Annotated in this window: 57 protein-coding genes (1 of these 57 running past the window's edge); 35 read left to right on the top strand and 22 right to left on the bottom strand. The window is 60.1% G+C overall.

The window, feature by feature from the left end:
• From MHK04_RS03575 to MHK04_RS03550, 6 genes are all read left to right on the top strand, one after another.
• On the top strand, window positions 1-813 hold the 3' portion of the coding sequence (locus tag MHK04_RS03575; protein WP_023020965.1) for a M20 metallopeptidase family protein. 564 nt of this gene lie to the left of the window's left edge; the window shows 813 of its 1,377 coding nt (coding positions 565-1,377); its start codon lies beyond the left edge, outside the window; the stop codon is at window positions 811-813.
• A gap of 42 nt (window positions 814-855) precedes the next feature.
• Window positions 856-2,076 (top strand): sensor histidine kinase, encoded by a 1,221-nt coding sequence (locus tag MHK04_RS03570; RefSeq protein WP_200288750.1) that lies wholly within the window; start codon window positions 856-858, stop codon window positions 2,074-2,076.
• Window positions 2,073-2,684 (top strand): hypothetical protein, encoded by a 612-nt coding sequence (locus tag MHK04_RS03565; RefSeq protein ID WP_239207898.1) that lies wholly within the window; start codon window positions 2,073-2,075, stop codon window positions 2,682-2,684. The genes MHK04_RS03570 and MHK04_RS03565 overlap by 4 nt, the downstream gene beginning before the upstream one ends.
• Window positions 2,681-3,346, top strand: a complete 666-nt coding sequence (locus MHK04_RS03560; protein ID WP_239207897.1) for a response regulator — start codon at window positions 2,681-2,683, stop codon at window positions 3,344-3,346. The genes MHK04_RS03565 and MHK04_RS03560 overlap by 4 nt, the downstream gene beginning before the upstream one ends.
• 66 nt (window positions 3,347-3,412) lie before the next feature.
• The gene (locus MHK04_RS03555) at window positions 3,413-4,624 is read left to right on the top strand and encodes a sensor histidine kinase (RefSeq protein ID WP_239207896.1); all 1,212 of its coding nucleotides are present in this window, start codon (window positions 3,413-3,415) and stop codon (window positions 4,622-4,624) included.
• Entirely contained in the window at window positions 4,621-5,274 is a 654-nt protein-coding gene (locus tag MHK04_RS03550; RefSeq protein ID WP_239207895.1) for a response regulator, read from the top strand. Before MHK04_RS03555 ends, MHK04_RS03550 begins: the two co-directional genes overlap by 4 nt.
• Before the next feature lie 22 nt (window positions 5,275-5,296).
• Here the strand turns inward: MHK04_RS03550 and MHK04_RS03545 are convergent, their stop codons facing one another.
• Entirely contained in the window at window positions 5,297-5,677 is a 381-nt protein-coding gene (locus MHK04_RS03545; RefSeq protein WP_239207894.1) for a hypothetical protein, read from the bottom strand.
• A gap of 173 nt (window positions 5,678-5,850) precedes the next feature.
• On the opposite strand from MHK04_RS03545, the gene MHK04_RS03540 reads away from it, so the two are divergent.
• The 3 genes from MHK04_RS03540 (at window position 5,851) to thpR (ending at window position 7,999) form a co-directional block, all read left to right on the top strand.
• Window positions 5,851-7,245, top strand: coding sequence for a YeeE/YedE thiosulfate transporter family protein (locus MHK04_RS03540; RefSeq protein ID WP_239207893.1), 1,395 nt, complete (start codon window positions 5,851-5,853; stop codon window positions 7,243-7,245).
• A gap of 85 nt (window positions 7,246-7,330) precedes the next feature.
• Window positions 7,331-7,453: a hypothetical protein gene (locus tag MHK04_RS12180; protein WP_005324145.1), complete on the top strand. Its 123-nt coding sequence runs from the start codon at window positions 7,331-7,333 to the stop codon at window positions 7,451-7,453.
• A gap of 3 nt (window positions 7,454-7,456) precedes the next feature.
• A complete protein-coding gene (gene thpR, locus MHK04_RS03535; RefSeq protein WP_239207892.1) occupies window positions 7,457-7,999 on the top strand; it encodes an RNA 2',3'-cyclic phosphodiesterase in 543 nt (180 codons plus the stop codon).
• Here thpR and MHK04_RS03530 read toward each other — a convergent pair.
• From MHK04_RS03530 to MHK04_RS03505, 6 genes are all read right to left on the bottom strand, one after another.
• Window positions 7,996-9,687, bottom strand: coding sequence for an FUSC family protein (locus MHK04_RS03530; protein WP_239207891.1), 1,692 nt, complete (start codon window positions 9,685-9,687; stop codon window positions 7,996-7,998). The two genes, thpR and MHK04_RS03530, sit on opposite strands and share 4 nt — an antisense overlap.
• A 67-nt stretch (window positions 9,688-9,754) precedes the next feature.
• The gene (locus MHK04_RS03525; RefSeq protein WP_239207890.1) at window positions 9,755-11,209 is read right to left on the bottom strand and encodes an ATP-binding cassette domain-containing protein; all 1,455 of its coding nucleotides are present in this window, start codon (window positions 11,207-11,209) and stop codon (window positions 9,755-9,757) included.
• The gene (locus MHK04_RS03520) at window positions 11,206-12,027 is read right to left on the bottom strand and encodes an ABC transporter permease (RefSeq protein WP_239207889.1); all 822 of its coding nucleotides are present in this window, start codon (window positions 12,025-12,027) and stop codon (window positions 11,206-11,208) included. Before MHK04_RS03520 ends, MHK04_RS03525 begins: the two co-directional genes overlap by 4 nt.
• Complete coding sequence (locus MHK04_RS03515; RefSeq protein ID WP_239207888.1) at window positions 12,027-12,995, bottom strand: ABC transporter permease; 969 nt, start codon at window positions 12,993-12,995, stop codon at window positions 12,027-12,029. Before MHK04_RS03515 ends, MHK04_RS03520 begins: the two co-directional genes overlap by 1 nt.
• On the bottom strand, window positions 12,992-14,539 hold the full coding sequence (locus tag MHK04_RS03510) for an ABC transporter substrate-binding protein (protein WP_239207887.1): 1,548 nt from the start codon (window positions 14,537-14,539) through the stop codon (window positions 12,992-12,994). Before MHK04_RS03510 ends, MHK04_RS03515 begins: the two co-directional genes overlap by 4 nt.
• 39 nt (window positions 14,540-14,578) lie before the next feature.
• Complete coding sequence (locus tag MHK04_RS03505; protein WP_086588313.1) at window positions 14,579-15,343, bottom strand: GntR family transcriptional regulator; 765 nt, start codon at window positions 15,341-15,343, stop codon at window positions 14,579-14,581.
• Between the two features lie 198 nt (window positions 15,344-15,541).
• Here MHK04_RS03505 and MHK04_RS03500 point away from each other — a divergent pair, with 198 nt between their 5' ends.
• Window positions 15,542-16,078: a hypothetical protein gene (locus tag MHK04_RS03500; RefSeq protein WP_239207886.1), complete on the top strand. Its 537-nt coding sequence runs from the start codon at window positions 15,542-15,544 to the stop codon at window positions 16,076-16,078.
• Here the strand turns inward: MHK04_RS03500 and MHK04_RS03495 are convergent.
• The 4 genes from MHK04_RS03495 to MHK04_RS03480 all read right to left on the bottom strand — a co-directional run bounded on the left by MHK04_RS03495 (window position 16,075) and on the right by MHK04_RS03480 (window position 21,998).
• Window positions 16,075-17,094: an LLM class flavin-dependent oxidoreductase gene (locus MHK04_RS03495; RefSeq protein ID WP_200288764.1), complete on the bottom strand. Its 1,020-nt coding sequence runs from the start codon at window positions 17,092-17,094 to the stop codon at window positions 16,075-16,077. The two genes, MHK04_RS03500 and MHK04_RS03495, sit on opposite strands and share 4 nt — an antisense overlap.
• A gap of 186 nt (window positions 17,095-17,280) precedes the next feature.
• Window positions 17,281-18,681, bottom strand: a complete 1,401-nt coding sequence (gene brnQ / locus MHK04_RS03490) for a branched-chain amino acid transport system II carrier protein (RefSeq protein ID WP_239207885.1) — start codon at window positions 18,679-18,681, stop codon at window positions 17,281-17,283.
• Between the two features lie 205 nt (window positions 18,682-18,886).
• The gene (locus tag MHK04_RS03485) at window positions 18,887-20,017 is read right to left on the bottom strand and encodes a MalY/PatB family protein (protein ID WP_239207884.1); all 1,131 of its coding nucleotides are present in this window, start codon (window positions 20,015-20,017) and stop codon (window positions 18,887-18,889) included.
• A 91-nt stretch (window positions 20,018-20,108) separates the two neighbouring features.
• On the bottom strand, window positions 20,109-21,998 hold the full coding sequence (locus MHK04_RS03480; RefSeq protein ID WP_239207883.1) for an ABC transporter ATP-binding protein: 1,890 nt from the start codon (window positions 21,996-21,998) through the stop codon (window positions 20,109-20,111).
• A gap of 180 nt (window positions 21,999-22,178) precedes the next feature.
• On the opposite strand from MHK04_RS03480, the gene MHK04_RS03475 reads away from it, so the two are divergent.
• Window positions 22,179-22,727 (top strand): hypothetical protein, encoded by a 549-nt coding sequence (locus MHK04_RS03475; protein WP_239205090.1) that lies wholly within the window; start codon window positions 22,179-22,181, stop codon window positions 22,725-22,727.
• On the top strand, window positions 22,724-23,260 hold the full coding sequence (gene idi / locus MHK04_RS03470) for an isopentenyl-diphosphate Delta-isomerase (protein ID WP_239205092.1): 537 nt from the start codon (window positions 22,724-22,726) through the stop codon (window positions 23,258-23,260). Before MHK04_RS03475 ends, idi begins: the two co-directional genes overlap by 4 nt.
• Here the strand turns inward: idi and MHK04_RS03465 are convergent, their stop codons facing one another.
• Window positions 23,261-24,559, bottom strand: a complete 1,299-nt coding sequence (locus MHK04_RS03465) for a carboxylesterase family protein (protein ID WP_239207882.1) — start codon at window positions 24,557-24,559, stop codon at window positions 23,261-23,263.
• A 38-nt stretch (window positions 24,560-24,597) separates the two neighbouring features.
• Here MHK04_RS03465 and MHK04_RS03460 point away from each other — a divergent pair, with 38 nt between their 5' ends.
• Together MHK04_RS03460 and MHK04_RS03455 are read left to right on the top strand one after the other, a co-directional pair.
• Entirely contained in the window at window positions 24,598-24,813 is a 216-nt protein-coding gene (locus tag MHK04_RS03460) for a hypothetical protein (protein ID WP_200288770.1), read from the top strand.
• Entirely contained in the window at window positions 24,806-25,045 is a 240-nt protein-coding gene (locus MHK04_RS03455) for a hypothetical protein (protein WP_086588323.1), read from the top strand. Before MHK04_RS03460 ends, MHK04_RS03455 begins: the two co-directional genes overlap by 8 nt.
• Window positions 25,046-25,095: 50 nt before the next feature.
• Here the strand turns inward: MHK04_RS03455 and malQ are convergent, their stop codons facing one another.
• Complete coding sequence (gene malQ, locus MHK04_RS03450) at window positions 25,096-27,219, bottom strand: 4-alpha-glucanotransferase (RefSeq protein ID WP_239207881.1); 2,124 nt, start codon at window positions 27,217-27,219, stop codon at window positions 25,096-25,098.
• A 94-nt stretch (window positions 27,220-27,313) separates the two neighbouring features.
• On the opposite strand from malQ, the gene MHK04_RS03445 reads away from it, so the two are divergent.
• From MHK04_RS03445 to MHK04_RS03435, 3 genes are all read left to right on the top strand, one after another.
• The gene (locus MHK04_RS03445) at window positions 27,314-29,146 is read left to right on the top strand and encodes an AMP-dependent synthetase/ligase (RefSeq protein WP_239207880.1); all 1,833 of its coding nucleotides are present in this window, start codon (window positions 27,314-27,316) and stop codon (window positions 29,144-29,146) included.
• A 251-nt stretch (window positions 29,147-29,397) separates the two neighbouring features.
• Entirely contained in the window at window positions 29,398-30,078 is a 681-nt protein-coding gene (locus tag MHK04_RS03440; protein ID WP_086588326.1) for a hypothetical protein, read from the top strand.
• Between the two features lie 366 nt (window positions 30,079-30,444).
• Window positions 30,445-31,911, top strand: a complete 1,467-nt coding sequence (locus MHK04_RS03435; protein WP_239207879.1) for a hypothetical protein — start codon at window positions 30,445-30,447, stop codon at window positions 31,909-31,911.
• Between the two features lie 241 nt (window positions 31,912-32,152).
• Here the strand turns inward: MHK04_RS03435 and MHK04_RS03430 are convergent, their stop codons facing one another.
• From MHK04_RS03430 to MHK04_RS03420, 3 genes are all read right to left on the bottom strand, one after another.
• Complete coding sequence (locus MHK04_RS03430; RefSeq protein ID WP_200288774.1) at window positions 32,153-33,025, bottom strand: hypothetical protein; 873 nt, start codon at window positions 33,023-33,025, stop codon at window positions 32,153-32,155.
• Window positions 33,026-33,244: 219 nt separating this feature from the next.
• Entirely contained in the window at window positions 33,245-34,303 is a 1,059-nt protein-coding gene (locus MHK04_RS03425) for a CNNM domain-containing protein (protein ID WP_239207878.1), read from the bottom strand.
• A complete protein-coding gene (locus MHK04_RS03420; protein WP_239207877.1) occupies window positions 34,303-35,697 on the bottom strand; it encodes a hemolysin family protein in 1,395 nt (464 codons plus the stop codon). The genes MHK04_RS03425 and MHK04_RS03420 overlap by 1 nt, the downstream gene beginning before the upstream one ends.
• Before the next feature lie 147 nt (window positions 35,698-35,844).
• Here MHK04_RS03420 and hemW point away from each other — a divergent pair, with 147 nt between their 5' ends.
• From hemW to MHK04_RS03380, 8 genes are all read left to right on the top strand, one after another.
• Entirely contained in the window at window positions 35,845-36,984 is a 1,140-nt protein-coding gene (gene hemW / locus MHK04_RS03415; protein ID WP_200288777.1) for a radical SAM family heme chaperone HemW, read from the top strand.
• 59 nt (window positions 36,985-37,043) lie between these two features.
• Window positions 37,044-38,093: a heat-inducible transcriptional repressor HrcA gene (hrcA, locus tag MHK04_RS03410; RefSeq protein WP_200288778.1), complete on the top strand. Its 1,050-nt coding sequence runs from the start codon at window positions 37,044-37,046 to the stop codon at window positions 38,091-38,093.
• A gap of 69 nt (window positions 38,094-38,162) precedes the next feature.
• Complete coding sequence (gene dnaJ, locus MHK04_RS03405; RefSeq protein WP_200288779.1) at window positions 38,163-39,314, top strand: molecular chaperone DnaJ; 1,152 nt, start codon at window positions 38,163-38,165, stop codon at window positions 39,312-39,314.
• Window positions 39,314-40,075, top strand: coding sequence for a 16S rRNA (uracil(1498)-N(3))-methyltransferase (locus tag MHK04_RS03400; RefSeq protein WP_200288780.1), 762 nt, complete (start codon window positions 39,314-39,316; stop codon window positions 40,073-40,075). Before dnaJ ends, MHK04_RS03400 begins: the two co-directional genes overlap by 1 nt.
• Window positions 40,076-40,098: 23 nt before the next feature.
• Window positions 40,099-41,079 carry a PhoH family protein gene (locus MHK04_RS03395; RefSeq protein WP_200288781.1) on the top strand — a complete coding sequence of 327 codons (981 nt, stop codon included), beginning with the start codon at window positions 40,099-40,101 and terminating at the stop codon, window positions 41,077-41,079.
• Window positions 41,076-41,693 carry an rRNA maturation RNase YbeY gene (ybeY, locus tag MHK04_RS03390; RefSeq protein ID WP_200288782.1) on the top strand — a complete coding sequence of 206 codons (618 nt, stop codon included), beginning with the start codon at window positions 41,076-41,078 and terminating at the stop codon, window positions 41,691-41,693. The genes MHK04_RS03395 and ybeY overlap by 4 nt, the downstream gene beginning before the upstream one ends.
• Before the next feature lie 51 nt (window positions 41,694-41,744).
• Window positions 41,745-42,593, top strand: coding sequence for a pyridoxal kinase PdxY (gene pdxY, locus MHK04_RS03385; RefSeq protein ID WP_200288783.1), 849 nt, complete (start codon window positions 41,745-41,747; stop codon window positions 42,591-42,593).
• Window positions 42,594-42,869: 276 nt separating this feature from the next.
• Window positions 42,870-43,886 (top strand): formamidase, encoded by a 1,017-nt coding sequence (locus tag MHK04_RS03380; protein WP_200288784.1) that lies wholly within the window; start codon window positions 42,870-42,872, stop codon window positions 43,884-43,886.
• Window positions 43,887-43,970: 84 nt separating this feature from the next.
• Here the strand turns inward: MHK04_RS03380 and MHK04_RS03375 are convergent, their stop codons facing one another.
• Window positions 43,971-44,351 carry a hypothetical protein gene (locus MHK04_RS03375; RefSeq protein WP_239207876.1) on the bottom strand — a complete coding sequence of 127 codons (381 nt, stop codon included), beginning with the start codon at window positions 44,349-44,351 and terminating at the stop codon, window positions 43,971-43,973.
• Between MHK04_RS03375 and MHK04_RS03370 the strand changes: the two genes are divergently transcribed.
• From MHK04_RS03370 to MHK04_RS03355, 4 genes are all read left to right on the top strand, one after another.
• Window positions 44,350-44,496 (top strand): hypothetical protein, encoded by a 147-nt coding sequence (locus MHK04_RS03370; RefSeq protein ID WP_234288166.1) that lies wholly within the window; start codon window positions 44,350-44,352, stop codon window positions 44,494-44,496. The genes MHK04_RS03375 and MHK04_RS03370 overlap by 2 nt on opposite strands.
• A 182-nt stretch (window positions 44,497-44,678) precedes the next feature.
• Window positions 44,679-45,716 (top strand): GTPase Era, encoded by a 1,038-nt coding sequence (gene era / locus MHK04_RS03365; RefSeq protein ID WP_239207875.1) that lies wholly within the window; start codon window positions 44,679-44,681, stop codon window positions 45,714-45,716.
• A 6-nt stretch (window positions 45,717-45,722) separates the two neighbouring features.
• Window positions 45,723-46,439, top strand: coding sequence for a DNA repair protein RecO (recO, locus tag MHK04_RS03360; protein WP_049361567.1), 717 nt, complete (start codon window positions 45,723-45,725; stop codon window positions 46,437-46,439).
• 10 nt (window positions 46,440-46,449) lie between these two features.
• Window positions 46,450-47,205, top strand: a complete 756-nt coding sequence (locus tag MHK04_RS03355) for an isoprenyl transferase (RefSeq protein WP_200288787.1) — start codon at window positions 46,450-46,452, stop codon at window positions 47,203-47,205.
• Between the two features lie 24 nt (window positions 47,206-47,229).
• Here MHK04_RS03355 and relB read toward each other — a convergent pair whose 3' ends face one another.
• Together relB and MHK04_RS03345 are read right to left on the bottom strand one after the other, a co-directional pair.
• Window positions 47,230-47,424, bottom strand: coding sequence for a type II toxin-antitoxin system RelB family anti-toxin (gene relB / locus MHK04_RS03350; protein ID WP_239205122.1), 195 nt, complete (start codon window positions 47,422-47,424; stop codon window positions 47,230-47,232).
• 3 nt (window positions 47,425-47,427) lie between these two features.
• Window positions 47,428-47,895, bottom strand: coding sequence for a hypothetical protein (locus MHK04_RS03345; RefSeq protein WP_234288167.1), 468 nt, complete (start codon window positions 47,893-47,895; stop codon window positions 47,428-47,430).
• Between the two features lie 120 nt (window positions 47,896-48,015).
• Here MHK04_RS03345 and MHK04_RS03340 point away from each other — a divergent pair, with 120 nt between their 5' ends.
• Window positions 48,016-48,678: a CPBP family intramembrane glutamic endopeptidase gene (locus tag MHK04_RS03340; protein WP_200288790.1), complete on the top strand. Its 663-nt coding sequence runs from the start codon at window positions 48,016-48,018 to the stop codon at window positions 48,676-48,678.
• A gap of 110 nt (window positions 48,679-48,788) precedes the next feature.
• Here the strand turns inward: MHK04_RS03340 and MHK04_RS03335 are convergent, their stop codons facing one another.
• Both MHK04_RS03335 and MHK04_RS03330 read right to left on the bottom strand, forming a co-directional pair.
• Window positions 48,789-49,208, bottom strand: a complete 420-nt coding sequence (locus MHK04_RS03335; RefSeq protein WP_049361563.1) for a Fur family transcriptional regulator — start codon at window positions 49,206-49,208, stop codon at window positions 48,789-48,791.
• A 70-nt stretch (window positions 49,209-49,278) separates the two neighbouring features.
• The gene (locus MHK04_RS03330; protein ID WP_200288791.1) at window positions 49,279-49,569 is read right to left on the bottom strand and encodes an ArsR/SmtB family transcription factor; all 291 of its coding nucleotides are present in this window, start codon (window positions 49,567-49,569) and stop codon (window positions 49,279-49,281) included.
• A 183-nt stretch (window positions 49,570-49,752) separates the two neighbouring features.
• Here MHK04_RS03330 and MHK04_RS03325 point away from each other — a divergent pair, with 183 nt between their 5' ends.
• From MHK04_RS03325 to MHK04_RS03315, 3 genes are read left to right on the top strand one after another with little or no spacing between them, the layout of a single operon-like run.
• Entirely contained in the window at window positions 49,753-51,132 is a 1,380-nt protein-coding gene (locus tag MHK04_RS03325; protein WP_200288792.1) for a glycine--tRNA ligase, read from the top strand.
• 2 nt (window positions 51,133-51,134) lie between these two features.
• Entirely contained in the window at window positions 51,135-51,644 is a 510-nt protein-coding gene (locus MHK04_RS03320; protein WP_239207874.1) for a hypothetical protein, read from the top strand.
• Complete coding sequence (locus MHK04_RS03315) at window positions 51,644-52,090, top strand: hypothetical protein (RefSeq protein ID WP_200288794.1); 447 nt, start codon at window positions 51,644-51,646, stop codon at window positions 52,088-52,090. The genes MHK04_RS03320 and MHK04_RS03315 overlap by 1 nt, the downstream gene beginning before the upstream one ends.
• A 60-nt stretch (window positions 52,091-52,150) precedes the next feature.
• On the opposite strand, the gene MHK04_RS03310 is transcribed toward MHK04_RS03315, so the two are convergent.
• On the bottom strand, window positions 52,151-54,175 hold the full coding sequence (locus MHK04_RS03310; RefSeq protein ID WP_239207873.1) for a TPM domain-containing protein: 2,025 nt from the start codon (window positions 54,173-54,175) through the stop codon (window positions 52,151-52,153).
• Window positions 54,176-54,229: 54 nt separating this feature from the next.
• Here MHK04_RS03310 and MHK04_RS03305 point away from each other — a divergent pair, with 54 nt between their 5' ends.
• The gene (locus tag MHK04_RS03305; RefSeq protein ID WP_239207872.1) at window positions 54,230-54,817 is read left to right on the top strand and encodes a YdcF family protein; all 588 of its coding nucleotides are present in this window, start codon (window positions 54,230-54,232) and stop codon (window positions 54,815-54,817) included.
• 133 nt (window positions 54,818-54,950) lie between these two features.
• Window positions 54,951-55,592 carry an ABC transporter ATP-binding protein gene (locus MHK04_RS12240; protein WP_023021005.1) on the top strand — a complete coding sequence of 214 codons (642 nt, stop codon included), beginning with the start codon at window positions 54,951-54,953 and terminating at the stop codon, window positions 55,590-55,592.
• The last annotated feature ends 483 nt before the right edge of the window (window positions 55,593-56,075 follow it).

The following is a 56,075-nucleotide window of genomic DNA, read 5'->3' as shown; positions in this document are numbered from 1 at the left end:
ATTGAAGAGGGCGTGCTCGACGCCGCTGGCCGACGCCCCATTGCCGCCTACGGCCTCCACGTTGGCCCGCAGGACCGCGGTACCTTCCACTATGTGCCAGGCCCGATGATGGCTAGCTCTTCCAACCTGACCATTACGGTGCTGGGCAAGGGCGGGCATGGCTCCCGCCCGCACGATGCTATTGACCCGGTAGCGGCGCTGGCGGAGATTCAAATGTCTTTGCAGACCGCACTGACCCGCCGCTTCGATGCGCTCGAGCCCATCGTTATTACCGTGACTAACCTGTGGGCGGGTGATGGCGCGTATAACGCCATCCCGGAGCGCGCAGCTTTGGGCGCTACGGTGCGCGTGCTGCGGGATGAGAAGATCGACGCCGTGCGGCAGATGATTACGGAGGTCTCCAGCTCCGTCGCTGCTTCGCACCGGTGCACCGCACAGGTGGATTTCGAGGTCTTGTACCCCACCACCAAGACGAATCCGCGGGAAAATCAGTTCGCTGCTACCTTGTGGAGCCAGATGTTTGGCACCGAAAACGTCCAGCCTTTCGATGCCCCGATGATGGCCTCCGAAGACTTCGGCTACGTCCTCGCGCAAGTGCCGGGCACGTTTATGTGGATGGGCACGGCCAATCCAGACAAGCCCGAAAATGAGCGCGAGTGGAACCACTCGCCGATGATGCGCTTTGATGACTCGGTGCTGGGAATGCAGTCCGCGGCACTGGCGGCCGTCGCATTTGAGCGCTTGGCCACCGAAAACGAGCACCCGTCCGCGCAGACGAAGGCCATGCGCGATGCGGCCGGGGTGCAAAAATAATTCATCCCTAGGGATTATGGCCGCTGGCTTAAGCTTTAGGCCATGATCAGAACGAAGTGGAGCACGGCCGGTATCGTTGCCGCTTGTGCGGTGGCGAATTGGCTTATCGGCGTAGTACTGATGAGCATGGATATCGAGGAGTATTCACCGTCGTTTGAGGAGTACGGGCCCTATATCTGTACCGGTTTTGCGGTGGGCGTGGTGACGATTATCGCCCTGCCCTTTGCGTTAGAGCACCAGCCGCGCGAGCTTTCCGACGTCGACTATAGCGGCTCCACCCGTAGCTTCATCGCTGGCTGTATCGTGCTGCTGGGGTCGAGCTCCTATTTTGGTGCGGCTAGTGGAGTCGTGGCTTTCATTTCCATGGTCTCGCGCCGCTCGACTTCGCGCTCGGTGGCCGCAGTGGCGTGCTTCGTGGCGGCGTTTGCGATTGATGCGTTCTTCAACCCCTATATGGCCTGGGACGATATCGGATGGGTTGGTGCCATCTTCGTTGTGGTCGTGATAGTCGCGGGGTTATTGGTAGGCCAAAAGCGCGCCAATCTGCGCGAAAAGCGGTGGCGGGTGGAGCAGCAAGCCCGGATGAATCGCGAAGAGATGCGTGCCAAGGTAGAACGCGCGCGGCGAGAGGAGCGCGAGAATATCGCGCGGGACATGCACGATACGCTCTCGCATCGGCTGAGCCTTGTGGCCATTCATGCGGGTGCGCTGAGCTATCCGCGTGAAGGCGTGCCGGCCGAGTTCACAGACGCAGCGCGCACCATCCGCGCGGAGGCCCAGAACGCGGTAGAAGATTTGCGCACCGTCCTAAGCGCTCTACGTGAAGATCTTTCCCAGGATCCGCGCACCACCTTAGAAGAGCTAGTCGCGGCCGCGCAGGAGGCCGGCACGCAGGTGACCGTGACCTACGCGGACGGTGCCAGCCCGGATGTTTTTACTGGGCTATCCACGATGGCGCAGCACGCCGTGCACCGCGCAGTACAGGAGGGCCTGACCAATGCGCGCAAGCATGCCGCAGGCCAGCCGGTGAGCATCACGGTGTGCGAGGTGGCCGGTGAGGTGGGCGTCGAGATGCGCAACCCGCTCCCAGTGGCTAAGGCCGAGGAGCGCGCAGGTAGCGGCGTCGGCGGCTACGGGCTGGTGGGACTGCGCGAGCGTGTGGAGCTATCCGGCGGGCGCATGAATGTCCACGTCGGCGAAGAAGGCGAGGAATTTGGATGGAGTATCCGTTTACCGCTAGCGCGCCAGGAGGCCACGCAATGAGCGAAATGAGTTGGCAGTTGCGCCATCCCGATTACGGGCTCATGCGCATTGACCTAGAAGAAACCACGACCCGCGAGGGATGGACAGGAAAGTACTTAGACTCTAAGCGCAGTCTTTTTACCTCTATGGTCGACGGAACTTCGCGCAAGCTCAGCTATACCGATACCGATGCTTCGGCCTATAGCGTGGAATTCCTGCGCGGAAATAGCGATGATAATGCGCCCGAAGACGCAGATCGCATCGAGCTGGTGGAGCGCCGTGGCTATATCGTGCCACAGTTTCGCGGGCAAGGAGCGAGAGTGATGTTTGCGGCGGTGGGGGAGCCGGGCGTCGATAAGCGGCTGCATCGGGTGAACCTGTGGGCGTTGCTCTTGCAGACGGCGCTGACATTCATTGCGGCCACACTAGTCATCGAATTTTTCCCGAAATTCTTCGAAAAGATGACCGATATTGTCGTGCCCTCGTTCCTCAACGGCGTAGTGGCAGGCCACGCCACTATAGTGCCGGTAGCGCTCGCGGCATTGGTGGCGATTACAGTGGCGTATACGCCCGTTGCGTCGAAGTTCTGGCGCGCGCGGTGGAATCAACCTGTGGGAAAGGAAGCATGATGGCCGATGCTCTGCGTGTAGTGCTCGTTGATGATGAGGATCTAGTTCGCAGCGGCCTGCGCCTGCTGCTGTCTCATGCGCCCGATATTGAGGTCGTGGCCGAGGCGAGCAATGGCCGGGACGCGGTGGCTACCGTCCTCGATACGCAGCCCGATGTGGTGTTAATGGATATTCGTATGCCGGTCATGGATGGCATCGCGGCCGTGGAGAAGATTCTATCGGTCCACGCCGTGCCGATAATCATGCTTACGGCCTTTGATACCGATTCCTTTATTTTGCGGGCCCTGCGCGCTGGGGCAGCCGGGTTCTTGCTTAAGTCGACGCCACCGGAATCGCTCATGGCGGCCGTGCGTGCGGCCGCGGCGGGGCAGCCGCTGTTGAGCCCGCAGGTCGTCGACAAGCTGGTAGGCATGCAAAGCCCCGCGCTTTCCGACGCCCATTCACACCACGCCCGCACCGCTCGCACCCGGCTTTCCACTTTGAGCTCGCGCGAGCGGGAAATAGCCGGGCTGGTGGCCCAGGGCTTGAATAATCAAGAAATCGCCGAGCAACTGGTGGTGTCCATGGCGACGGTGAAGTCGCATATGCAGCATATTTTGAAAAAGATCGGCGGTACCAGCCGCGTGCACATCGCAATTATGGTCCTAGAGGCGCGTGGCTAATGCCGGAGAATCCTCCCTGCGGGGGATACCGCGCTGGCGGTGGGTCGGCTTAGACTGGTGCGCGTTATGAAGTTGTTCCGAAAATCCGACGAGATGCTCCAGCGCCCGCTGTGGCAGAAAATTCTCATCGCAGTAATCGCTGTCGTCGGCGACCTGTTGGTCTCGTTGATCAGAGTTGGGGAAAGTGATCCCTCAGAGAATCGGATCCTTGTTGGAGCCGCGGTGTTGGTCGGTACCTGGGCGCTTTTGCCTTTGGCTTTGCGCCATGCCGTTGGGGAGCGTGACCCGCGCAGCACGCAGCCCGGCCCGCGCAGTGCGTTGGTAGCCGCAACCATTATTTCGGCGACGGTGACGATTGCTGAGTACCGTCCTTCGGTAATGATAGCGGCGTTTTCTGCGGCCTCGCGCCGCAGCCGGTTGTGGATCGCGCTGGTATGCACGGCCATGGTGGCCTCGAAACTAGTCGACACTGATTTTTCCGGTGCTAAAGGTGCAAATATTCCGTTTCAGATGGGTTATTACGGCAGCGCGCTTATCCCGGCGCTGGTCGTACTGGTTGTTGGGCTGGTTCGCTCGAACCAAAAAGAGCGCACGATTGCGCTGCAGGCGCAGGCGGAGCTCACACACGAGGAAATGACCACGCGGGAGAACTTTGCGCGGCAGGAAGAGCGCGACCGCATCGCGCGGGATATGCACGATACGCTCTCGCACCGGCTGAGCATGATTGCGGTCTATGCCGGCGGGTTGGCCTACCGCAAGGACCTAGATCCGGAAGAGACGCGGCAATCCGCGCGCACGATTCGCGATGAAGCCGAGGCTGCCGTGGGGGATTTGCGTGAGGCGTTGCACTCGCTGCGCAGCGAGGGGCGCATCGATCCGCGCGAGGGCGTGGAATCGCTGGTGGAGCGTTCCCGCCAGGCGGGCATGGACGTGGAAGTGCGCTACCAGGCGGGCGCGGGGCCGCAATCGCTGGAGGAGCTGAGCACCATGGCCGGCCACGCGCTCAACCGCGTGGTCCAGGAGGGCCTGACCAACGCACGCAAGCACGCACCGGGGCAGCCGGTTACCATCACCATCGCCACGCTTGCCGACGCCCTGTCTATCACCATGTCTAACCCCACCGCCCAGACTGGGGAAAAGGCAGGCGTGCACAGTGGTGGGTACGGGATCGTCGGCATGCGCGAGCGCGCTAGCGTGGTGGGCGGATCATTACAGGTACAGGACGGGGAAGAAAGCTTCTCGTGGACGCTGCGCCTGCCAAGGAAGGAAGAAAAGTGAGTGAAATTCGGGTGGTGCTTGTCGACGATGAGCCGCTGCTGCGCCACGGCCTGCGCATGATCTTGGAAGGCGCGCCGGGTATTAGCGTCATTGGCGAGGCCGGCAATGGCAAGGAAGGCATCGAACTTATCCTGGCCGAGGAACCTGATGTGGTGCTGATGGATATCCGCATGCCGGTTATGGACGGCATCGAGGCGACGGCGCAGCTGCACTCGCTCGCCGGCGCGCGCGATATCCCGGTGGTGATGCTCACTGCCTTTGATACCGACGAGTTTATCCTGCATGCCTTGCGTGCTGGGGCGGTGGGATTCTTGTTGAAGACGACGGCGCCGGAGGCGCTGGTGGCGTCGGTAAGAGCAGCGGCCCAAGGCCAGCAACAGTTAAGCCCGAAGGTGCTAGAAAACCTGGTGGGGCTGGCGGCTACGCCGCCGCAGCCGGAGCAGGAGATGATTCAATCCAGTGGGCTAGATGAGCTTAGCGAGCGCGAACATGAAATTGCCCAGCTGGTAGCCCAAGGGCTGAGCAATGCCGAGATTGCCGAGCAGCTTTTCATCTCGCTGACCACGGTCAAAACGCACATGAAGCACATCCTGGCCAAGATCGATGGTACCAATCGGGTGCACATCGCCATTGCAGTGCTTGGCGGCTAGCTCCTGCTGGGGGCGGGACCGACTAGGGCCGACGGAAAATGGCGGAGACTAGCCCGATAAGCGCAATGGCGCCGACGATGATGGAGGCTGCCGGCCAGTATTGCGGGAAGTACTTGAGCGTGTAGCCAAAGACTTGGCCGTCATCGAAGTGCTGCCACAGTGCTACGGGCATCCACCACAGCTTGGTTAGAGCGAGCAGCGCGCCCACGAGGCCGGCGGCAACGCGGCTGCCTCCGCGCAAGAAGAAGCTGGCCGCAACCAGCACAATGCCGACGATGGTAAGAGCAAAAAGCAAGGGAGTTTCGGTGCCCAGCGGAGAGCCGCGCAGCAGGAACTCGTGGTCAATTTCGTGTTGTTCGATGAGGGTATATCCATCGAGTACTACGTCATCTGGGATTCCCATAGGTTAATTCTCCTTAGTTGTGCCCGGAGCGGCTGGGGCGCCTGAGGTGGCATAGGGAAGGCCGACGGAAACGCGGAAATCTGCCACCCTAGAACCGGGTTGTACGTCAATTATAGACAAATCTGTCTTAGAGGGCGTAGTCTGAGGCCCTTGACTCGATACAAGGAGACAGTGTGATTATTACCGGACTTCTCACCGGCATCGTCTTCGGTGCTGTGCTGCAGCGCGGGCGCTTCTGCGTGACCGGCATGCTGCGCGATATTTTCCTCAATAAGACCTGGCGCGGTTTTACCGCTCTGCTCATTTTGATCTCGGTCCATGCCTTTGGCCTTACCCTGTTGGCCGGCGCTGACGTGCTCTCTCCGGAGATTGCTGATTTCAAACCGGTAGCCGTTATTGTGGGTGGTTTCATCTTTGGCCTTGGCATCATCTTGTCTGGCGGCTGCGCCTCCGGAACGTGGTACCGATCCGCTGAGGGCCTAGTCGGCTCGTGGATTGCGCTGCTGTTTTATGGGCTGTCAGCCGCCGCGATGAAATCGGGCCCGTTGGCCGGGGCGAATGATTGGTTCAAGCAGTGGAGCCTGCCGGTAACCACCATCCACGACGCGCTGCATATCTCGCCGTGGATTCTCGTGGCTGTGCTGTGGGGCGTGACCTTTATGCTGTGTCGCCACTACCGCGCCAAGGATGCCGGGCGCCCGAAGGTGGACTTGGGCCAGCCGTGGTACGCCAAGCCGTTGAATATGAATATCGCGGCGGTTGCTGTTGGCATCATCGGCACGGTGGGTTTCGTGCTCTCTGCCGACGCCGGCCGCAATGGTGGGCTCGGCATTACCACGCCGACTGCGGATATCGTGCGCTGGGCCGCCACCGGTGATTCCGTGCGCATGAATTGGGGCACCCTGTTGGTCATCGGCCTTCTGGTGGGTGCTTTCATTGCCGCGAAGTCCGCCGGCGAGTTCCGCGTGCGCGTTCCGGATGCACAGACTGCAACCCGCGCTATTTGGGGTGGCATCATGATGGGTGTGGGTGCTTCGCTGGCTGGCGGTTGCACCGTGGGCAACGGCATGGTGGAAACCTCCTTGTTTAGCTTCCAGGGCTGGGTATCGTTGTTCTTTATGGCACTCGGCGTGGGTGCGGGCGCACGTCTATGGCTCAAGCCGAAGAAGGCGCAGGGCCACCAGTCACGGCAGCCGCAGACCTACTCCACCGAGGAGTCCGTGGATAACTCGGCGGTCTCCGCCGAGGAGAAGGTGCTGCCGAGCTTTGCCTCTGCCACCGGGGCAGTGGCGCTCAAGACCAAACCACAGGCCAAGGAAAAGGCCCGTGCTCTAGGCGGTGGGCGCTACGCGCTGGATACCCTCGGTGCAGTCTGCCCGTTCCCCTTGATTGAGGCCAAGCAGGTCATGGCGGAGCTAGAGCCTGGTGAGGCGCTGGTCATTGATTTTGACTGCACCCAGGCCACCGACTCGATTCCGCAGTGGGCGGCCGATGAAGGCCATGAGATTCGTGATTTCCATCGCGCGGGCGATGCCGGCTGGCAGGTCACGGTAGTCAAAGGCGGCTAATTACATCATTGTCAGCTACTATGTGGAGGCAGAAGAATCGCGCGTGATTCTTCTGCCTCCTTTGTGGTTTGAAAGAAGTTATCTCATGCCCGAGTTTGATGATAATTCCACCGCCGTTGCGGATATTTTGCATGCCTTCGCCGTCTTTGAACGCGAGGAAGAACACGTGCTAGACGCGGAGCTGCGCCTTAACGTGTATGCCAGCTAGACCATGATTCGCGTCTTTTCCGCGCTGCTGCTTTCTGCCGCCGCGCGCGAGCATATGGTACATACGCTTAGGCCCATCCATGCGGCAACCACCAACGAGTTGCGCTGGACGGATCCGGATAATTGGCATGTGACCATGGCCTTTTATGGCGACCAGCCCAATGATGCCGCGGCTGTGCGCGAGCACCTCGCCCACGCGGTGGCTGGGCGCTCGGCGTTGGATGTGCATGTGAGCGGAGCGGGAAGTTTTGAGCAGCGCACCCTGTGGTTGGGCGTCGGTGGCCAGGCGCGGGGTGTGCGGGAGTTGATGGCGGATTGCCAGCTTGCCGATGTCCCCTTTAATCACCACCGCCCCCACCTCACCGTCGCGCGTGCCGGCCGGCGTACCCGTGATCCGTGGGTACTGGGGGATGTCGTGCGTGCGTTATCGGTGTACCGAGGACCGGACTTTTGCGTGGACCGGGTATGCCTTATGCAATCGCACCTAGGCGAGGGCCGCGGCGGCGGGCCGCGCTACGAAGTAATTGAGGAATACCCCCTGGTCTAGGCGGTGCGGGCGGCACGGATTTCCCGCACGAGGGCATCGAGCTCTTCGCGGGTGGCGGTGCGATCCGGGTGAGTGGTGCAAAAATCCAAAAGGAAGTAGCCGGCGTGCTGCAGCGTGATGTGGCGGGCCCAGAATTGGCGCACGGCTTCTGGGTTATCGGCGGCGAGGGATTGGATGGCGCGGCGCTCGGAAAGCAGCTCGTACTGTAGGTCACGGCGTGCGGACAATACGGAATCTGGGGTATTGACAAAGAGCAGTCCGAGCAGGGTAGCCATGGACTCCATCGCACGGACCTGCAGGCGGGCCTGATTGCGTACTGGGGCGCTGCGCTGCCATAGCCACAGCACCGCGGTGGCTATGAGGATGGACAAGAGGATCTCGCCGCAGCGAGCTTGAATAGTGGGCAACAGAGGACGGGTGGCCGAGTTGCCCATGAGAAGAGCGAGCGGGGTGGAGAAGATAACGCAGATGGCGTAGTTCTTCGCCACGAAGATTTCGGCACAGAATTGGCAGGCAGCCAACGCCAGCAGCAACGTCCAGCCATTAATACCGAAGTAGTGAAGGATGGAAAATAGCAGCACGCCCACTACAGAGCCGAGCATGCGGTGGATGCCGCGGACGGTGCCCGGCACATGGTCGGGTCCCCATTGCAGCATGAGGAAGGCAGAGACCACGCCCCAGTCCGGCCGGTCGAAGCCGAGGCTAAGGCCCACGAGCACGGTAATGATCGCCGAAAGAACCACCTTTTGGGTAGTGACCATGGCATGCGAATCCTGCACCGCGGCGCGGTAAAGCCGGTACCGGCCCGTGGGCCGGGTATGGGGGATAGCGGTGCGATTCGGGTCGACGTCGGTGACATGATCGGTAAGCTGGTCCGAATCGGAGCCGAGGTCAAGGGCGCGGTTATGTGCCACGATGGTGTGCTGGGCTGCAAGGGTGCGCTCTACTAGGTGGGCTCCTTGGGAGTCGATGATGCGGCCACCGCGGATAATGTGGGCGTCGGAAAGCGCCTGCCATGCAGCAAAAAGTGCGGTTTGTGCTTGGTGGTGGCGGGCGAGTGAATCATCCTGTCCGGCCTGGAAGGCAGACGCGGCCTTTTCCAGGCTGGCTACGGCGCGGCGCTCAGGGCCGTGCGGGTCAAAAAGGGCCGGGGCCATGCCGAGGATCAAGCTGGCCACCATGCCCGTCAGCGCCCAAAAGAGCAGCTGGCCCACGGTGACATCGGTGCGGGCGAGCATGACCGAGCCGCCGCCGACCATGACGAGGAAGAAGGTGCCCGGTGGCGGCAGGCGCAGCGCATTTTGGGCAAAGCCACAACCGGCGGCCAATGCCGTGGAGTAGAGGCCTGCGAGTAGGAGCCACCAATGGCCGTGGCCGGGCGCAAAGATAAGATGGCCTACCAACACGCCGACGGCGGCGACGGTAATGAGCGCGGTGCCGGCGGTGAGCATGACGCGCGGGCGGGTGCGATAGGGCTGTCCCTCGCCAAAGATGACGGTAAACGCGCCGGTGGAAATGAGCAGGATAGCGTAGTCGTGGCCGGTAAGCAGCGCAATGGCGCCGGGCAGGAGAATCGCCAATCCCGCGCGCAGTGCACCAGGCCAGCGCACCGAGGCGCTATTAAATGCGGTGAGTAGCTGGGTGGTGCTAGGGCGCTGCGGGATGGGATAGTCAAGCTGGGCGGCCACGGAGCAGCAGGATCCTTTCTAAGTGGAGTTATCTGACCCGACTACCTTACGCCCACCAACACCCGCTTTATATCTCGGCGGCCGCGATAAGCCGACGCGTGTAGTCCGTGCTGGGGGAGGACCATACGGCCTCGGTAGGGCCGTGCTCGATGAGCCGGCCGTGGTCGAGAACGGCGACGCTATCGCAGAGGTGGCGCACCACCGCAAGGTCGTGGGTGACAAAGAGTAAGGTGAGCTCTCGCTTGTCGATGATCTCTGCCAGTAGCTCCAAAACCTGCGCGCGCACGGACATATCGAGGGCCGAGACTGCTTCATCGGCCAGCAGGATATCTGGCTCGCCACACAGCGCGCGGGCAATGGAAATGCGCTGGCGCTGGCCACCTGAAAACTCGTGCGGGAAGCGGTCGAGGCTATCGGTCGGAAGCCCGACCTCCTCGAGCGCGGCCGCGGCGCGGGACCGCTTTTCGGCCTTGTTTGGGTTGCCCGGCATAGCCTCTGCGATGGATTTCCAGATCTTTAGCCGGGGATTGAGAGAGCCCTGCGGGTCTTGGAAGACCATCTGCACCCGGCCACGGACGGTGACCTCGCCGCTTGTGGGCTGGTCGAGTCCGGCAATGAGCTTGAGCAGGCTGGTCTTTCCCGATCCGGAGCCACCCACAATGCCGAGGCGCTCGCCGTGGTGCACGCGCAAGTCGATGCCGTCGAGTGCGGCGTGAGTGCCGTGCACCTTGCTAGCCCCTTCGAGCGTGACCAGGGAATCTTCCGCTGCGGCCGGGGCAAGGCTCATCTCTGGTGGCTGTGAGGAGGCGATAAGCTCGCGGGTGTAGGGATGCTCGGGCTGGGCAAGAATCCGCTCGGTAGGGCCAGACTCCACCACTGCGCCGTGGTGCATTACCACAACGCGGGGACACATGCGGCGGATGACTCCCAAGTCATGGGTGATGAAGATCAGCGCGATGCCGCGAGCCTTGGTCACGCGCTCGATGACGCGCAATACGCCATCTTGCGTGGTGGCATCCAGCGCGGTGGTCGGTTCATCGCAGATGAGCAGATCGGGGTGGCCGGCCATGGCCATGGCAATGAGCACGCGCTGGCGCTGGCCTCCGGAGAGCTGGTGTGGGAATCGGGTGGCGATATCGGCGGCCAGGTCCACCTCTTCGAGAGCGGTTGCGGCATCGCGCACCCCGGCGTGGGCCAGCTGTTTGCCCACGCGCATAAGCGGGTCCAGCGCGCTCATCGGTTCTTGGAAGACCATGGCCATGGTCTTCCCGCGCAATGGGCGGATGCGGGCATCGCGTGTGCCGACTACCTCGTGGCCATCTACTGTGACGGAGCCGCTCGCGCGCACCCCATCGGGCAAAAGCCCCATGATGGACAGCGCAGTGAGCGATTTTCCGGAGCCGGATTCACCAATAATGCCGAGCTTTTCGCCGGCCGCGAGCTCGAAGTTAAGCGGCCCCAGAAGAGCAGTGCTGGACCCAGCAGCGGTGACCGCCAGGTTATCTACTTTGAGCAGGCTCATCGCGCGGATCCTTTCAGGCGGGGATCGAGGAGGTCACGGAGGGCGTCGCCTAGCAGGTTAAAGCCCAGCACTGTCGCCGCAATGGCCAGGCCGGGCCAGAAGGCCTGCAGGGGAGCGGTGCCCAGAAGCGACTGGGAATCTTGCAGCATCCGGCCCCACGAGGCAGCCGGTGGGGCGGTGCCTAAGCCCAGATAGGACAGGCCGGCCTCGGCCAGGATGGCAAGCGCGAAATATACCGAGGCCTGCACGATGAGCAGACCGGCAAGATTAGGCAAAATATGGCGCCCCGCCACCTTCCAGCCTGGCACTGCGGAGATGCGCGCGGAGGAAATATAGTCCTGCGTGATGACCTGCAGCGTGCCCGAGCGCGCTACGCGGGCAAAGGAGGGAATGCCGGCGATGCCGATGGCAATCATGGCCGTCAGCGTTGAGGGGCCCCATACCGCGCCGGCAATGATCGCCAACAGTAGCGCGGGGAAGGCAAGCAACAAATCTGCACCCCGCATCACTAACGCATCGGCCCACGTGCCGCGGCGCATGCCAGCGAGGATGCCGAGCGGCACGCCGACCACGGCAGCAATTCCCACCGCCACTAGGCCGACGAAGACCGTAATCTGGGCACCTGCCATGATGCGGGAAGCGGTATCGCGGCCGAAGCGGTCCGTACCGAGGAGATGCTCGGCGCTGGGGCCGGCAAGGCTCACATCCGGGTGCGCGAGAGTAGGGTCATACGGCGTCCACACCAGCGAAATCACTGCCACCAGCACCGTGGCGGCGACGAGGATGGCTCCCAGCCAACCAGAAAAACGCAGCTTCATTATTTATCACCTGCCGTGATGCGCGGATCGATGAATCGGTAGGCCACATCCGTGAGGGCATTGACCACCAAGGCGAAGGCGACGAGGAGCATGACCAAGGTCTGCACCGTGGTCAGATCGCGCACCGCCACCGCATCTAGCAGCATCGAACCTATGCCGGGGATGACAAAGACGGACTCAATTACTACGGCGCCCACGACCATCGTGGTTAGCTGTACGCCGGCCACGGTAAGCACGGGCAGCGTCGCATTGCGCAGGCCGTGGCGCTTTAGCGCCTGCCACGGGGACTGGCCCAGTGCACGGGCGGTACGGATATAGTCCTGATGCAGTACATCGAGCACAGCCGAGCGCACATAGCGTGTCAGCATCGCACCTTGCACCACGGCCAGCGCAATGACCGGCAAGATGAGGTGGCGAATAAACTCGCCTGCGCCCTGGTTTGGCGGCACCCAACCATTGGCCGGCAGCCAGCCTAGGTGAACGGCAAAGATGGCCACCAAGATGATGCCGAGCAGGAAGCTGGGCACCGCAATGCCCAGCTGCGTACCGGCAGAAACCACATCCGCGCCGCGGGTACGGTTGCGCAGTGCCAACCACATTCCCACCGGGATTGCCCCGGCCAGCGCGAGCAGCATCGCTAAACCAATCAGGATGAGCGTGACCTGGGCGCGGTCTAGTACCAGCGGCGTAATATCTTGTTGCGAGGACAATGACTGCCCAAAGCTGCCGGTAAATAGGCCTTTTATCCACTCCCAATATTGCGTGAGCAGCGGGCGATCCAGGCCCAGCTCAGAGCTGAGCTTGCCGACGGCCTCTTCGGTCGCATTCACTCCCAGCGCCACCCGCGCCGGGTTGCCTGGCACCGCGCGCATGAGCGCGAAGATGATGATGGAGGCGGCAAAGAGCGTTAATGCAAAGCGCAGCAGCGGGCGCACGATGGCGCGCCCAGTAAGGCGAAGGGAAGTCATCGTGCCTCCTTTTCGGTGGTCACTGCGGAGCTGAGATCGCGCAAGATCAGCGCGTCCGTGACCTGATCAGGGTGCAGCCCGCGCACGCCTGTGCGGGTGAGCACGATATTTGGCATATTCATCAAGGTCAGCGCGCCGGCATCAGCCATGATCTGATCCACGGCTTGTGCCATGAGCTGGGGATAGTCCTGCTCGGGCGCGGAGTCGGCTTGGGCCAAAAGCTCGCGGGTGCGCGGCGAATCGTAGTTGAGGTAATAGTCCGGATCGCCGAATAGGGTTGGCACATCGCGCGGTTCTACGTGGGAGATGAGCGACATTTGATAGTCTTTGGCGCCCATGACCTGGCCCAACCATACGGCTGGGAACTCGGCGGATTCCAGCTTCACCTTAAAGCCAACTTCGGTGAGTTGCGAGTACAGCAGCTCGGCGACGGTCTGGGCATAGGGCAGCGTCGGTGTAGTCAGCGTGATTTCGGCCCCTTCTGCGCCGGCCTCTTCGAGCAACTGGCGGGCCTTATCCGGATTGTAGTCGTAGTAGCGCTTGCCTTGGAACCATGGATCTGTAGGTGGGATTGGTGCACCACCGGTGTCTTTGGCTAGGCCATTCCACAAAATGTCATTGGCCGCCTTGCGGTCGACGGCATAGGCGACTGCCTGGCGCACGCGCGGATCATCAAAGGGAGCCCGGGCATTATTCATGGATAGCAACACCTCACCATTGGTGGTGCCGACCTCGGTAGCGATGCCGTCCTTGACGTCGTCGAGAAGCTCCGGGTTTTGCACACCCCAGACCACATCCACGCCGCCGGCCTGCAGGGCATTGACCGAGGAGATGGTGTCTGGGAAATAGCGAACGGTGACATCGTGCGCGGCGGGCTTTCCCCAATAATTTTTGCGGACCTTGAGCTCCACAAATTCCGAAGGCGCAAAGCGGGACACCTCAAAGGGCCCGGTACCCACCGGTTGGGCGGCGAGGTTATCCATGCCATTAGGCGTCATCATCGCGCCGTTGGCCGTGCCCATGGACCAGAGCCAGCCATTCGACGGCTGTTTCAGGCGCACCTTTAGTGTGTGTTCATCGGTGGCCGTGGCTTTTTCTACCGGATCCATGGCTGCTGAGATGCCATTGGTCCATTTCTCGCGAACGTAATCAATGGAAAAGGCCGCGGTCTCGGCGGTAAAAGCATCGCCATTGGAAAAGGTGACACCTTTGCGCAGATGGAAGGTATAGCTGCGGGCATCGTCGCTGATCTCCCACGAGGTGGCGAGCCCTGGGGTGATAGAACCATCCTCATCGATGCGCACGAGAGTTTCGTAGACATTGTCCATGAGTACGGCGGGGATGGCAGCACCACCGGTAGTGGTGAAATCTAGGGAAGTGGCCGCCGAGGTGGAGGCTACGGTAAGGGAAGCAGAAGCGGAGTCGCTATCTGCTTGGGAGGTATCAACCACCGCGGTATGGCCTGCCGAGCACGCTGATACGGTTCCGACAGCGGCCGCCATGGCGAGGCTACCCAGCGCCCTGCCGGCGCGAAATCTTCTCATAGGAAGCAGGGTAGCCGGTGGGGATAGCTGCCGTGAAACTTATGCAAAATTTCCTGGAGTGGGGATAACTTCTAGGGGTGAAACGCCCCCGCGTACGTTGTTCATAGCCAGCTTCATGCGGTCCGCGCGATAGAGGTATACCGCCAATTCCACCGGTTCGCCGGAGTGGTTGGATATTTCCATCTGGAGCCGCCACAGTGGGGTGCCAGTGGCTACTTCAAGTGCCTCGGCATCCTCGGCCGTGGCTTCCTCCAACGTGAGTTCGCGGCGCACATTATCAAAGTCCACGCCGCATTCGTGCAGGTGCGCATGAATAGAGCCGGCATCCGCGTCGAAGTCCAAGATGTGCTTTCCCACCACCATGGGGAAATACATGCGCTCAATGGCAATGGGGTGGTCCTCGGTATAGCGCACGCGGTGGACAAAGACCACATTTTGTTCTGGGTCCACACGCAGAAAACGAGTGATTTCCCGCGGCGCACGGCGGCGAGCCAGCCACAGGGTGTGCTGTTGGGGATCCGCGTCATATTCGCTGAGCCAGCTGGAGATGGAATAGATGGATTCAAAAAGCTCTGCCTGGGTAGAGGCTAAAACGGTGGAGCGTCGCCCGCGGCCGGAGGAAACCAGCCCTTCGGCGCGCAAAGCCGCAACCGCTTGGCGCACGGGTCCGCGGGAAGAAGAAAACTTCTCGCATAAATCTGCTTCGCTAGGTAGAAAATGGCCTGGTTGCAGCACGCCAGAGCGGATCTGTTCTCGCAGGTAGTCCGCGATCTTTTTATGTTGCTGTTTATCGCGTGGGCTCATTCAACCTTTGTCCTTAGTCTCTCCGGGGCTTTTCGCAGCGGAGCGAAACACGTCAATGTTATTCCATTTTGCTAGGGTGCGCTAACGCAACAGCGTCACTAAGAAACTACGCGCTATTTGAGTGAAAAGGCACTAAATAAAATCACGCGCCGCTCTATCAGCGCTAGGTGGGTGGGAAGCACGCTAGGCTAAGTCTTCGTGAACGAGAGCACCGAAACTATTGAAGTACGCGAAGCCGGCGGTACCGCGCGCCTGGGCAAGGCAGTGACGATGGCTGTCATTATCGCCGTCGCGCTGCTGCTAATCGGTGGAGTGCTTATTTACTCGGCGCTGCAGGAGCCGGCCGACACACGCTTGCATACCGTTTACCTCATTGCCGCGCTCATGCCCTTAGGCGGGGCGCTGTGCGCGATGCTGGCGGTGGTAGCCTCCGCGCGGCGCCGAGCTCGTGCGCTGCTGCGCATTGGCGAGGATATTTCCTTGCCACTCCAGCGGACTAGGTATCCGGCCGCTGAGCTAGACCGCATGCAGTTCTATTCGCTCGAGCCGGGCCAAAATTTCCTGGCCCTGATTCCGCGTGGGGTACGCGTTTCTACCTTGGACGAAGCGCAGCAGTATTCGGTGCGATTGCCGGAGCAGGCGAACCTGGGACCGCGGGAGCTTGAGGGAAAACTCCGGGAACGGTTCCCCGAGGTCCCCATTGACCACCTAGGCCACGTAAGGGCCGAAGGCTAGCTCGGGGTGCCGGCTACGCGTGCCGGATCGAGCTGCCAGCCCTGTGCGAGCAGTTGCATATTCTTGATGACTTCCTCGTGCGAGCTGGACTGCAAGGAAACCATCAGCTCATCGGCCTTAGCGTGCTTCTGGAAGGTCTCGAGGTAGTTTGCCACCTCATCGGCGGTGCCCACGGCGGAGTACTTCAGCATGTCTAGGATCTGCTGGCCCTGGTAAGAGCCGATAATCTGCTCCACCTGCTCATCGGTGAGGTGCTTGCCGCGGCCGGCGAAGGCCTTGACGCGGTTGAAACACACGCGCTCGTATTCCTCCTGCGCCTGTTGGGTGGTCTCGGCGGCGGTGACGTTGACTCCGGCGATGAGGTAGGGCTTGCTGAAGCGCTCGGAAGGCTGGAAGTTCTCGCGGTAGTAGGTGGTAGCCTGCTCGAGGTGCTGCGGGGCAAAGTGAGAAGCAAAGGCATAAGGCAGGCCGAGCTTGGCGGCTAGCGAGGCGCCGAACATGGACGAGCCCAAAATATAGATCGGCACGTTGGTATTGGCACCTGGAACGGCGCTGACCCCCGGGATATAAGACTTGCCCTCGAGATAGGAGTTGAGCTCTTTGACGTCTTCGGGGAAGCGTTCGGCAGAGTGGGCGTCGCGGCGCAGGGCGCGGCCCAGGGTATTCATATCCGTGCCGGGTGCGCGGCCTACGCCTAAGTCGATGCGCTTGGGATACATCTCCTCCAAAGTGCCGAATTGCTCGGCGATGACATAAGGGGAGTGGTTAGGCAGCATCACTCCGCCGGAACCCAAGCGAATGCGCTCGGTCTTCGCACCAATGTGGGCGATGAGCACGGCCGGAGAAGAAGACATGATGGACTTCATATTGTGGTGCTCGGTGTACCACATGCGAGAATAGCCCAGCTTTTCTGCTTCCTGTGCCAACTGCACGGAGCGGGCGATGGATTGTGCTGGGGTCTCGCCCTCATAAATGGTGCAGAAGTCCAAGACGGAAAGATGCGCGCGTTCGGTCACGGGGAGAGCCTTCCTTTTGCTTTCGGTAAATCCTGTCTAAGTTCTCTTCTTCCAACGGTACGCGCCGCCTGACTATTCCGGGCGGGGCTATACCGCATCGCCGCAGGGGCCTGTTGACATAAAAATCCCCTCCGCCTCGGCACCGTGGTGAGGTGTGGAGTGGGAGGGGGAGGTAGGAAGGAGAGACTAAGCCTCAGCGAGGGCGTCGGCCTCCGCCGGCTCTGTTGCCGGTGGGTTGGCGGCCTCGTGCTTCTCGCCTGCCTTGGTGGCGATATCGACAACGAGGCCGATGACTGCCGCGATGGCGGTAGGGACGATCCAGCCGAGGTCTACGGACTGGCCAGGAGCCAAGCTCAAGAGGGGATCGAGTGCGTCGGTTCCCCAGCCCTGATCTGCGATAACGGACAAGGCCGACCACAGCACCGATACCCACAGTGCCAAACGGTAGGTCCAATAAAAGACCACGGACTTTTTCACCACTGGTTGGATCAGGGTGAGGAAGATAAGGGAAATAGCTGGTGGATACAGGAAAGTAATGAAGGGCACTGCAATGGACAGCACCGTCCCCAGCCCCTGGAAGGCGAAGAGAATGGACAGTGCGGTAAAGAGGCAGGCCCAGACGTGGTACTTCACCTTAGGCACAAGCATTTCGAAGAAGGCGGAGGTGGAGGTGATAAGGCCCACCGCGGTGGTCATGCAGGCCAGGATGACGATGGCGGAGAAGACGACCTGGCCGATGGTGCCCATGGTGAGATTTGCGGCGTCGGCAAGCAGGGGCGCTCCTGACTCATAGGACTGGCCATTGGGAATGGTTTGGCCTACCCACGCCAAGCCCAGATAGATAGCGGCCAGCAAAGCGCCAGCAACCAGAGCGGCAGTAATGGTGCCGTTAACCAGGGACTTCTTGGTCTTAAAACCCTTGGAACGCAAAGCGCCGACAATGACGATGGAAAAGGCCAGACCCGCAATGGCATCCATCGTGTTATAGCCCTCAAAAAGGCCGGTGACCATGGGGGAAGAAGTATAGTCCGCAGTAGGTGCTTGGGGATCGCGGGGATTGTTGAAAGCTGCCAAGGCGATGAGGACAACCAACAACGCCACCAAAGCCGGGGTGAGGAACTTACCCAAGGTATCGATAATGGAATTTGGCTTCCAAGACAGTGCTAGGGCGATAAGGAAAAAGACCACATTGAAGATGCCATTGGCCATGGTTCCCTCCCAGCCCAGCAGCGGGGTGATGGCGGTTTCCATGGAAACGGCGCCGGTGCGCGGCAGGGCGTAGAAGGCGCCGATGGCAAGGTAGGCCATTACAGAAAAGACGAGGCCGAAAAGCGCGCCACCGTTGGAGCTCAGGTCGCGCACGGAGCGGCCCGAAATGGAGACGGCAACAATGGCTAGGACCGGAAGGAGCACGCCGGCGGCGAGGAAGCCGAGGACGGCGGGCCAAAAATTGGTGCCGGCCGAAACTCCCACCATGGGTGGGAAGATGAGGTTGCCGGCGCCGAAGAACATCGAAAACAGCATCAACGACGCAATTACGATGGTGGCGACGGGCTTTGCAGTGCTTGACGCGACTGGGGTAGCCATGGTGGCTCCTTAATTTTCCATGTACAGCTAGAATGTGAGGAAGCTTTCCTTATTCCGCCGAGGGGTGATGGCGGGGTGGGGTGCGTCTCCGCGGTCCGAGGTGGCGGGTCACGCCTGTTCGTGTAATGAGACATTACCGCCCACATGGTGAGAAATCAAAGTGTGGGGGTGACGCAGAATACATGGTTGACCCAGCCGGGCCGACCTAATCGAGTGCGGCGAAGGCACGCTCCATGCGGTCGAGTGCCTCCTCCAAAATCTCGCGCGAGGTAGAGAAATTCAACCGCGCATGGCCCGGACCGCCGGTGCCAAAGGTATCGCCCTCATTGAGCGCGACCTTCGCATTCTCCCGCAACCACTTGGCCGGCTGCGGATTGCCGCCGATAGCGGTATCAGCAAAATCCAACCACAGCAGGTAGGTGGCCTCCGGCTTGCTGGTCTTTAAACCACGGATGCGCTGCGGCAGCTCCTCCACCAACCAATCGCGGGTCTGCCGCAGGTACGCTATTTCTTCATCGAGGAAGTCGCCGCACTCGCGGTAGGCAGTCTCCGCAGCAAGCACGCCCAAAGTGCCCGTGCCATCCTTGGCCACCCCAGTAAGGTCATTCCACGTGTGTACATCGGACGTATTGGAGAAAATAATCTGCGCGCACTTTAGCCCGGCAGTATTAAAAGCCTTGGAGGTAGCGGTTACCGTGATGGTGCGCTCGGCAGCCGCCGCGCTCAGCGACGCCACCGGGATATGCCGCCCCTCATAGACCAGTGGGGCATGGATTTCATCGGCCAGGATGCGCGCATCATATTTTTCCGCCAGTTCTACCAAGCCGGTGAGGTAGTCCTCGTCCAAGACACGGCCGAGCGGGTTATAAGGGTTGGCTAGCAAAATAGAGCCAGCGCCCTGCTGGAAGGCGCGCTCAATATCATCGAGCTCCAAGCTGGTCTCGATCTTTTCGCGGCCAGCGGTGCGCGGCAGCTCCAGCAGCGGAGGGTAGGAAGGCACTGGCACGATGACCGGGGAACCTTCGCGGGTAAAGTACTGCACTCCTAGCAAAAGACCCCGCACTACATCCCCAATCCAGAAAATATGCTCCGGGATAGGGCGCCAGCCATAGCGTGTGTCATAGAAATTAGCCACAGCCTCGCGCAGTCCTGAGGCCTTGGGTGCTGGGGTATAGCCGAAGGTTTCCCTATCCACCATCTCTTCCAACGCCTTCTTGATAGCGGGCGCGGTGGGGAAGTCGGACTCCGCAATCCACAGTGGCAACACATCTTCTTCGAAGACGGTCCACTTGCGGGTTCCGCGGGCTTGCAATTCTTCTAGGCTAGGAAACTCCATGGCTACAACCTTAACGCGAAGCCCGCGGCCACCCCAGCGCATTTATGCGCTTTTATTCAACTGGCTTATCTTCCCGCGACGGTGCAGGCTCCTAGACATCTGCCTCCTCTTCCTCCTCGGATTCGGAGGCGTGGCCGGAGACAAAGCCATATTTTTTCAACCTGCGGCGGTCTGCGGCCGAGGTGGATTGAGTGAGTTTGAGCAGTTCGGCATAAATGCCACCGGATTGAGCCAGCTCGGCCGGCGAGCCCATCTCATCGATGCGGCCGCGGTCCAAGGTGATGATGGTATCGACGTCCGCAATGGTGGACAACCGGTGGGCAATAATAAGCGTGGTCCGGTCCTTCATCAGCTCATCCAAACCGGCCTGCACGGCGCGCTCGGACTTGGTATCAAGCGCCGAGGTGGCCTCGTCCAATACCAAAATGGGGGCGTCTTTAAGCATGGCGCGGGCAACGGAGACGCGCTGCTTTTGTCCACCGGAAAGCTTAAGGCCGCGCTCACCAATAACGGTGTCATAGCCATCCGGGAAGGCCCGGATAAACTCATGGGCATTGGCGCGCTTGGCGACGTCCACGATTTCTTCCTCCGTGGCACCCGGCTTGCCGTAGGCGATATTTTCGCGAATGGTGCCGGAGAAAAGATAAGACTCCTGGAAGACTACGCCCACCGAGGCGCGCAGGCGCGAGGCAGTGAGATCGTCTACCCGGTGGCCTAGCACATCGAGGTGCCCCGCTGAGGGGTGGTAAAGGCCCAAAAGCAGGTTCACCAAGGTCGATTTGCCGCCGCCGGACTCGCCCACGAGTGCTACCTTATGGCCCTCAGCGGCCGCGAAGGAAATATCCTCCACCACGGGCTTGCCCTCCTCATAGGCGAAGGAAACGTGCTGAAAGGAAAACACCGGCGCGCCGGGTGTGGGCTCGAGCGGGCGAACCGGCGTGAGATCCAGCTGCGGGGTATGCGAACCGGTGGTGGCGGCCACCAGTTCGCGCGGGGCGGTGGGCTCGAGCTCTTCTTCCATTACCTTGAAGTAGTCCTTCGAACCGGCTATTGCGCGCTGGGCGGTATCGACAATCCAGCTCATCATAAAGACCGGCTGCTTCGCACTGGAGACCATCTGCAGCAACATGACCATATCGCCCAAGGAAAAATGCCCCTCCAGCGTGCGCCAGAAGATAACGCCGTAGATACCTAGGAAGATAAACGCCATGGCCAGACCGCGGAAGGTATCCATCATGTGCCACCAGCGCGATTGCGGCTTAGTGGTATCCACCACGGTGCGGTAGCGCGTAGCAAAGTGGAAAAGCTCGCGGGTCTCGCTCACAAAGGACTTGGCCACCTTGACCTGGCCTATGACCTCCGCAAAGCGGCCATTAGCCTGGTCAATATTCTCATTTTTAATGGCCTCAAATTTCTGCCAGCGCTTCGAGGTCAGCGCGGTAAGCCACATATATACCGGGAAGAGGAGAGCCAGCAGGATGGCCAGCGGCCAGTAGAACCACGCGGTAATGGCTAATACCGCGAGGGTTTGAATGATCATCGTGAAGAAGTTATTGGCAAAGGACTGCACGAACTGCGTGATATTGGCAATCGAGCGATCCAGCCGGGCGATGATCGTGCCGGTGACCTGGTTATCGTAATAGCCCTGCGGGAGCGCGAGCAGCTTGGCAAAGTAGCGGGTAGACAAAATCTCGCGCAGGCGCGAGACCATGACATCGCCGATGTAGCCACCAATATTGCGGAAGAGGGCATTGGCGGCGTCGGCAAGAAAAAGCGCCACAGCCAATAACAACACGGTGCGCAGCGCATCGCCGGCCGGGGCGTCCGTCTGCAGCGCCTCTACGATCGTATCGGTAGCGTGGCGCGTCAAAAAGGGCGATATCAGTGCTAGGACTGCGGTGACCGTGGCAGCTAGTAGCACGCCCAAGTAATAGGGCCACAGGGCAGAAGCACTGCGAGTAATGCGCAAGATGGAATTCATAAACCACACTCAATTCAAAAAGGCGGGTAGTGCGCGATTTTAAGGGAGGAGAGATTTAAGCGACTGCCTAGTATGCCACATGCGGGGTTCACGGGAGTAAATGCCTAAGTTCCGGAAAGATTAGGCTAAGGTACTTGTGCAGAAATACAACAATCTTCGCGTGCAAAGGATCCATCCACGGTGAAAAAATCTCACATACTCGGCGCAGGCGTGGTCAGCGCTCTCGCCGTGACCCTGACCGGATGTAGTGTTCTCCAGCCGGAAGAAACAGGGCTCGGGGACAATATCACCGTCTCCAGCTCCGAAGAAGCCCCGTACGAGGCCAAGGACACCGATGACAAAGAGGTCACTTCTAACCTTGCCGAGCCGGTAAAGGATAAGGGCTTGGGCGTGAGCTGGGAACTGCAGGGAGTGTATTCCGATAACAATTCCGGCGGCTCCGTAGTGACCATCCTGCTGAAGAATGAAAACGACGTTCCCTTGCCGGTCGACGCCTTTGAAGATCCCACCCTCGAACGCGCCGACGGCAATGGTGGCTGGGCCAAGATTAATTCCTTGCCCTATGACGAGCAGTCTGCCCCGGATGTGGAGCCACCAGGACTCGACCACCCGTTGGGAGCGGGTGCCTCGGTGAATCTGCAATACCGCTACGACGTCACTCCTGGCAACCTGTGGAATGCGCGCCTCCACGTAGGCAACGTGACCTGGGTAGGAGACCTTAATCTATGACGGAACTTGTAGTCTTGGCCTCTGCCGCGGGCGAACCCATCGGCACCGCTCCCAAGGCCGAAGTTCATACCTCCGATACCCCGCTGCACTTTGCCTTCTCCGCCTGGCTAACCTGCGGCGGCAAAGTGCTAGTCACGCGCCGCGCGCTGAGCAAACTCACCTGGCCTGGCGTGTGGACCAATGCCTTTTGCGGCCACCCCGCTCCCGGCGAGGAGAATACGGCTGCAGTACTGCGCCGCGCCTCCTTTGAGCTAGGCATCGCGCCTTCAGATCTATCCGCCCCGCGGCTTATCCTGCCGGATTTTTCTTATCGCGCGGTGGATTCTTCAGGCACGGTAGAAAACGAAATCTGCCCGGTATTTACCGTCGAGCTTGCCCCCGATGCGCAGTGGGAGCCCAATCCCGAGGAAGTAGATTCCTACCAGTGGGTCGAGCCGGCCCGGCTTTTTGCTGCCGCCGATGCCATGCCTGGCGTCTTTAGCCCGTGGATGATTGATGAGCTAGCGGACGAAAAGCTGCGTGCTGCGCTGTAATTACAGCTCCTCGTCGTTATAAAAGGCCGCGGCCACATAGTCCAAGGTGGCATAGGCTAGGCGACGCTCGCCCGTATCGAGGTCAAATTCCAGCACCTGGTGGTCATCGCCATATCTGGGGAATCCGGGCTCACCCGTGGTGGCAAAATGGCGTAGCCACTCGTTGAGCTCTTCGGCGGGGGCGTTGTTTTCCCCTTCGCTACCATTGCCGCCAAAAAGTGGGCCGAGCTCGGCGCAGTGCACTGCGGGGGCATTAGTGCGGGTAAATTCCATCATCCACGTAGGTCCTGGAGCATACTCGGCTACCTGGGCGGTCCAACGTCGCACTGCGGCATCACCGATAAGCCGGCCCATCGGCCGCTGCGGATCCACATAATGCGCCAGTTGCCGCCACTGCTTGAAGCGCCCCTGCGAAATCCCAAACTTGGGCGAAAGATAGCTGGTAATAAAGCCCGCCAGGGCCATCTTGTCAATGCGCTGGGCTGTGGGCATGTCATAGAACTCATCGCGGGTAGATGTCACCACGATAGGGATATCCGCCAGTTCTTCGGCCCGCAGTGGCGCGGGGCCCAACGCGACATCGAAGCGATATTTCTTGCGGAATTTGGCATACCCTTTGGCCAGCGATTCTGGGTCCATTTTTTCTAAAGCCTGGCGCGTGACCGGCACACCTAGAGCCTTGCGCAGGTCGGTGACGCGGTGCTCGAAGCGGTCGCGTGGGAATGCCGGCGAGAGCGCCAGCACGCGGCGGAAACCGCCCCGGAAGTGATCGCGGCGTGCGAGCCACAAGCTTATCGCCGCCCCAGCGGATTGGCCTACCAAGGTGATATTGGTTTTATCGCCACCAAAGGCCTCGATATTGTGCTGCAGCCACTCCAAAGCTAGGAGGCAGTCATCGATGGCGCGGTAGCGGTCCGCCTCATCGCCGTCAAAGCGCACGAAACCAGCCAACCCCACCCGATAACCGACGTTGACTTGGATTACACCGTGACGGGCATTCTTTGTCCCCGAAAGCCGCGGATCCTCGTGCGATCCGTGCTCGTAGCGCCCGCCGTGAACATAGACCACCACAGGGCAGTCGTTGGCATCGGCAGGAGTGGTAATGGACAAAGCAATATCTTCTGGGTGCGGCTCGCGGGCATCCTGATCGACGCTGCGATCATATGGCTCGGCAGGAGAGTAGGGGCTGGGGATGTTGCAATAGCGCACCGAATGGAAATAGTGCAGGCCATCTCGGCGCACGCCGGTGATCCGGCCGGAAGCGGTGGCGACGGTAACAGGAATCTGGGCGCTCGACATGTCAGCCAGACTACCGCGAGCAAGTAGGATAAGTAGCCATGGAGTGGTTGACGAGCTTGGGCAGCACGCTATCGCAATTGTTGGTGCAGGCGCCCGTGTGGATTCAAATGGTCATCGTGGTGGCCATCGCCGTGCCGCTCATGGTGGTCGTAGCGTGGTGCCTGATGTGGGTGGTCGACTACATAGCCAACCGAGGCAAACGCATGATTTCCCAGCAACGCAGCCACAGCACTAAAATAGACCACCATGGCTGAGGAAAATAACGAGCGCGCACGGCAAGAGCGCGCCGAGCTGCGCGCTAACCCCCGCGAGGGCCTTTGGGACCCCGAAGCCAAGCGCGCCGGCCAGTCTTCTACCTCGGCGGCCACGCCTGGTGCACAGCCCGTTAAACGCAAGCGCGCTCTGCCCAAATCCCGTGTCACGCTCACGTTGTGGACGATGATCGCGCTGGTGATAGTCGTCGCACTGATCGGCCTGTGGACCTAAACCTGCTCCACCCCGCACCAGCGCCTAGGCCCGGCGTTAGGCCTTCCGCTTTATGCTTTCCGGCTGGTGGCCTCTAAGCGCTGGAAGAATTCCAGACTAGGAAGATCCTCAATGAGCAGGGGAGCGCCGTTGGTATCACATAGCGGCACGCACCAATTGGGATAAAGATCGTGCGTGGTACCCGGCTGATTTTGTGCGCGCACATCACCCACCATGTCCACCAAGCTGGTGCACGCAAGAGCCGAAGGTGTACCTACGATATAGCGATGCAGCGCTTCGCTTATATCCTCCTCCGCGCCGCGAGAAGCGCGCTCTGCCGGATCTACGAGGTAATCGCGCTGTGGCAAGAGGCCACGGTCCGCCACGGTTGCGAGTACGCGGGCCTGCCACTCGATGTCATCGCGCTGCTCTTCTTCCACCGAGCGGGTAAGCACGCCTAGGTGCGCGCGTAGCGAAATATGATCGCCGCGCAGGTAGGCCAAGGTGGGCGGCAGATCATGCGTATTGACTGAGGACAGCGCCAGCTGGCGGTATTTCTCCTGCGGCAGCGGGGAGTAGTCATCATCGTCGCGTTCAAACCACACGATGGACGTACCCAGCACCGCCTTCTGAGCGAGCACATCTTGTACCCACGGCTCTACGGTGCCGAGGTCTTCACCAATGACCACGGCACCAGCGCGTTGCGCCTCCAGAGCCAAGATGCCCACCATGGCCTCAAAATCATAAGAGACATACGTGCCCGTCAGCGGGCTGGCCATGCGCGGGATCCAGTACAGGCGGAAAAGCCCTAAGATGTGGTCCACACGCACACCGCCGGCATGGCGCAGCACGGTGGAGAGCATCTCCCTCCACGGGGCGTAGCCGGCGGTGGCCAAGCGCTGCGGGTGCCACGGCGGCTGCGACCAATCCTGGCCTTGCTGGTTATAGTCATCCGGCGGGGCACCCACCGAGCACTGCGGTGCCAAGTATTCGGTGAGATTTACCGCATCGGCGCCACCTGGGTGCACGCCCACCGCCAGGTCAGTGACCAGGCCCAGGCGCATGCCGGCATCGAGCGCACGCTGCTGCGCGGCGGCTAGCTGCTCATCGCAGAGGAACTGCAACCAGGAATAAAAACGCGTGAGCTTGTCCATATCCAAGCCCTCGGCATGGCGCTGGCCCGATTGCGCCGCGGCATCGCGCTGCGCGCACCAGGCAGCGAAATCGCGCAGCCCGCGGCCCTCTTCGCGGGCATAGCTTACGAAAGCCTCTTCGCGCTCCGGAGTGGGCTGGTAATTAAAAAGCTCGCGCAGCACCTGCAGCTTGGCTTCAAAAATGGTGTCGCGCTCAATTTCATCTGCGCTGCGGTTGCGCTGGCGAAACTCTTCGGCCAGTTCGCGCACATCATCTTGTAAGTCCTCCGGCAACAGCTTGAGCTCCGGGATGGATTCGATGTGCAGGTAGAGCGGGTTGATAAAACGCCGCGTGGTGGGAAGATAGGGAGAATCCTCAATCGGCGGTAGCGGCTCGGCTGCATGCAGCGGGTTGACCAGCAAAAAATCCGCATGCGGGGCGAGTGTTTCAGCCAGCTGCCCCAAATCCTGGAAATCACCTATTCCCCAAGAAGACTCCGAGCGCACCGAATAAAGCTGCGCCATCACGCCGCTAATCGGGTGCTCGACAAACTCATCGGCCGTGGTGAGGTGCGCCGGGGTGATAATCAGCGAGCAGGCATGCTTGCCGATGCCCTCTGACTCCAGCACCAGCTCGTGGTAGCCCAGCGGCAGATCGCCAGGGATATGGAAGCTGGCCTCGCCCCATAGCGTGCCATCGACGTCTGCGTCTGGGGCGTCGTTGCGATCTTGGTAGACCTCGCGGGTGCCGCCTTCTTCCAATTCGATGTGTACGTTGGCGGTGTCGCCGGCATGTACATGCACAACGAACCCGCGCTCCTGACCCTGGGGTGCGACGACGCAGTGGGGAAGGGGCTGGGAGGAGCGGGTGAGGTAGTCGTCGTAAAGCAGCTGCGTCAGGGCTGCATCGTCTGGGTTATCTTCGATGGCCACGCCCAAGGCGCGCAGGGTATAGGTAATAGTGTCTTCAGCAACGTGGACGGGGAAACCAGACTGGGAGGCATAGCTGGTGGCCACGCCGTGGCGCTGAGCGAGTTCTTCAAGCAAGTCGCGGGTAGTCACAGGCCACATTGTGCCACGGGGACAACGCGCCTGCTGGGAAACAGATTGGTACAGTAGGCGGAGATTAATAAATAGCTGTTCGAAAGGACACCGCGTGACCCTGCAAGAAGTGCATACCCCGGCGCAATTTACTATCGAGCCGGGCGAAACCTGCCTGACCGCCCTGATGGACACCGCGAAGAAGCGTCCGCACGGCGTCATGTTTACCCGCCCAGCAAATTACGAGTGGGTCAATGTAACGGGCAAAGAATTCATCGATGAGGTCTTTGAAGTAGCCCAAGGGCTTATCGCCCTTGGCGTGCAGCAGGGGGACCGCGTCGCTCTCATCTCTGCTACCCGCTATGAGTGGTCCCTTTTGGATTTTGCCATCTGGGCCGCGGGAGCCGCCTCCGTGCCGGTCTACCCATCTTCCTCCGCCTCCCAGGTGCGTTGGATTATTGAGGACTCCGGCGCAGTGCTGGCCATTACAGAAACCCGCGAGCACTCCGAACTGGTAGAAAACCTGGTTTTGCAAGAAGATGGCGAGCCCAACCTCAAGGGCTCTCCTTCGCAGCTGCGCCGCGTATTGGAAATCAACTCCTCTGCCATTGACACCCTCAAGTTCGAGGGCCGCGGCGTGGCCGCGGAGGAGGTCTACGCCCGCATCAAGGCCACTTCCACCGATGACCTGGCCTCCCTGGTTTATACCTCGGGTACCACCGGCCGCCCCAAGGGCTGCATCCTCACCCACCGCAATTGGCTGGCCCAGACCCGCGGCCTGTGCACCAATCCCATTGGTATCTTTGCCGTCCCGGGCAGCCATACCTTGACCTTCCTGCCACTGGCGCACGTCTTTGCCCGCGCGGTATCCATTGCGGTGGCCATGCGCGGTGCCTCCCAGAACCACTGGTCGGACTTTTCCACCATTTCCATCGAGTTCGCCCGCTCCCGCCCGAACGTCATTTTGGGTGTGCCGCGCGTCTTTGAAAAGGTGCGCAATTCTGCCGCTGCTAAGGCCGCCGATTCTGCCATCAAGACCCTGCTCTTTGAGCAGTCCGAAAAGGTCGCCATCGAATACTCCAAGGCTTTGGACAAGCCGGAGGGGCCAGATCGCCTGCTGAAGGCCAAGCACAAGGTCTTTGACAAGCTGGTCTATTCCACCATCCGTAAGGGCGTGGGCGGCAACGTGAACTACTGCATTACCGGCGGCTCCGCCATGGGCCACGACCTGCTGCACTGGTACCGCGGCATCGGTATCCCGGTCTATGAGGGCTACGGCCTCACCGAGGTTGCCGCCGCGGCCGCGGTGGACTTTGTGGACCAGTCCATCGGCACCGTCGGCCCGCCCATGGGCGGCGTAACCTTCCGCATTAACGATGAAGGCGAAATCTGCATCAAGGGCGATATCGTCTTCCACGGTTACTGGAATAACCCGGAGGCAACGGCCGAAGCCCTCGAGGATGGTTGGTACAACACCGGTGACTTGGGTGAGATTGATGAGGACGGCAAGCTCGTTATCACCGGCCGCAAGAAGGATCTGATTGTTACGGCCGGCGGCAAGAATGTTTCGCCCGGCCCGATGGAGGATATCCTGCGCGGCCACCCGCTTATCTCCCAGGCCATGGTGGTAGGCGATGGTAAGCCCTTCGTGGGAGTGCTGCTGACGCTGGATCCGGATATTTTGAAGCGTTGGAAGCTGGACCACAATATTCCGGAAAATCGCTCTATGCGAGAGCTGGCCACCGATCCCACCCTGCGCGCGGAGCTGCAGGATGCCATCAACCAGGTCAATGCCACCGTCTCCCACGCGGAGGGCATCAAGAAGTTCTACATCCTTGAGTCTGACCTTACTGAGGAAGAAAATGAGCTGACCCCCACCATGAAGGTCAAGCGCAACGTGGTAGCGCAGCGTTATGCTGCGGCCATTGAGCATTTGTACAAGCGCTAGTCTGCGCGATGGGTACACCCGAGGACATGTCCTCGGGTGTTTCTTTTTGCCCTGCTTGGCGACGCCCCTTGTGCAGCTCAACCCGCCGCCCTCTGCTCTGGGCGGTCGAACCTGCCATAAACCTGTGAATGGCTTCGGAGTGTCGCGCGCCCGTGGCGGCGGATCTCGCATAGAGTCGTGAAGCGTTACAGCAAACCTCAACCTCTACTAGAGGTTAGAAATGGGACCGTGGAAGGAGTGGCTCGAAGCCAATGCACAAAATCGCCGCCGAGCTGCGCCACCGCGAGCTTACGCAAGAGATTTATAATATCGGCGACGAAGTCGCAGAATATCTCGAGCACCTCATTGAAGCCATCGAGGATTGGGACGAAGAGCTGTGCATGGATTGCCTGGCCGAGCTAGGCGATATCGTCGAAGATGCTCGCGTTGACTCCGGCCGCTGCGTGGGCGAGCTGATGGGCCTGCGCCAAGCTTTGGTTTCCGGCGTGCGCTCCGGCACGATTTCCGCCGCTTCTTCCGGTGTGAACGACGTGGAAGAGCCGGAACAACTCACCCCGCGCCTGCTGGATGAACGATTCCCCATCTCCAAGCCCATCGTGGTGCACGAGCTGGCCCAGTCCCTGCGTTACCGTACCCAGGCCGTGGCGGATTACCTGCGCGAGGTAGTCGAGTACGTGCTTGCGCAAACCGACGCCGTGGCCCGCAACCTCGACATGGTCTCCCTGCCGCACCTGTACAAGCGCACCGGCGAGTCTGCTCTCATTGCAGTCCAAGCGTGGAAGCACACGGTGCTTGATACCCACCCCGCCTATGTGCGCACGATGCGAGGGCATAACCCGCCGCAGTTCTTGGAGGAGCGTGCCCGCGTAGCGGCGGTGGTGGAAAAGGTTCGCGCTAAGCGTGAAGCGGCTCGCCGGGCTACTACTGCATAAATTATTGAGGCTTCCTTGTTTTAGACAAGGGGATGTTCACGGCCACCGAGATTCCCTCTCTCGGTGGCCGTTGAAGTTTCCAGTGGATTTATGCGTGGATTTCCGGAGGGATCTGCCCCAATTCGGGTAGAAATTTAGGAGAATTTTAGGTTAACAGCCGTTTCAGATGGTCCACGTTATGCCTGTTCAGCTGATTAGATCCTGTAGCCAGCGATGTTGTTGCCAGGTCACCCTTAAAATTTAAGTAGAAAATACTCTTAGAGCGCTGTAGGGTATTTTCCGTCCACGCGAACGCCGTGCCCTAGCATCATCTACACGCGGCGCGCGCAATTAAATTCTTCAACCATATCTACAGGGAGTCAAACCATGGGCGCACGCCGAACTTCTCGCCTCATTGCCAGCGCAGTGGCCGTAGCCACCTTCTCTTCCATTACCGTTGTTCCTACCGCCGTCGCTGCCGAGGACACTACCTTCGTCGAAGAAAAGACCACCGACGATACCGTAAGCCTCAATGGCATCGAATTCGATGAAGAAGGCAACCTGCTCGAGGAAAACAACGCCGGTGATAAGGCGATGAAAGAACTCGACGCGGAAGACGATGCCGCCGATTCCATCACCCCATATGCTGTAGATGGTGCTGAGGAAGCCACCGAGACTCCGGCCCCCGAGAAGCCTGCAAAGCCGACCTCTCTTGATGAGCTCGCACAGACCGAGGCCTCCAATGACGACGTGAACGTCAAGGTGGTTAAAGACGAAAAGAAGGACCAGCTGGTCTGTGAGGTGACTGATGCCCCTGAAAAGGAAGGCAACCTGCTCGACCTCAAGCTTGCCCTAGCTAAGGCGTTCTACGATGGCGGCGAGAAGATTATCAAGACCGTCTGGGAAATCATTCCGGTAGTCGGTGACCTGGTTCCGGCCGATTTCATCGATAAGATTTCCGGTAAGACCTGGGATGGCATTGCCAAGCTGGTCAAGGAAGGCGAGAAGGACAAGACCGTTACCTGGGACCTTTCCCGTGCCCAGGGCATGGCCATCGGACGTATCGATAATGCCGATGCCGATGTTGATATGAATAACCCGGATGCCGCAAAGAAGACCGTATCCGGCCTGCTCAAGTTCGCAGACGGTACCTTTGGCAAGGGAACCAAGGTTATCTTGAAGCTCTTTAATGCAGCCGTTACCATCGCTGGCTTGGTTCCAGGTGCGAACGTCGCTGGCGACCTGAAGCTGAGCAAGGATCAGCAGAAGAGCATCGAAGACTCCCTGAACAATATCTCTACGGCGGCCTCCGACCTGGCAGCCGTCAACGCTCCGGCCGGCCAGCTGTGCTCCGATATGCTCAACGGCAAGAAGACCAAGGATCAGCCTGCTGAGGTCGATCCTTCCGAGGAACCTTCCTCCGAGGAAACCACTCCTGAGGAGTCCACCGAGCCTTCTACCAGCGAGGCTGTCGTTGTTCCCGGCAAGGATGGCCAGGATGGCGTAGATGGCCAGGACGGCCGCGACGGCCGCGACGGTCGCGACGGTCGCGATGGTAAGGACGGCGAGAACGGCCGCGACGGTCGCGATGGCAAGGACGGCCGCGACGGTGAAGATGGCCAGGACGGCAAGGACGGCCGCGACGGTCGCGACGGCCGTGACGGACGCGATGGTCGCGACGGTATCAACGGCAAGGATGGCAAGGACGCGGACCTATCTTCCGTGGCCGGCTTCTCCTTCCTTGCAGCCCTGGTAGGTGGCGGCACGGTACTGGGCATTCTGTCTGCCGTTGACTACCTCTACACCCATGGCATGCTGCCGAAGAACAGCGTCCCATGGCGCATCAACCAGTAAGACCATTCTCTTAGGTCTTTAGCTGGAATCGGTAAAGCCTCCACGAGCATGTTCTCGGGGAGGCTCTTTCGATTTGTAGTCACTGTTGCGTCGCATCCCGAGAAATATTCTCACACCCTCCCTTCGCGCTCACCGGCGCGGCAGATTTCGTCGCGAAAGTGCTGCCGGTGAGCGCGAATGGCAGGGGAGGGAAAGATAGGGGAGAGGAAGTCAGATGTGGCGGCAGGTAGAAACCGCGGACTTAAGCGGAACGGGCGGCCTTCTGCCCAGCGGAGACGGTGGCGGTAAGGTCGGACAGAAAACGGTCGGGGTGGTCGACGAGCTGTCTCGGGGAATAACAAAGGACGGTGAATCCCGCCTTTCGTAGGAGCTGGTGACGCTCGCGTAGGTGGGGCAGCGCCTTCGCAGAGACGATGTCAACGAGATAGGCGTTGTTGATACACAGAGCGGTCGTGATGTCGGGAAGAGCTTTGAACTGTGCTTTGAAGAAAATAGGCCACGGGAAATCAGCCTCAATGATAAGGGCGCGGGCAAAGGACTCATATGGAGAACGGGAAAGCTCAGAGGCATGGTGGATCACAGCGCGGACGATGCGGCTATTGCGTACTCTTCCCATGCGGGCGAATTCTTGAGTGAGTTCTTCCCGGCTTACTCCGGCGCGTAGTGCCGAGTCGGCGGCGATGAGGCCATCGCGAAAGCCGTGGTAGCGGGCGATATCGATAACCGCGCGGGCTTTGGAAACACAGCGGGCGCCGTCCACGAGGACAGGTTCAGGCAGGGAAGCCTTGCGGTAGATGCGCTCGGGGTGGCGGCGGTCTTTGTGGGGGAGCGTATTGGTGGGAAGTGCCATCTCAATCTGTTCCTCGGCCGTGGCGATGACCCACAGGCCATGTACTCGGGCGGCGGATTTGGAGATGAGTACTGCGGTATAGGCACTGCGAGCGGCGGCAATGGCGCGCAGGCGCAGTTGGGACGGGAAATCGAGGCAATGATAGTGATCGCGCCGGACAGCGATGCGCGGTGCGAGCTTAAGGTAGGTGCCGTTTTTCAGGTCGGTCCAAAAGGTGGGGTGGTTAGCGCGGATGGAATCGATATTGGTCAGTGGTGTTGTCATGCCTTTAAGCAAAGGACACGCTTCTGGCCGGCGCGAGGAAGTAACGGCCGGGCTTGTGGATAACGAGGAGGCTGAGATGGTCAAGTGCTCAAAGTGGCTGCTGGGGTAAGCAGGGGCGAACTTGTCCACAAGGTGGAGAGGCTGCACTTGCGCGAGGGCGGGAAATAGGAAAGGCCGCGCCGGCAAAAAGGGGCGGGCGCGGGCGGGGACGAGCGGGACTTAGACGGCCAGGGGAGGGGTGACCTTGTCTAGCTGCTCGGTAATCTGCGGCCACAGCTGGCCCATGATGTCATCCCAGGTAAGGATCCACACGGCATTGTCCTTATCGGCCTTACCCACCATGACGAGCTGCTCGTTGCGGGCCCGCATATGGTCCAAGGTCTTTTGCACGGTAGTAGAAGAAGACACGGACAGGGCAGGGCGGGAGAACTCGAGGACCGGGGTCTCCGGAGCTGCCAGCAAGGTATCGCGCACGTGGACTACGCGGGGAACGCGGGAGTCCTTAGGAAAGACCAGTACGCGCATGATGTTCTTGCGCACGACGAGGTCCTGGAGATCGTCCACGGTGGCGTCGGAAGGCAGGGGCACTACCTCGGAGCCATGGGCGCGGGCCATGGCGCCAACGGTGGAGTTTTCCAACTCGATGACATCGGAAATCTGGTTGGCGGAGTCATCATCCAATGCGCCGGTTTCGCGGGAATGCTCGACCAAGGTACGCAGGGTCTCGGCGTCGTAGCCGGCTGCACCGGCACGATCGACGGGCTCTTCGCCAGCTATGGCCACGAGCTTATTGGCCATGACATTGATCCATTTCAGCAGCGGGCGGAAGATCCACACGAAGCCGCGCGCGGGTACCGCGATGACCTGCAGTGCGGTTTCTGGGTGGGCGATCGCCCAAGATTTCGGCGCCATCTCACCCAGCACTAAGTGAAGGAAGGTGACGATGAAGAGGGCGAGGATAAAGCTAGCGACATCGGCAATGCCCAGTGGTAGGCCTGCAGCTTCGAGCGGGGCCATGAGCAGGTGGTGGACCCACGGTTTGGTCACGGCACCCAGCACGAAGGTAGCGGCGGTAATGCCCAGCTGCGCGCCGGCAAGCATGATGGTCAGTTCATTGAGCGAGCGCAGGCCGGCCCGGGCAGTACGGGAATTTTCCGCATACTCTTCCAAACGGTGACGGCGAGCGCCCATCAAGGAGAACTCGATAATCACAAAGAAGCCGGAAGCGGCGATGATAAGTAGGGTAACGAGGAGGTTAAACCACCAAGATTCGGTCATTATGCATCCTCCTTCTCGTCGTCATCATCGGACTGGTCGGGGTAATCCTCCACCAGCTCGATGGCAAGGACGGAGGGCACGTGGCGGTCCACCTCTTGCACGCGCAGGCGGATAGAGCGCACGGGCGCCTCATCGTGGTCCACCCAATCATCGGGCTCGGCCTCGAGCTGAATGGCGTGTTCCTCACCGACCTCTGGCAACGCGCCGGAGTGGGCGATGACGAGGCCAGCGACGGTTTCGAAGTCGCCCTCAGGCAGGTCGTGGCCGATGGCCCGCTCGATTTCATCAATGGGCGTATCGCCATCTACCACCCAGTGGGAATCGTCCTGCTCCGTGATTTCCTCGGTTTCTTCGATATCGTGCTCATCGGTGACATCACCCAAGATTTCCTCGGCCAAGTCCTCCATGGTCACGATGCCCACAAAGCCACCGTATTCATCGATAACACAGGCCATCTTCTGGTCGCTATCGCGCAGCTCCTCTACCACATCCGGCAGCGGCATCAGCTCAGGAACCACGACGGGTTCCTGCATGATGCTGGTGGCCTTGGTGGCGGCGGGAAGGTCGCTTCCCAGGACGTCGATAAGATGCACCACGCCCACCGGGTTATGTTCGTCATCGATGACGGGGTAGCGGGTGTGATCGGACGACATCATCTCGCGAACCTCACCAAGGGTGGTGTCCGGGTCAATGACGTCCACGCGGGAGCGCGGGATCATGGCATGCTCTACGTCGTGCTCAGGGAAATCCAGCAGGCGGTCGAGCACCATATAAGTATTCTCATCCAGATCGCCGGCCTCATGGGAGGAATCCACGATGGATTCCAAGTCATCGGCGGTGGCGGAGGAGTCCACGTCTTCTACCGGTTCAATGCCAAAAACCTTGAGGATGGCATTGGAAGAGTACTCAAAGAAGTGGATGAGCCAGCCGAATAGCCGCAGGTAAAGCTGCGTGGAGGAGGCCAGCCAGCGCGCCGTCTTCATAGGGGCGGCGATGGTGTAGTTCTTGGGGAAAAGCTCCGCGAAGAGCATGGTTGCAATCGTGGAGATGAAAAGCGCCAGGATGGTGCCCACGGTAATAGACACTGCGCTCGGCACACCAACGCCGCCGAGCAGGACGCCCAGTCCTTGGCCCACGAGCGGCTCGGCCACATAGCCGATGAGCAGGCCGGTAATAGTAATGCCGAGCTGCGCGCCGGAGAGCATGAAGGAGGTCTGCTGGGTAATAGCCAGCGCGCGCTGCGCCGTCTTATCCCCCTCAGCAGCCTGGGACCGCAGCTGTGTGCGGTCCACGGACATAAAAGAAAATTCCTGGGCCACGAAGTATGCATTCGCGACGATGATGAGGCCGATGACTACAAATCCGGCCAGGATCATCAAAATAGCCGATAACATGATTTACTCCCCACCGCCTAGAAGGAGGTAGGGACATCGACTGGGAGGTTCCACTGAGGGTGCCTTTCTACTTGGGAAGATGCAAACATACTACATGCTTAACCCCCCTTTCGGCCATTTTGTTCCCGCCCTATTAGGGTTTTATCCATGACTGAACCCTTCGGGCTGTATATCCACGTTCCTTTCTGTGCCACTCGTTGCGGGTATTGCGATTTCAACACCTATACCCCAGGAGAGCTCGGCAGCCCGCGCGATCTCACCGGGCCTTATCTGGATGCCTTGGACCGCGAGCTGGAGTTGGCGGCCGCGCGCGTAGGCCGCCCGGCCGAGACCGTCTTCATTGGCGGCGGCACGCCTTCTTTGCTGGGCGGGCAGGGGCTGACCCGGATCCTCAACACCGTCCGCTCCACCTTCGGCTTGGCGCCCGGAGCGGAGGTCACCACCGAATCCAACCCGGAGTCCACCTCACCGGAGTATTTCGCCCAGCTTGCCGACGCCGGCTATACCCGCATCAGCCTCGGCATGCAGTCCGCTTCCCCCGGCGTTCTCCAAGTCCTAGAACGCGCCCATACCCCTGGACGCGCCTTCGCCGCCGCTCGCGAGGCTCGCGCCGCCGGCTTCGAGCACGTCAACCTGGACATGATTTATGGCACGCCCACCGAAACGGATGACAATGTGCGCGAAACACTAGACCGCGTGCTGGAGACCGGCGTGGACCACGTCAGCGCTTACTCGCTCATCGTCGAAGACGGCACCCGCATGGCTCGTAAGGTCAACAAAGGCATCTTGCCCGCCCCTGATGAGGACGTGCTGGCCCGGCGCTACGAGATGATTTCTTCCACCCTCGAAGCGGAAGGATTTGAGTGGTACGAGGTCTCCAATTGGTCCAAGCCTGGTGGCGAGTGCGAGCACAACCGCATCTACTGGGTAGATGGCAATTGGTGGGGCGCAGGCCCCGGCGCCCACTCGCACTTAGGCAACGAGCGTTTCTTTAACGTCAAGCACCCCTCGCGCTATATCGACGCCCTTGGCCGCGGTGAGCTGCCCATTAAGGAAACCGAAGCGCTCACTGAGGCCGACCGCCACATGGAAAAGGTTATGCTTGGCCTGCGCCTGCGCGAAGGTATCCCGGAGGCTTGGATCGATACCCATGCCACTCCCGCCCTCGAGCGCTTCATAGGCCGCGGCCTGCTCGAGCGCGCCGGCGAACGCGTACGCATCACTAAGCCCGGCCGCTTGCTGGCCGATGGCATCATCACCGATCTCCTCGTCGCTGAAGAAACCTAATCTTCGTCCCGTCTACACTCGAAAGCACGTGAAAGAGCCAAGCGAATAGGAGCGACATAGTGTCTACCTCAACCGATGCCCGCCGCAAGGAAGTCCTGCGCGCCATCGTGGCGGACTATATTGCCTCCCAAGAACCGGTCGGTTCTAAAACGCTGCTGGAGCGCTACCAGTTAGGTGTTTCTTCGGCCACGATCCGCAATGATATGGCCGTGCTGGAATCCCAGGGCCTTATCGCCCAACAGCACGCCAGCTCCGGCCGCGTGCCCACCCAGCAGGGCTACCGCCATTTTGTCGACTCCCTCCATGAGGTCAAGCCGCTTTCGACCCCGGAGCGCCGCGCGATGCTCAGTTTTTTGGAAGGCGGCGTGGACTTGGAAGACGTGCTGCGTCGCTCGGTGCAGCTATTGGCGCAGGTGACAAAGCAGGCGGCCGTCGTCCAGCTGCCCAACCTTAAGGTCTCGCGCGTAAAGCACTGCGAGGTTGTGGCGCTGTCCCCAGTGCGCCTGCTGCTGGTGCTTATTACCGATAACGGCCGCGTGGACCAGCGCAACGTGGAGCTCGATGAAATCATTGACCAGGATCAGACCTTCCGCCTGCGTGACATCGTCAATAGTGCGCTGGTAGGCAAGACGCTTAGCGACGCCTCCGTGGAACTTGCCCACCTCGTCGACGAGGCTCCCTTGGATATCCGCCACCATGTGCTCAAGGTGGCCACCACGCTCATCGAGACCCTAGTGGAGCAGCCCTCCGACCGGCTGATTATGGCCGGTGCCTCCAACCTGACGCGCGTGGCCCGCGAGTTCCCAGAAGGTTTACCCAAGATTATTGAGGCGTTGGAAGAACAGGTCGTCGTCCTCAAGCTGCTTGCCCGTGTGCCGGATCTAGGCAACGTCTCCGTGGTCATCGGCGAGGAAAACGAAGAAGACCAGTTGCGCCAAGCCTCCGTTGTGGCCACGGGCTATGGTCTCGGCACCGGCGATGAGGTGGCCACGCTCGGCGGCCTTGGCGTGGTGGGGCCTACCTTTATGGATTACTCGGGAACAATCTCTAAGGTCTCTGCCGTTGCACGGTATGTGAGCGAAATTTTGGCCGGCGAGCAGTGCGAGTAAACTAGCTGGCCGCGCATTATTTTTTCAAGTTAACCCCAACAAGACGAATTAGAAGGAATATCTCTTACAGTGGCTCGTGACTATTACGGCATCCTCGGTGTTGATAAAAACGCAACTGACCAGGAGATTAAGAAGGCCTACCGCAAAATGGCCCGCAAGTATCACCCGGATCTAAACCCGGATGATGAAACCGCGGCTGAGAAGTTCCGCGATGCCGCGCTGGCTCAGGAGGTCCTACTGGATCCGCAAAAGCGCCAGATCGTGGACATGGGCGGCGACCCCATGGAACAAGGCGGCGGTGGCGCCGGTGCGGGTGGATTTGGCGGCTTCGGTGGCGGCGGCCTGGGCGATATCTTCGCCGAGTTCTTTGGCGGCGGTGCTGGCGGCTCCCGCGGCCCGAAGTCCCGCGTCCAACCGGGCAATGATGCCCTGCTGCGCACTCGCATTACCTTGGAAGAGGCCTATACCGGCTTGAAGAAGAAGGTCACCGTGGATACCGCCGTGCTGTGTGATACCTGCGGCGGCACCGGCTCTGAGTCCAAGTCCAAGCCGGTTACCTGCGATAATTGCAATGGCATGGGCGAAATCCAGGAGATGCAGCGCAGCTTCTTGGGCAACGTGATGACCACCCGCCCGTGCCCGAAGTGCCAGGGCTTTGGCGAGGTCATCACCGATCCATGCAACCACTGCGCCGGCGACGGCCGCGTGAAGAAGCGTCGCGATATTACCGTTAATATCCCGGCCGGCATCAACGACGGCATGCGCATCCGCATGGCGTCCCAGGGCGAGGTCGGCCACGGCGGCGGCCCAGCCGGTGACCTCTATGTTGAGGTCCACACGGAGGAGCACCCCGTCTTCCAGCGCAACGCCGATGATTTGAACCTCACCGTGCGCGTGCCGATGATTGACGCCGCCTTGGGCACCAACTTCACCATCGACCAGCTCAATGGCGAAGAGCTCACGATCGATATCGAACCGGGCACCCAGCCGGGTGAGTCCATCAAGGTCGACGGTGCCGGCATGCCGCGCCTGCGCACCGATGGCTTTGGCAACCTCTTTGCCCACGTGGACGTCGTCGTGCCAAAGGACCTGGACCGCAAGACCCGCGAGTCCCTGGAGAAGATTCGCAACTCCCGCGACGAGGGCGCGCGCGTGCGCACCACCGGCGACGGTCAAGAGGAATCCTTCTTCAGCCGCATCCGCGATAAGTTCCGCCGCTAATGTCGCTCCCCGTCTTCATCCACCCGGACCTTTCCGCCGCGCGCACCGGCGAGGCCTTCAGCCTCTCTGGCCCGGAGGCCCGCCACGCCGTGACGGTCAAGCGCATGGGGGAGGGCGAGCGCCTCGAGCTTATCGACGGCACCGGTATCCGCCTCACCCTCACCATCACCGCCGCCACGGGCAAGGACTCCCTAGAGGGCATGGTTGAGTCCATCGTCACCACGCCTGAGCCCACCCCGCGGGTGACCGTGGTGCAGGCCATCCCGAAGTCCGAGCGTGCCGAGCTCGCCGTGGATCTGGCCACCCAAGCCGGCGCCGATGAGATTATCGCCTGGCAGGCAGACCGCTGCGTGGCCAAATGGGACGGCAAGAAGGCACCAAAAGCGGTGGCCAAGTGGCAGGCGGCCGCAGATTCTGCGGCCAAGCAATCCCGCCGCGCCCGCATCCCCCAGGTGCGCGGCCCGCTGACCACCCCGCAGCTCGTCCAAGAACTCAGCCGCGACCGTGCCGCCGGTGATGCGGCGGCTGCACCCACCGTGCTTGTCCTGCATGAAGAAGCCACCGCCTCCATCAAGGATGTCACGCTCGCAGACGATGTCGTTCTGCTCGTCGGCCCCGAGGGCGGCATCGGTGACGCCGAGCTCGATCGCCTCAAGGAGGCCGGCGCCACGCCTATCAAGCTCGGCCCGGAGGTGCTGCGCACAGCCAGCGCGGCAATGGTGGCGCTGGCGGCAATCGGCATGCGCACCCAGCGGTGGTAGCCGGCGCTGGTAGCCTAAAGCACGTGCCTATCATCACGAAGAAATGTGAGCTAGATTCCGCCTACGTCAGCATCGTGCTGGGTAGCGCGGACGATAACTTGCGCGTGCTCAATAACCGCCTGGATGCGGACCTTTTTGCCCGCGGCAATGTCGTTACTATCACCGGTCCCGATTATGAGGTGGCCCGCGCCGCGAAGATCCTCGACGAGCTCGAAGCCATCGCCCGCCGTGGCCACGCCGTATCCACCGATACGGTCAAGCACACGATGGACATGGTGGCGGTAGAGGCGCCGCAGTCGGTTTCGGCGGCGCTGGCGGCGGACATCGTCAAGCGCCGTGGCAAGGCCGTCCGCCCAAAGACGGTGGGCCAGTCTGAATACGTGCAGGCCATCGACGATAATACGGTGGTCTTTGGTATCGGACCAGCCGGCTCCGGCAAGACCTACCTCGCGGTAGCCAAGGCGGTGCAGGCTCTGCAAACCAAGCAGGTCTCGCGCATTATTCTCACCCGCCCGGCTGTGGAGGCAGGGGAGAAGCTGGGCTTTTTGCCGGGCACGCTCAATGACAAGATTGATCCGTACCTGCGCCCGCTATACGACGCCCTGCGGGACATGCTCGATCCAGAGATGATCCCTAAGCTCATGGAGGCCGGCATCATCGAGGTCGCCCCGCTAGCTTATATGCGCGGCCGCACATTGAACGATGCGTTTGTCATCCTTGACGAAGCCCAAAACACCACGCCCGCGCAGATGAAGATGTTCCTCACCCGCCTGGGCTTTGGCTCCAAGATCGTGGTCACCGGCGACGTCTCCCAGGTAGACCTCCCGCATGGCCAGGTCTCCGGCCTGCGCATCGTGCGCCGCATCCTGCGCAACGTGGAGGATATTCACTTCGCGGACCTAGGCGCGAAAGACGTGGTGCGCCATCAGCTGGTCGGGCGCATTGTCAATGCCTATGAGACCTTTGATAATAAGAAAGCCGCAGAATACGAGGGAATGGAATGAGTATCGAGTTTCTCAATGAGTCCGGCTTCGAAGGCGTCAATGAGGAGATGCTGATTGACGTCGCCTCTTATGCCTTCGGCGCCATGGACATCAACCCCGATGCCGAGTGCACAATTACCTGCGTGGATTTGAAGACCATCGAGGATCTCCACGTGCGCTGGATGGACCTGGAAGGCCCTACCGATGTCATGAGCTTCCCCATGGATGAGCTCACCCCCGGTGCGATTGCTGGTGGCGGCCGCCCGGATGCCGCCGATCCAGGCCCGGCCATGTTGGGCGATATTGTGTTGTGCCCCGAATTCGCATTGCGCCAGGCCGATGCCGCTGGGCACTCCCTAGGTCACGAGCTTGCCCTGCTTACGGTCCACGGCTGCCTGCACCTGCTGGGCTATGACCACTCCACTCCGGCCGAGGAAAAGGAAATGTTCGGCCGCCAAAACGAGCTGCTTGCGGATTGGTACGACGATGTGGCCGATCGTGGCGTGGCTTATCAGCCCAAGCCTTCCGGGCCGAAGGCTTTTCCCGATGCCGCCGAACGCGCCAACCTGGACAAGCAGGTTCCCGGTGGGGGAATACCTGCGGTGGGAGAACCACAAGATCGCCCGGAAGAATAATTTTTCGCTTTCTTTTGTGAGCGCGTGCGCCGCATAGCACAATGGAAACCTATGACTATCCTTTCCATCCAGTCCCACGTCACCTACGGCCACGTTGGCAACTCTGCGGCCGTCTTTCCTCTGCAGCGCGCCGGCCATGAAGTATGGCCGGTCCACACGGTGAATTTCTCCAACCACACTGGCTACGGTGACTGGGGCGGGCCGATGATTCCGGCCAGCGATGTCACCTCCATTATCGATGGCATTGAAAAGCGCGGTGCCTTCCCACAGATTGACGCCATTCTGTCTGGCTACCAGGGCGGCGCCGACATTGCCGACGCCATCGTGGAAACCGTCCGCCGCATTAAGGCCGCTAACCCCAAGGCGCTTTACGCCTGCGATCCTGTAATGGGCAATGCTAAGTCCGGTTGCTTTGTCTCCGATGAGATCCCGCCGCTGCTGCGTGACCGCGTTGTGCCCGTTGCCGATATCATCACCCCCAACCAATTTGAGCTGGGCTACCTCACCGATTCCGAGGTCGGTACCCTCGATCAGACCCTCGCCGCGGTGAAGAAGGCGCAGGAAATCGGTCCAAAGACCGTTCTGGTTACCTCCGTCAAGCGTCCCGAAACTCCAGAGGGCCAGATTGAGATGCTCGCCGTTGACGGCGACCGCGCCTTCCTAGTGTCCACGCCACTATTGCCGTTTAAGCGTAACGGCTCCGGCGATGTCACCGCCGCCTTGTTTACCGGCCACTACACCGAGACCAGCGACGTTAAGGAGTCCTTGCGCCGCACCGCCTCCTCTGTCTACGACCTGCTGGAAAACACCTATGAGGCCGAGACTGCTGAGCTTCAGCTCATCCAGTCTCAGGATGTATTCGCACACCCGCGCATGCAGTTCCACGCGGAGGAGCTTTAGGCCTGGGCAATCTCTACGGAAAGCCCATTGTTGCGGACCCTATCCAGTGAGAGGTTAGGTTGCCTAGCGCAGCACTGCGGCGTAATGCCACGCTAGGTCTAGCTTGATTTGGCCGAGCTGAGGATGCAGCCTCAGCTCGGCTTTCTTTATCTGCTCCTTGTATTACTTTCCGAGTCTCTCATATGAGACACCCACGCCTGCTTAAAAGTGGTATGGCGCACCATGCCCTATTAATATGGCGGCAGTCACGTTCTCATCAAGTAGAAGGAGCTCACCATGTCTAGTACCGGAAGCATCAGCGCCTCTCCCGACGGCCTTTTGATGGCACTCATTCAGTACCCCGTCCCCGTGGTTAACACCCCAGAGGACGTCCAAGCCAGCGTGGATGAAATCTGCCGCATGGTTGCCTCCACCAAGGCGGGCTACCCAGATCTCGATCTCATTGTCTTCCCGGAATATTCTTCCTCCGGTCTCAACACCAAGATTTGGTCCTATGATGAATTCCTCATTGGTCTCGATGATCCCAAGGTAGATCAGTTCAAGCAGGCTTGTAAGGAAAATGACGTTTGGGGCGTCTTCTCCATCATGGAGCCCAACCATGAGGAAGGAAAGCCGCCATTTAATACCGCCATCATCATCAACTCCGATGGCGAAATTGCGCTGCACTACCGCAAGCTCCAGCCATGGACTCCTATCGAACCGTGGTACCCAGGCGATTTGGGTATGCCGGTATGTGACGGTCCCAAGGGTTCCAAGCTCGCCGTGAATATCTGCCACGATGGCATGTTCCCCGAGCTGGCACGCGAGGCCGCTTATAAGGGCGCCAATGTCTATATCCGCATTTCTGGCTACTCCACGCAGACCCAGGATCAGTGGATCATGACCAATAAGACCAATGCCTTCCAGAACCTCATGTTCACTGCTTCGGTGAACCTGGCTGGCTATGACAACACCTTCTACTACTTCGGTGAGGGCAACGTCTGCAACTACGATGGCCACATGATTTCTGAGGGTCACCGCAACCCCGGTGAAATCGTCACCGCCGAAATCTTCCCAGAATTGGCCGATAAGGCTCGCATCAACTGGGGCCTTGAAAACAACATCTTCAACCTGGGTAACCGCGGCTACGTTGGCTACCCCGGCGGCAAGACCGAAAACTATCTCACCTGGGTCGAGGACCTAGCCAAGGGCGAGTACAAGCTCCCTTGGGCCGATGACGTCCGCATCAAGGACGGCTGGAAGTACTACCCAGACGGCCCGCAGCTTGGACCGCTGCCGGACGAGTTTAAGTAAGCTTCACTAATTTAGCGGCAAGCCCTGCACCCGTTTCGACGGGCGCAGGGCTTTGGTGTTGTCCAGCGTGCGGTCTTTTTGCTGCTAATACTCGTCGCCTTCTACCGCACCTGTATCGGCATCGGTTGGCGTATCTAACACTGCGTCAGACTCTGGTGTGTATCCGGCATCTACGTCGCCATAGTCATTAAGCGAATCTGAAGGCGGAAGGCCTCCATTGCACAGCTCGGCCCATTCTTCGGGGTACTTATATTGTCCGCCTGGACCACCGCAGACTTCTTCAGCCCGAACAGCTCTTTGTAGCTCTGGAGTGTTGCAGAGCTCAGTTGGGTGCCAAGAGCCATCGGAAAAATGGCCAAACGCGCCTAGCCCGTCATCGCAATACAGCAACTCTGGCTCCGCAGCTGCAGCCTCGGCCTGGGTCTCTGGCTCTGCAGCAACGCTATTTGCAGGTTCTTCAGGCATGCTCTCTTCGCCGCTGCTGGTAGCAGCAGAAGAGGCCGTACTCGAAGAGCTGGTGGCGGACGAAGAAGAGGTCGTCGCAGAGGTAGTGCTCGTCTCTGCTGATGGCTCGGAATCGGGGAGGAGCAGGCGGAGAGGAAGAGGGTAAGAGCAGCGCTCAAAATGAGCGCAGGAGAGGTGCGGGGCATGGAGGAGCCTTTCCGGGGAGGCAGCACGGTTTGTGCTGGGGAGAAGAGGTTTCTCCATAGATTAGCCCTATTCTGTACCGCTGGTAGAAATTGGCCGTGAACTAATCGGAGATTTTGGCTCTGTGGGCTATTATTGCGGGTAATGAGTTCTGATTTTGATGCACAGTTTGATGCGGCATTCGAGGGTCTTCCAGAAGACCCCGATGATGCCGTGCCGGAAGGCGCCGAGAATGCGGCCGCCCCGCTTGACTATTCGCAGTACACCGACACCCCGGAAGGATTCCGTTCCGGCTTCGTGTCCTTTGTCGGCCGCCCGAATACCGGTAAATCGACGCTGACCAATGCCCTGGTAGGTCAGAAGATTGCGATTACGGCTGACCAGCCGGAGACCACCCGCCACACCATCCGTGGCTTGGTACACCGCGAAGATGCCCAAGTAATCGTCGTGGATACGCCGGGCCTACACCGCCCGCGCACCCTGTTGGGTGAGCGCCTCAATGAGGTAGTCAAGGATACCTACGCCGATGTGGATGTCATTGGCCTGACCATCCCGGCCGATGAGAAGATTGGCCCGGGTGACCGCTGGATCCTGGACAACGTGCGCTCCATTGCGCCGAAGACGCCGATCATCGGCATCGTCACCAAACTGGATAAAGCCAGCAAAGACCAGGTAGGCGCACAGCTTTTGGCCCTGCACGAGCTACTTTCCCAAGATGACCCGAATGCGGTAGTCATCCCGGTGTCCTCCAAGGAAGGTGTACAGCTTGATGAGCTCGTGCAGGTCATCGTGGATCACCTGCCAGAAGGCCCGAAATTCTACCCGGATGATCACATCACTGATGAAGGTCAGGAAAAGCGCATCGAGGAACTCATTCGTGAGGCTGCATTATCCGGCTTGAAGGCGGAGCTGCCGCACTCGGTGGCGGTGCAGGTGGATGAGATGTTGCCATCGCGCACCCGTGAGGGCGTGCTGGATATTCACGCCATTTTGTATTTGGAGCGGCCTGGCCAAAAGCGCATTATCGAAGGCAAGGATGGACTGCGCTTCCGCCGCATTGTGGGCAACGCCCGCAAGGAAATTATTCAGCTGCTGGGCCAGAACGTATACCTAGACCTGCGCATTAAAGTGCTGAAAAATTGGCAGTCTGACCCGAAGTCGCTGGGTAGGCTCGGGTTTTAAATCACTATGCGCGAGAACTATCGTGACCGCGCAGTGGTCATCCGCACCTACGATTTTGGTGAGGCCGATCGCGTCATTGTCCTACTCACCCGCGATCACGGCCTCGTGCGCGCGGTGGCCAAGGGCGTGCGCCGTGCCAAGTCGCGCTTTGGCTCGCGCCTGCAGCTCTTCGTCAACCTTGATGTTCAGCTGTACGTGGGCAAGAACCTAGCCACCATTTCCCAAGCGGATACGGTGGATTACTTTGGCGCGCGCCTCATCGAGGACTATGAGCGTTACACGGCGGCCTGCGCGGTGCTGGAGTCAGCCGAGCGCCTGGCTTTTGCCGACGCCGCCCATGACCCCTACCTCTACGAATCCGTCACCGCGACCTTGGAGCGGCTGCAAACTGCGGACCCAACCATGACTCTGGATGCCTTCTTGCTGCAGGCGATGGCGCATGCCGGTTGGGCGCCGAGCCTTTTCAACTGTGCCCAGTGCAACCGGCCCGGCCCGCACCACGCCTTTCACCCGGCAGTCGGCGGGGCGGCGTGCCACGAATGCCGGCCGCCGGGTGCAGCCGAGGTGGATCCGGAAACGCTGCATCACCTGTGGCTTTTAGCGCATAACTACCCGACGAATCCCACGAATGCGCAAAAGCAGGAGGGGCATCGCCTAGCGCGGGCGCACCTGCAGTGGCACATGGAGCGCAATGTTTCCGCATTGCAGGTAATGGAGCAGTAGAATATAGCCCGTGATTACGCCAGACCCGAACCGCACTTTGACCCCGCCGAATATCCCGGATGAGTTCATGCCGCGCCATATTGCGCTGGTTATGGACGGCAATGGCCGCTGGGCCCAAGAGAAGGGCATGAAGCGCACCGAGGGGCATAGGCGCGGCGAAGCCGTGCTTCTTGACGTCGTCGATGCCTGCCTGGCCGCCGGCGTTCCTTATCTTTCGGCATATGCCTTCTCTACGGAGAATTGGCGCCGCAGCCCCGAGGAGGTCCGCTTCCTTATGGGCTTTAACCGCGATGTGCTGCGCCGCCAGCGTGAGTGGCTCAATGAGCGCGGTGTGCGCGTGGTGTGGGCTGGGCGCCGCCCGCGCCTATGGCGCTCGGTTATTAAGGAGCTCGAGGCTGCCCAGGAGCTGACCAAGGATAACACCAAGATGACCTTGGCCATGTGCGTGAACTACGGCGGTAGGGCAGAGCTGGTGGATGGTTTCCGGGACATCGCCAAGCAAGTTGCAGCCGGCGAGCTCAACCCGCGCGATATTAAGGAAGAAACCATAGCGCAGCATCTCTATGATCCGGGCATGCCGGATGTGGATCTCTTCCTGCGCCCGTCCGGGGAGAAGCGCACATCTAACTTCCTACTGTGGCAGTCGGCTTATGCGGAGATGATTTACCAGGATAAGCTCTTCCCAGATTTCACCCCGGAGGATCTCTTCGCCGCCATCGAGGAATACGCGCGGCGCGACCGCCGCTTCGGTGGCGTTAAGAAGTAACGCGCAGCACCAAAGTGGTGTGCTTTATACCTCGGGGATAAAGATGTCCTCGATTCGGCAGGAAAAGTGGCGCGCGATCTGAAATGCGAGGGGGAGCGAAGGATCGTAGCGCCCCTTTTCAATACTGATGACCGTTTGGCGCGATACGCCTAGCTCCGTGGCTAAGCCCTGCTGGGAGAGACCTTGGCTCTCGCGAATCTCTTTAAGCCGGTTGTCCATGGCTTAGCTTGCCGCCCGCTTGTGGGCAAAGTAGCTAATGCCAAAGGTGCCGGTCACAAAGACTCCCAAGATGATAGTGAGCAGGGTGCCCGAAACGTGGAAATCCCAAAAAGAGGAGGCGATGCCAAGTCCGCCGATGCCAAAGAGCATGGCGTGCAGGGTGTTTTCGGAGGCTTGCGAATACCAATGGGATTCGATGGAATTTTCCGGATCGGGTGTTGCCCCACGGATGGTGTCTCGATCCACCATGAATCCCCAGCTAGCCGCCGTAGCTACAGGAAATAGGCACAGTGCGTACACAGCAAACGCTAGTAGCGGTGAATCATCGTGTACGAAAGCGGCCACGATGGCACCGGCGGCTGCAGCAAGGCCCGCGCCTGCTGCAACGGATAGTGTGATGAGCTTGGTTTGGGTGCCGCCAAACTTGGGGCGGCCAAAGCGGGTGGTCTGCAAGGAAGCCTCTTCTAACAAGTGATTGTAAAGCGTGCTTGACGCCCACTATATGTCAAGCATCCTTTACTGTAAAGGGTGCTTTACTGTCCCGGGTAAATTCATTCTTAAGGATGATTGACGGCCTTTTAGGGTAAAAGCATGGCAGAAGACGACATCAGGCTAAAAGACGCACTAATCGGAATAGTGGCAATCATCTCAATGGATGTCCTATTGGTAGTGACAGTTTTTGCCATGCTGAAGACCGGTTTGACCACGGGTGGGCTCGGTGTAGTTCTGCCTGCTGCACTTGTTATTTCAGTGGTAGTGCCGACTGTTGCGTTGGTGTATTACCTCAAGCGTCGGGGAATTAGTCTCGGCTTTGTTCCCTTAGGTCGACGTGGTTGGCACTTATTGTGGCAAGTTCCTCTCGCCATTTTTGTAGCGGGAGTCGCTGCCGCGATTGTGGGGCCGCTGTTGGGGCTATCGCCCTCGGAAAGTACATCTGCAGCAGATGGACGCGGTGTCATGGTGGTCGTTTCTTTGGCCTCCTATCTTTTGCTGGCACCGCTGGTGGAAGAAATTGTGTTTCGCCGCCTGCTGATGGGGTATCTAGATCGCAGCGTCCCAGCGTTTGCCAGCGTGATCCTCAGCTCTTTGCTATTTGGTCTCGTCCATATTGCGCCGCCGGTCATGGTGTATGCGACGTTTCTAGGAATGGGGTGCGCGCTTGTAACCCGCTTCCACAATTCGCTGCGCGCAGGCTTTATTGTGCACTTGGTCAATAATGTGGTCGTGCAGTTGATTGCGGTCTCGGCGCTATAGTCTTGGCGTGGAAGGCCCTGCCACAGTCGGGCCGCGCAAGAAAACCCCAGGCTCCGGAGTGGAGACTGGGGCTAGGGGAGGAGCGGCTTCACTAGGCGGAGTGGGGATGCTTAGGCGGAAGCGGCGCAGTTGCTGCAGATGCCAAAGACCTCGGCATCGTGGCCGGTGAGCTCGAAGCCGTACTCCTTGGCCACGGAGGTCGCCCACTTTTCAATGGGGCCGCCGTCGATTTCCTCGGTGCGGCCACACTTGGTGCATACCAAGTGGTGGTGATGGGCGTCGGTCTCGCAATGGCGGTAGAGGGTTTCGCCATTGGGCATGTGGAGCGCGTCCACTGCATCGATATCGGTTAGGGACTGCAGGGTGCGGTACACGGTTGTCAGACCCACCTTTTCCTCCCGCTCCTGAAGTTCGTGATAGATCTCCTTGGCGGAGGCGAATTTCTCCATATCCCGCAGCACCTCGACGACTGCGGTGCGCTGCTTGGTATTGCGCGCTCCTAGTTTGGGAATACTGTCGTGTAAAGCCATGACCTTTATATTATCAATTCTTTTTCAACAACTGCATAGTCAGGCGGCTTTATATGCAAGGAGGGGAGGGCTAGGAGGCGATCCTGGCGGCGTCGGCAAGCAAGTCCAATACCTGCGGCGCAATGAGTGAGTAGGTCACCTCGCGCCCGCTGCGCTCGGAGTCAACAATGCCCGCTTGCTTGAGAACGCGCAGGTGCTGGCTAATGAGCGGCTGAGACTTGCCGGTGGCTTTGACGATCTCGTGTACAAAGTGATCGCGTTCGGCCAGGCGGGAGATGATGGCGATGCGTAGGGGCGAATCGAGGGCAGCGATCACGCCGGCGGCCGCAGAACTATTAATCGCCGTATCAGTGGTCGTCATAGGGAATGTCACTTTCAATTAAATACCTATTACCTGTCGGGCACCCTTATATTACCCGATGTGTTCAATAACTCGTATGTATTTCAAATTAAATTCATGCCCTAATCCACCGCCGGCAAGCGCTTAGGGTTAGACTGAACGAGATTGTCAAGACTGTCCCCTACCAGAGGAGTCCGAAAACTTATGGCATCCGTCATCGATACCGTTGTAAACCTGTGTAAGCGCCGCGGCTTGGTCTACCAGGCAGGTGAAATTTACGGCGGTTCCCGCTCCGCGTGGGACTACGGCCCTCTTGGTGTAGAGCTCAAGGAAAACATCAAGCGTCAGTGGTGGCGCCACATGGTCCAGTCCCGCGCAGACGTCGTGGGTGTCGATACCTCCGTCATCCAGCCACGCCAGGTCTGGGTATCTTCCGGTCACGTTGAAGTATTCTCCGACCCGCTGGTGGAATCCCGCCACACCGGTAAGCGCTACCGTGCCGACCACCTCATTGAGGCCTACGAGGAAAAGCACGGCCACGAGCCAGAAAACGGCCTGGCAGATATCAATGACCCGGAAACCGGCCAGCCGGGTGACTGGACCGAACCGAAGGCTTTCTCCGGCCTGCTCAAGACCTTCCTTGGCCCAGTCGATGATGAGCAGGGCCTGCACTACCTGCGTCCGGAGACCGCACAGGGCATCTTCGTTAACTTCAAGAACGTGATGACCTCCTCGCGCATGAAGCCGCCGTTTGGCATTGCGAATATTGGCAAGTCCTTCCGCAATGAAATTACCCCAGGTAACTTCATCTTCCGCACCCGCGAGTTCGAGCAGATGGAGATGGAGTTCTTCGTTAAGCCAGGCGAGGACGAAGAGTGGCACCAGTACTGGATCGATGACCGCTATAACTGGTACGTGGACCTGGGCATCAAGGAAGAAAACCTGCGCCTTTACGAGCACCCGAAGGAAAAGCTCTCCCACTACTCCAAGCGCACCGTGGACGTGGAGTACGCCTTTGGCTTCAAGGGCTCCAAGTGGGGCGAGCTGGAAGGCGTGGCTAACCGCACCGACTATGACCTGTCCGTACACGCCAAGGGCTCGGGCGAGGACCTGTCCTACTATGACCAGGCCAATGACGAGCGCTGGATCCCGTACGTCATCGAGCCGGCCGCCGGATTGGGCCGTTCCATGATGGCCTTCCTGGTTGATGCCTACGACGAGGAAGAAGCTCCCAACGCCAAGGGTGGTACCGATAAGCGCGTGGTCCTGCGCCTGGACCGCCGCCTGGCCCCCATCAAGGTAGCCGTGCTTCCGCTTTCCAAGAAGGAAGAGCTCTCTGAGCCTGCCCGCAAGTTGGCCGATAAGCTGCGCGCTTATTGGAACGTGGACTTTGACGTCTCCGGTGCCATCGGCCGCCGCTACCGTCGCCAGGATGAGATTGGCACCCCGTTCTGCGTCACCTTCGACTTCGACACCCTCGAAGACGATGCCGTGACCGTGCGCGAGCGCGACACCATGGAGCAGGAGCGCGTGAAGCTCGATGACCTCGAGGCTTACCTCGCCTCCCGCCTGATTGGGTGCTAGGGATGCATTACACCAGCTGGGATCGCTCTGACCGCGCAAAACCCGTGCTCTTGGCCGAAGACGGCCCGGAGCAGCTGGGCGTATTCTCGGAGCATTCCGCGGAGGTCGACGGCCACTTCTGGCGCACCGAGGTCAGTGACCTTGGCGCCTCTGCCACGCTTGCCGACGGCTCCATCTACCGCCTCGCCGGCCGCCTCGGCCGCGATAAGCGCCTAGAGGCATCGCTCAACGGCCGCACTTTTCACTTCATCAATGAAAACAGCGGCGACTGGATCATCGATGATGTCGATGATGACAAGGTAGGCCAGTTCTCCTCCCGCAACTCTGGGGTGCGCAAGTCCATCCTCGAATTCGAGCACGAAGCCGAAGGACTCACCACCGCCGAAATTGCCGGTTTGAGCTGGTTTACCCGCGTCATCCTTGATGCCAATACCCAAGGCAAGGCTTGGGCGTGGATCATCACCTTGGTCCTCGCTTCCATCGTTGCCATCCTCGCGCTTTTCATCTTCTAATGACTGTGCAGTGGACTTGGGGCGAGGGTGCGCTCAGCAGTGCCGCGGGGGAGCAACTGGCTTCCGTGTGCGACGGTGTGCTCGCCACCGCGGCCGGCGAGCGCCTAACCTTGGAATCTTCGCTGGATTACTCCTCCCCGCGCTTCTTCTTGCGCGCGCAGACCGCGGCGGGCGCGGGCGAGGATTTCTCGGTCTCCCAGGCCGGGATTACCATCACCCGCCTGCGTGCGGCCTGCGGGGAGCGCGAGTACCTGCTAGAACGCCGCAACCCTTTCCGCCGCGAGCGCCGCATCGTAGCTCGCCGCTCGGGCGCCGAGGTTGCCAGCACCGCCCCGGCGGGAAACGGACTGCAGGTGAGCGTGGGTGAGCTGCCGGAGCTCGACGCCATATTCTTGAGCTACGCCTGTGCGCTTCTCGACGCCACCCCGCGCACCCTGCGCACCTAGTCCGGCGCAATCAACGAAGGCGCCGCCCACGGAGAGTGAGACGGGGCGGCCTTTGCTCGGCTAGAAGGAGCCGCCGCGGAAGCCGCCTCCGTCGCCGCCGCCGAGGTCTCCGCCGCCAAAGCTGCCTCCACCAAAGCCGCCGCCTCCGAAACCGCCACCAAAGCCGCGGCCGCCGCCGAGCATTTGGCCCAGGACCATACCGGTGACGATATTGCCGGCCGCGTTGCCCATCTGCTGCCGCTGCTGGCGGCGACGGTGCTCGTCAATGTCATCCTTGGCGCGCTGCAGCGCCGCCTGGGCCGCGGCCACCGCTTCGCGGGAAGACTGCAGGGCGGCGCGGATATCGCTGCGCTCGGTGTGGAGGGCTTGGGCGTGGAGACGTTTGGCGTCGGCAAGCGCGGTGCGTGCGCCCGAGCCGATGATGCGCCCGCGGGAGGAAATGAGGTCCTCCGCAGCCTGAATATTGGATTCCGCCACGGAAATCTGCTGGCGGAAGAGATCCAGTTGGCGCGCGTGGGTGGAGGTCTTTTCCCGCACGCGGTCAAGCGCCTCATCCAACTGAGTATCGATAGAGGTCAGCGCGGTGTGCTGGCCCAATGGATCCTGCTGGCCGTGGGCTTTGGCCTCAGTGACTGCGGTGCCAGCGCGGCCGAGCAGTTCCTCGAGCGCGTTCCAATCCGCCGTGGTTCCCTGCGCCTTGCCTTGGCGTTCGAGCTCGCGGGCCTCGTCGATTTCGCCTTCGACTTCGGCAATGAGGGACTCGAGGTTAGCGCGGGCGGTGGCGATATTCTCCTCCGCGTTTTCCACGCCGGAAATTAGGCGATCCGTCATCGCGCAGGCATGCTCACTATCGCGGATGAGCCCCACCAGCGGGCCCTGCTGGCCGGCCGGCCGGGCCTGGATTCCCCGGGCCTTTTCTAGGAGCTTTTCTGCCTCATCAAGCGAAGCGGCGGCAAGCTCCGGGTTATCGGCAATGGAGGACAAAACGTGCTCGTCATAGTTGCCCTTCAACCGAGCCAACGTGGATTCGGCCTCCGGCAGGCGGGCGCGCAGGCCCACGGTGCGCTGGGTGAGCTCGTCCAGTTTCTCATCGGAGTGGATAAGTAGGTCGCGCATCTGGGCAAATTCAGCGGCCTGCGTGTCTAAGGCATCATCAGCTTGTCCGCACGAGGAGATGATTTCCACGAGCATCTGGCGGCGTTCGGCCGGGGACTCCGGAACGGCATCATCTAGGCGCTGGCGTAGGTGGAAAGCCTTTTGCAGGGTAGAAGTAGAGTGGTTCATCGCCTTGGTAAACGGGCGCACGCGCTCCGGACCAAACTCCGAAAGTGCGATATTGAGCTCCTCCTTGCCGCGGCGGATGGACTCATCGGTCGAGACCAACTCTTCCTGCGCCAACTGGTCCAAGGTCTCAAGTGACAAACGGTTGAGCTGATCGGTATCGCCCGGGGCGATTTCGCGGGCCGACTCGAGCGTTTGCGCCTTATTCTTCTTAGTATTGCGGCGGGAGTAGTACATGATTCCGCCACCGGCGGCGACAATGGCGGCCGCGCCACCGCCCAGCCACGCTAGGCCGGAAGAATCGGAAGAGTTGGAGCTGCTGGTGTTGCCCAGGGCGGCGTCGGCAAGCGCGAGGGCGGAAGCACCGTACTCATCGCTGGTCAGCTTGTCATAGGCGGCGTCATACATCTGGTCGAGCCGGCCCTTGGGCCAATCCTTGCCGGTCTGCACTCCCATTTTGCGGTCATCGACGGACAGGACATACACCGCAGAGTTTTCCCCCTTGTCCTTGACCACTTGGGCGGCATAGCTTTCCGGATCCGTATCTAGCTTATTGGTGATGTAGACAAAGAGGACCCGGTGCTCGTCCTTTTGCAGCTGGCCAATCTTTTCCCTCAGCTCGGCCTTTTCTTGGGTGCTTAAAACTCCCGCGTCATCGGTAACCTTCTCCGTGAGGGTGGCCGTACCGGTGCCCTGCGCCACGGTGGTGGTTTCAGCGGCAAAGGCAGAGCCCGCACCGATGGAGGTGCAGCCCAAGATGAAAGCGGCGATGGCCGCGCGGCCCAAACGTGCACTCAAATTCATGCCCACCACTTTACCGGCTCCACTTAGCTCTTCGGCGGGTAGTGTAATGGGGCAGTGAAGTACGTAATTGTTTTAGGCACTGCCCAATATGACGGCCGGCCCTCCCGCATCCTTGCCGGACGCCTGCGCCATGCCGGCGAGCTAGCCACGGCCGAGGGGTTGGAAGTCATTACCGTGGGTGGCAAGCTCCCCGGCGATAGGTTTACTGAGGCCGGCGTCGGCCGCACCTTTCTGCGCGAGCACTTCCCGCACCTGACCGTCCACGCGGTGGAGCAGGGGCTAGATACCCGCAGCTCCCTGAAAGCGGCCAAGGAAGCCTTCGCGCTTTCCGACGCCACCATCATCACCGATCCCCTCCACCGCCTGCGCACCGCACTCATCGCCCGCCAGGAAGGACTAAAAGCCACCGTATCCGGCACGCCGTATTACCCTGCCGCACGCTTTTCCACACCCTGGTGGCGCTATCTTGCCCACGAAACCGGTGGCGTGGCCTACGCGCTGGTAGCCGGAGTGCTGCCGCCGCGCGGTGCCGCCGCACTGCGCAATGGGTTCTACCGCGTGGAGCAGCTCCTGCGCCCGAATCAAAAGCTGCGGCATCAAACGATTGAGCAGGAAGATAGGGATTCTTTTCCCCGGCGATAAGAAGCATCGCATGATATTTTTTAAGCTGCCGATGCATTTCTAGGGGAGAAGGGTTTCTTTTCCACTACATCAGGAAATAACACCGAGCCATGTTGGTCAGCGCTGAAATGCTACGAAGCCTCAGGAGGAAAGCGTGTTAAAACTGGAGAACCTGTCTGTAAAGCTAAGCAGGAAAAGTAGCCCGCTATTCTCTATCGACTCTGTGCATGAGCCAGGTACCCTCACTTGGATTCGAGGCGCCTCTGGGTCCGGCAAATCCACGCTGCTTCGCGTTATCTCTGGACTCCAGAAGCCAACATCAGGAACCGTCAGTATTTTCGGACATGATTTATGGAGCTCTTCTGCTCGAAATAGAGATAGGCTTCGAGCTAAATCGATGGGAATAGTGTTTCAAGATTCCGGCGTAGTGCCCTGTTTGACAATCGACGAAAACCTTTCCTTCGCACAAGGGCTAAGCGGAGCCACTGCGGACTCGGACGCTAATAGCTCTTTGCTAGCTCAACTCAATATGAGTGAATACGGAGCCTCTCTACCGCACGAGCTTTCAGGGGGACAACGCCAACGCGCGGCCATAGCAACGGCAATGTCCAAAAAGCCCCAACTCGTTTTCGCAGACGAACCGACGAGTGCCTTGGATGAGGACAACACATATTCAGTGTTGCGATATCTGCATAATTACACAGTAAGAAACCACGCAATCGCCTTGGTAGTTTCCCACGATGATCGTTTAGCGCAGTTTTGTGATCAGGTTTTGGAAATCGGGGTAAACCAATGAATTTTCGCGCTGTGGAAGCGAGGATCCGTAAGAGCACTTTTGTGGAGAGTATCCCGTTACTAGCTACCTCGTTTGTGCTTTTCTTCTTTGTCTGTCTGTTAGTCTCCACAGTAGCGGCGGACAAGGTAGCCGAATCTATGTCAATGGGGCTGATGTATTCGGCTTTCATATCGATCATTCCCTTTGCTCTGGCGCTCAAATACTGCTTTAGGCATGTGGTGGAGGGGAGGCGCCACCACTATGAGGCGCTTCGTTTATTTGGGTTAACATTAAAACGAATTCGCCGAGTGCTATTCCTTGAGCTACTTACGGTTTATTTTTTCTTTTCAATAGTTAGCGCAGTTCTGGTTCCAGTGCTGATGGGCGGAATCAAGCGGTGGATGCGCCACGCTTGAATAGTTCGTTAAGTATTTCACGTGGGGTTGCGCCGCCGAGGATTTGTCGGGGTGTTTCGTTGAGCTCATTTTGCACCCACGCGACATG

The organism is Corynebacterium nasorum, from assembly GCF_022345765.1.
In the GTDB taxonomy this organism is placed as follows: domain Bacteria; phylum Actinomycetota; class Actinomycetes; order Mycobacteriales; family Mycobacteriaceae; genus Corynebacterium; species Corynebacterium kefirresidentii.
The sequence above is the reverse complement of the archived record's forward strand: the minus strand, read 5'-3'. Positions and strand labels throughout refer to the sequence as shown.

What these genes read in the sequence shown, in the direction of transcription:
- brnQ (WP_239207885.1), bottom strand. Translation starts at nt 18,681, where the DNA reads ATGGCTACCCCAGTCGCGTCAAGCACTGCAAAGCCCGTCGCCACCATC.
- MHK04_RS03515 (WP_239207888.1), bottom strand. Translation starts at nt 12,995, where the DNA reads ATGACTTCCCTTCGCCTTACTGGGCGCGCCATCGTGCGCCCGCTGCTG.
- MHK04_RS03435 (WP_239207879.1), top strand. Translation starts at nt 30,445, where the DNA reads ATGGGCGCACGCCGAACTTCTCGCCTCATTGCCAGCGCAGTGGCCGTA.
- idi (WP_239205092.1), top strand. Translation starts at nt 22,724, where the DNA reads ATGACGGAACTTGTAGTCTTGGCCTCTGCCGCGGGCGAACCCATCGGC.
- MHK04_RS12180 (WP_005324145.1), top strand. Translation starts at nt 7,331, where the DNA reads ATGCCCGAGTTTGATGATAATTCCACCGCCGTTGCGGATATTTTGCAT.
- recO (WP_049361567.1), top strand. Translation starts at nt 45,723, where the DNA reads ATGCGCGAGAACTATCGTGACCGCGCAGTGGTCATCCGCACCTACGAT.
- MHK04_RS03555 (WP_239207896.1), top strand. Translation starts at nt 3,413, where the DNA reads ATGAAGTTGTTCCGAAAATCCGACGAGATGCTCCAGCGCCCGCTGTGG.
- MHK04_RS03505 (WP_086588313.1), bottom strand. Translation starts at nt 15,343, where the DNA reads ATGAGCCCACGCGATAAACAGCAACATAAAAAGATCGCGGACTACCTG.
- MHK04_RS03325 (WP_200288792.1), top strand. Translation starts at nt 49,753, where the DNA reads ATGGCATCCGTCATCGATACCGTTGTAAACCTGTGTAAGCGCCGCGGC.
- MHK04_RS03545 (WP_239207894.1), bottom strand. Translation starts at nt 5,677, where the DNA reads ATGGGAATCCCAGATGACGTAGTACTCGATGGATATACCCTCATCGAA.
- MHK04_RS03425 (WP_239207878.1), bottom strand. Translation starts at nt 34,303, where the DNA reads ATGACCGAATCTTGGTGGTTTAACCTCCTCGTTACCCTACTTATCATC.
- MHK04_RS03370 (WP_234288166.1), top strand. Translation starts at nt 44,350, where the DNA reads ATGCTCTCTTCGCCGCTGCTGGTAGCAGCAGAAGAGGCCGTACTCGAA.
- MHK04_RS03335 (WP_049361563.1), bottom strand. Translation starts at nt 49,208, where the DNA reads ATGGCTTTACACGACAGTATTCCCAAACTAGGAGCGCGCAATACCAAG.
- MHK04_RS03315 (WP_200288794.1), top strand. Translation starts at nt 51,644, where the DNA reads ATGACTGTGCAGTGGACTTGGGGCGAGGGTGCGCTCAGCAGTGCCGCG.
- MHK04_RS03465 (WP_239207882.1), bottom strand. Translation starts at nt 24,559, where the DNA reads ATGTCGAGCGCCCAGATTCCTGTTACCGTCGCCACCGCTTCCGGCCGG.
- pdxY (WP_200288783.1), top strand. Translation starts at nt 41,745, where the DNA reads ATGACTATCCTTTCCATCCAGTCCCACGTCACCTACGGCCACGTTGGC.
- MHK04_RS03525 (WP_239207890.1), bottom strand. Translation starts at nt 11,209, where the DNA reads ATGAGCCTGCTCAAAGTAGATAACCTGGCGGTCACCGCTGCTGGGTCC.
- MHK04_RS03310 (WP_239207873.1), bottom strand. Translation starts at nt 54,175, where the DNA reads ATGAATTTGAGTGCACGTTTGGGCCGCGCGGCCATCGCCGCTTTCATC.
- MHK04_RS03340 (WP_200288790.1), top strand. Translation starts at nt 48,016, where the DNA reads ATGGCAGAAGACGACATCAGGCTAAAAGACGCACTAATCGGAATAGTG.
- MHK04_RS03330 (WP_200288791.1), bottom strand. Translation starts at nt 49,569, where the DNA reads ATGACGACCACTGATACGGCGATTAATAGTTCTGCGGCCGCCGGCGTG.
- MHK04_RS03430 (WP_200288774.1), bottom strand. Translation starts at nt 33,025, where the DNA reads ATGACAACACCACTGACCAATATCGATTCCATCCGCGCTAACCACCCC.
- MHK04_RS03460 (WP_200288770.1), top strand. Translation starts at nt 24,598, where the DNA reads ATGGAGTGGTTGACGAGCTTGGGCAGCACGCTATCGCAATTGTTGGTG.
- MHK04_RS03565 (WP_239207898.1), top strand. Translation starts at nt 2,073, where the DNA reads ATGAGCGAAATGAGTTGGCAGTTGCGCCATCCCGATTACGGGCTCATG.
- MHK04_RS03560 (WP_239207897.1), top strand. Translation starts at nt 2,681, where the DNA reads ATGATGGCCGATGCTCTGCGTGTAGTGCTCGTTGATGATGAGGATCTA.
- MHK04_RS03520 (WP_239207889.1), bottom strand. Translation starts at nt 12,027, where the DNA reads ATGAAGCTGCGTTTTTCTGGTTGGCTGGGAGCCATCCTCGTCGCCGCC.
- era (WP_239207875.1), top strand. Translation starts at nt 44,679, where the DNA reads ATGAGTTCTGATTTTGATGCACAGTTTGATGCGGCATTCGAGGGTCTT.
- MHK04_RS03440 (WP_086588326.1), top strand. Translation starts at nt 29,398, where the DNA reads ATGCACAAAATCGCCGCCGAGCTGCGCCACCGCGAGCTTACGCAAGAG.
- MHK04_RS03485 (WP_239207884.1), bottom strand. Translation starts at nt 20,017, where the DNA reads ATGGAGTTTCCTAGCCTAGAAGAATTGCAAGCCCGCGGAACCCGCAAG.
- MHK04_RS03570 (WP_200288750.1), top strand. Translation starts at nt 856, where the DNA reads ATGATCAGAACGAAGTGGAGCACGGCCGGTATCGTTGCCGCTTGTGCG.
- MHK04_RS03510 (WP_239207887.1), bottom strand. Translation starts at nt 14,539, where the DNA reads ATGAGAAGATTTCGCGCCGGCAGGGCGCTGGGTAGCCTCGCCATGGCG.
- relB (WP_239205122.1), bottom strand. Translation starts at nt 47,424, where the DNA reads ATGGACAACCGGCTTAAAGAGATTCGCGAGAGCCAAGGTCTCTCCCAG.
- MHK04_RS03375 (WP_239207876.1), bottom strand. Translation starts at nt 44,351, where the DNA reads ATGCCTGAAGAACCTGCAAATAGCGTTGCTGCAGAGCCAGAGACCCAG.
- MHK04_RS03480 (WP_239207883.1), bottom strand. Translation starts at nt 21,998, where the DNA reads ATGAATTCCATCTTGCGCATTACTCGCAGTGCTTCTGCCCTGTGGCCC.
- ybeY (WP_200288782.1), top strand. Translation starts at nt 41,076, where the DNA reads ATGAGTATCGAGTTTCTCAATGAGTCCGGCTTCGAAGGCGTCAATGAG.
- hemW (WP_200288777.1), top strand. Translation starts at nt 35,845, where the DNA reads ATGACTGAACCCTTCGGGCTGTATATCCACGTTCCTTTCTGTGCCACT.
- MHK04_RS03420 (WP_239207877.1), bottom strand. Translation starts at nt 35,697, where the DNA reads ATGTTATCGGCTATTTTGATGATCCTGGCCGGATTTGTAGTCATCGGC.
- MHK04_RS03455 (WP_086588323.1), top strand. Translation starts at nt 24,806, where the DNA reads ATGGCTGAGGAAAATAACGAGCGCGCACGGCAAGAGCGCGCCGAGCTG.
- MHK04_RS03400 (WP_200288780.1), top strand. Translation starts at nt 39,314, where the DNA reads ATGTCGCTCCCCGTCTTCATCCACCCGGACCTTTCCGCCGCGCGCACC.
- MHK04_RS03380 (WP_200288784.1), top strand. Translation starts at nt 42,870, where the DNA reads ATGTCTAGTACCGGAAGCATCAGCGCCTCTCCCGACGGCCTTTTGATG.
- MHK04_RS03320 (WP_239207874.1), top strand. Translation starts at nt 51,135, where the DNA reads ATGCATTACACCAGCTGGGATCGCTCTGACCGCGCAAAACCCGTGCTC.
- thpR (WP_239207892.1), top strand. Translation starts at nt 7,457, where the DNA reads ATGATTCGCGTCTTTTCCGCGCTGCTGCTTTCTGCCGCCGCGCGCGAG.